This is a genomic window from Delftia sp. UME58 (assembly GCF_014170385.1).
Classification (GTDB): domain Bacteria; phylum Pseudomonadota; class Gammaproteobacteria; order Burkholderiales; family Burkholderiaceae_C; genus Comamonas; species Comamonas acidovorans.
In genome coordinates this window covers 55,939-111,668 of sequence record NZ_LZZV01000097.1, presented here as the reverse complement: position 1 = coordinate 111,668, position 55,730 = coordinate 55,939, and the positions used below count along the sequence as shown (strand labels likewise).

Genomic DNA, 55,730 nt, shown 5'->3' with positions numbered 1-55,730 from the left:
AGTTTACATCCCCGCCTAAGAGGCTTCCTTTTTGAAGAAGCGCCGACCGCGGAAAAGGACCCGCCAAACCTTTCTTGAAAGAGAAAACTCATGTCTACATTCAGCGCAAAGCCCGCTGAGGTGCAACACGAGTGGTTTGTGATTGACGCCACCGATAAGGTGCTCGGACGTGTCGCCAGCGAAGTGGCACTCCGTCTGCGCGGCAAGCACAAAGCCATTTACACACCTCACGTTGACACCGGCGACTTCATCGTCATCATCAACGCCTCCAAGCTCAAGGTCACCGGCACCAAGAACCTGGACAAGGTGTACTACCGCCACTCTGGTTTCCCCGGCGGCATCACTGCCACCAACTTCCGCGACATGCAGGCCAAGTTCCCCGGCCGCGCTCTGGAAAAGGCCGTCAAGGGCATGCTGCCCAAGGGTCCCCTGGGCTACGCAATGATCAAGAAGCTCAAGGTGTACGGCGGTGCTGAGCATCCCCACACCGCCCAGCAGCCCAAGGCTCTGGAAATCTAAGGAGACCTAGATGATTGGTGATTGGAACAATGGCACCGGCCGTCGCAAATCCAGCGTCGCGCGCGTGTTCCTGAAGAAGGGCTCCGGCAAGATTACCGTGAATGGCAAGGACATTCAGGAATACTTCGGCCGCGAAACCTCGATCATGATCGCAAAGCAGCCCCTGGCTCTGACGAGCAACCTGGAAGCTTTCGACATTCAAGTGAACGTCCACGGTGGTGGTGAATCCGGCCAGGCCGGCGCTACCCGCCACGGCATCACCCGCGCCCTGATCGACTATGACGCAGCGCTCAAGCCCGTCCTGAGCCAAGCCGGCTTCGTGACGCGTGACGCTCGTGAAGTCGAACGTAAGAAGGTCGGCCTGCGCTCCGCACGCCGCGCCAAGCAGTTCTCCAAGCGTTAATCCGCTGGCACTGCAGGAAAGTCCCCCGGGGCTTTCCCCAGAAAAAAAACCGCCTTTGCCGGCGGTTTTTTTCTGGGCGATGCAAACCCTTCGCATTCACCTTCGCCGTCGGTGGCCAATGCCCCCACTTGCACTGTCGTCAAGCCGGCGGCCCCGGGAATTCCCGAGCCCTTTGCTGTACCATTCGGGCCAATTGAGAACTTCGGAGTATCCCCATGAGCGCCGTCGCAGAAATCACCGAAACCACCACCGCCGAAATGCCCACCCCGATCGTCTTCACCGACAGCGCAGCTGCCAAGGTGGCCGATCTGATCGCCGAGGAAGGCAACCCCGACCTGAAGCTGCGCGTGTTCGTGCAGGGTGGCGGATGCTCGGGCTTCCAGTACGGCTTCACCTTCGACGAGATCACCAACGACGACGACACGACCATGACCAAGAATGGCGTGTCGCTGCTGATCGACGCCATGAGCTACCAGTACCTGGTGGGTGCCGAGATCGACTACAAGGAAGACCTGCAGGGCGCGCAGTTCGTGATCAAGAACCCCAACGCCTCCACCACCTGCGGCTGCGGATCGAGCTTCTCGGTATAAGCCTTGTCGGCCGCGCTGCAGTGGGGCCCGCAGCAGCCCGCCGCACAACACGCCACCAACCGCCGCGCAGCAATGCGCAGGCGGTTTTTTAACGCCTGCGCCCTTCCTGCCTTGCCATGATTCCTGAAGACAAAGGCGCTTCCGCCTCCACCACATCCTCCTCGCGTTCGGTGCTGCTGTGGCTTGTGGCCATCGGCTTTTTCATGCAGACGCTGGACGGCACCATCGTCAACACCGCGCTGCCCACCATGGCCGAGGCCCTGGGCGAGAGCCCGCTGCGCATGCAGTCGGTCATCGTCGCCTACTCGCTGACCATGGCCATGCTCATCCCGGCCTCGGGCTGGATGGCCGACCGCTTCGGCACGCGGCGTGTCTACCTGTGGGCGATTGCGCTGTTCGTGCTGGGCTCGGTGATGTGCGCGATTGCGCCCAACCTGCAGCTGATGGTGGCCGCGCGCGTGCTGCAGGGCATGGGCGGGGCGCTGCTCATGCCCGTGGGGCGGCTGGCCGTGCTGCGCGCCTTTCCGCGCGAGCAGTTCCTCAAGGCCATGAGCTTCGTGGCCATTCCCGGCCTGGTCGGGCCGCTGATCGGCCCCACGCTGGGTGGCTGGATGGTGGAGTACGTGAGCTGGCACTGGATCTTCCTGGTCAACGTGCCCGTGGGCCTGATCGGCCTGGCCGCCACGCTGCGCTTCATGCCGGTGGGAGACCGCTTTGCCGTCAAGCGCTTCGACGGCGTGGGCTATGCGCTGCTGGCCTTTGGCATGGTGGCCGTGTCGCTGGCGCTGGACAGCATGTCGGGCAAGGGCATCCACGGCGCCATGGTCTTCGTGCTGCTGATCTTCGGCCTGGCCAGCCTGGCCGCCTACTGGCTGCACGCGCTGCGCCGGCCCGACCCGCTGTTCGCCCCCGAGCTGTTCGCCGTGCGCAGCCTGCGCGTGGGCCTGCTGGGCAACCTGTTCTCGCGCCTGGGCAGCTCCTGCATGCCCTTCCTGATCCCGCTGGTGCTGCAGGTCTGCCTGGGTTTCTCTCCGCTGCAGGCCGGCATGATGATGCTGCCCACGGTGCTGGCCAGCATGGCCATGAAGCGCCAGACCACCACGCTCATCCAGCGCATCGGCTACCGACGCGTGCTCATGGGCAACACCCTGGTGCTGTCGCTGATGATCGCCAGCTTCGGCACGGTCTCCACGGCGCTGCCGCTGTGGGTGGTCATCGTCCAGCTGCTGATCTTCGGCGCCACCAACTCCATGCAGTTCACGGCCATGAACACCGTCACGCTCAAGGACCTCGATGCCGGCAACGCCAGCAGCGGCAACAGCCTGCTGTCCATGGTGCAGATGCTGGCCATGGGCATGGGCGTGGCCGCCGCAGGTGCGGTGCTGGCCGGTTTCAGCGAATGGTTCGGCGGCGACACGCCGCAGCACACCCTCAATGCCTTCCGCGCCACCTTCGTCTGCATGGGCGCGGTGACGCTGGCCTCGACCATGATCTTCTCGCAGCTGGGCGACGATGAGGATGTGCGGCCCAAGCCTTTGGTGCCGGCCGAGCACGAGTGAGGGCTGTGCATAGCTTTTGAACCCTGAACCGCTGCAATCCACACTTTTGTTGCGGGTTTACCCTTGTTTTTGGCAAGGATATATGGCAGCCCGCATAGGAAATATCGAGGCCGTCTTATGCGTTCGGGCGGGGCTGGACTTAATCTCGGGTACATCCGCAGGACTTACGCAAGCAGGAACGCAAACACGCCATCGCCACAGGGCCAGCGGCTTTCTTCCTCGGAATTTGCGTAAGTCGTGATCCGAACAGTCCACGCACCAGCAGTTGCCCCACGAGCATGAGCCAGAGCCCCAGTTCCCAACCCATCCGCTTCTATCACCGCGGCCAGATCGTCGAGGTACAGGGGCCGCATCCCACGCGCTCGGTGCTGGACTGGCTGCGCGGCGACGCGCGCTGCACCGGCACCAAGGAGGGCTGCAACGAAGGTGACTGCGGCGCCTGCACCGTGGTCATCGCCGAGCTGGCCGAAGACGGCGCGCCCGACGCGGTGGGCGGCCTGCAGCTGCAGACGGTCAATGCCTGCATCCAGTTCCTGCCCACGTTGCACGGCAAGGCGCTGTTCACGGTGGAGGACGTCAAGGGCCAGTGCGCCGGCAAGCAGGGCTGTGCCACCGGCAAGCCCGCAGGCGGTGCCGAGCTGCACCCCGTGCAGCAGGCGCTGGTGGACTGTCACGGCTCGCAGTGCGGCTTTTGCACGCCGGGCTTCGTGATGTCGCTGTGGTCGGCCTATGAGCACCACCAGCAGGCCGGCACGCGACCCTCGCGCCAGCAGCTGGCCGACGAGCTGTCGGGCAATCTGTGCCGCTGCACGGGCTACCGTCCCATCCTGGATGCAGGCCAGCGCATGTTCGACCTGCCCGCCACGCGCATGGCCACCGAACCCGTGGTGCAGGCACTGCAGGGCCTGCGCGCGCAGGATGCCGGCTTGGACTACGCCGCGCCCAACGCTGCCCAGGGCGGCCGTGTGGACAGCTTCCACGCTCCGCGCACGCTGGACGAACTCGCCGCCGTATGCGAGGCCAAGCCCCGCGCGCGGCTGCTGGCAGGCTCCACCGATGTGGGGCTGTGGGTGACCAAGCAGTTCCGCGACCTGGGCGACATCGTCTATGTGGGCGACGTGGCCGAGATGAAGCGCGTCGAGGAGCGCCACGGCGCGGGCAGCCTGGACGGCGGCGAGCTGTACATAGGCGCCGGTGCCTCGCTGGAGTCGGCCTGGTCGGCGCTGTCGCAGCGCTTCGAGGGGCTGACCGATGTGTGGCTGCGCTTTGCCTCCGTGCCCATCCGCCATGCAGGCACCATGGGCGGCAACGTGGCAAATGGCTCGCCCATTGGCGACTCCCCGCCCGTGCTGATGGCGCTGGACGCGCAGATCGAGCTGCGCAAGGGCGCGCGCGTGCGCCGCATGCCGCTGCATGACTTCTACCTGGACTACATGAAGAACCAGCTGGAACCGGGCGAGTTCGTGCAGGCCCTGGCCGTGCCGCTGGACGCTGCACGGCGCCAGACCCGGGCCTACAAGATCAGCAAGCGCTTCGACTGCGACATCTCGGCGCTGTGCGCGGGGCTGGCCATCGAGCTGGACGGCGAGGTGGTGAAGTCCGCCCGCCTGGCCTTTGGCGGCATGGCTGCCGTGGTCAGGCGTGCGGCCCTGGCGGAGGCGGCCATCGTGGGCCAGCCCTGGGACCAGGCCGCAGTGAAGGCCGCCCAGGCCGCGCTGGCCCAGGACTTCAAGCCCATGTCCGACATGCGCGCCAGCGCCGACTACCGGCTCAAGGTGGCGCAGAACCTGCTGCAGCGCCTGTGGCTGGAGACACGTCCGCAGCAGCCGCTGCCGCTGCAGGCCACCAGCGTCTGGAGCGTGATGCCCCACGCAGTGCACCAAGGAGCCTGAAATGAACCGCCCCATCGATCCCTCCCTGCTGCATTCGTCCGAGGCCTTTGCGCATTACCTGAAGAACACCGCCTTCCGCGTGGACGAGCGTGCCGAGGCCGGCGCCCACACCCAGGGCCAGCGCGTGGGCATCAGCCGCCCGCATGAGTCGGCCCATCTGCATGTGGCCGGCGAAGCCGCCTACATCGACGACCTGCCCGAGCTGGACGGCACGCTGCACTGTGCGCTGGGCCTGTCGCCCGTGGCCAATGGCCGGCTCAATGCGCTCAGGCTGGATGCCATCCGCGCCATGCCCGGCGTGGTGGCCGTGCTCACGGGCGAGGACATTCCCGGCGTCAACGACTGCGGCTCCATCATCCACGACGACCCCATCCTGTGCAGCGGCGAAATCCGCTACCTGGGCCAGCCGCTGTTCGCGGTGATCGCCGAAAGCCGCGAGGCTGCGCGCCTGGCTGCGGCCCAGGCCAAGGCGGCGGCCGACATCGCGGCCGAGCCGCCCGTGCTCACGCCCCAGCAGGCGCATGAGCTGGGCCAGTACGTGCTGCCGCCCATGCACCTGGCGCGCAGCACGAACGAAGGCGGCGCGCGCCGCGCCATGGACGAGGCGCCGCACCGCCTGAAGTCATCGTTCTACGTGGGCGGCCAGGAGCAGTTCTACCTGGAAGGCCAGATCAGCTACGCCATTCCCAAGGAGGACGGCGCCGTCCACCTGTACTGCTCCACCCAGCACCCCAGCGAGATGCAGCACCTGGTGGCCCATGCGCTGGGCGTGGCCTCGCACGCCGTGCATGTGGAGTGCCGCCGCATGGGCGGCGGCTTCGGCGGCAAGGAGTCGCAGTCGGCCCTGTTCGCCTGCGTGGCCTCGGTGGCCGCGACGCGGCTGCGCCGCCCCGTCAAGCTGCGCCTGGACCGCGATGACGACTTCATGATCACGGGCCGCCGCCACTGCTTCTGGTACGAGTACGAGGTGGGCTACGACGACGAGGGTCGCATCCTCGGCGCCGAGATCTCCATGGTCTCGCGCGCCGGCCACTCGGCCGACCTGTCCGGCCCCGTGATGACGCGTGCGCTGTGCCACTTCGACAACACGTACTGGCTGCCCGATGTGTCCATGCACGGCTACTCCGGCAAGACCAATACGCAGAGCAATACGGCGTTCCGCGGCTTCGGCGGCCCGCAGGGCGCGATCGCCATCGAGAACATCATGGAGACGGTGGCGCGCGAGCTGGGGCGCGATGCGCTCGATGTGCGCCGCGCCAACTTCTACGGCAAGACCGAGCGCAACGTCACGCCCTACAGCCAGGTCGTGACCGACAACGTGATCCACGAGCTGGTGGCCGAGCTGGAGACCTGCAGCGACTACCGCGCGCGCCGCGATGCCATCGCCGAATTCAACGCGGCCAGCCCCGTGCTCAAGCGCGGCCTGTCGCTGACGCCGCTGAAGTTCGGCATCTCCTTCAACGTCAAGCACTTCAACCAGGCCGGCGCCCTGGTCCATGTCTACAACGACGGCTCCATCCTCGTGAACCATGGCGGCACCGAGATGGGCCAGGGCCTGAACACCAAGGTGGCCCAGGTCGTGGCGCACGAGCTGGGCGTGGGCTTCGGGCGCGTGCGCGTCACGGCCACCGACACCACCAAGGTGGCCAACACCTCGGCCACGGCGGCATCGACGGGGGCCGACCTCAACGGCAAGGCCGCTCAGGACGCGGCGCGCCAGATCCGCGAACGCCTGGCCGCCTGCGCCGCCGAGCGCCATGGCGGCCGCGCGGAGGACGTGCGCTTCGCCAACGACCAGGTCCACGTCAACGGCAAGGTACTGGATTTCAAGGCCGTGGTGGGCGAGGCCTACATCGAGCGCGTGCAGCTGTGGTCCGACGGCTTCTATGCCACGCCCGGCCTATCGTGGAACAAGGACACCATGCAGGGCCGTCCCTTCTTCTACTACGCCTACGGCGCGGCCGTGAGCGAGGTGGTGGTGGACACGCTGACCGGCGAGTTCAAGCTGCTGCGCGCCGACGTGCTGCACGACGTGGGCCGCTCGCTGAACCCGGCCGTGGACGTGGGCCAGGTCGAGGGCGCCTTCATCCAGGGCATGGGCTGGCTGACCACGGAAGAGCTGGTCTGGCACCCGCAAAGCGGCAAGCTCACCACGCACGCCCCGAGCACCTACAAGATCCCGACGGCCAACGACTGCCCGCCCGTGTTCAACGTGCGGTTGTTCGAGGGCGACAACTTCGAGGACTCCATCCACCGCAGCAAGGCCGTGGGCGAGCCGCCGCTGCTGCTGCCGTTCTCGGTGTTCTTCGCCATCCGCGATGCCGTCTCGGCCGCGGGCGGGCACCGCAGCAACCCGCCGCTGCAATCGCCGGCCACGCCGGAATCCATCCTGCGCGCCATCGAGGCCGTGCAGGCCGCCGGGAGCTGAGCGGACCGGCGCCGCCCCCCATTCCTTGAATCCGCGCGCAGCGATGCGCGCCACCAGGTCCATGGCCGCCCGGCAGGGTGCCATGCCTTGTGCCGGCCTGGACAGCCGGTGCTCAACCCTGGGCGCTTTCACAACCGTTGCGCCCCGCATGCGAAAACAACACGGAGACAATGCGATGAACTGGATGGAACGGGTGTTCAAGCTCAGTGAGCACGGCACCAATGTAAGAACCGAGCTGGTCGCGGGCCTGACGACCTTTCTGACGATGGCCTACATCATCTTCGTCAATCCCTCGATCCTGGGGGATGCGGGGATGCCCAAGGGGGCCGTCTTCGTGGCCACCTGCCTGATCGCGGCGCTGGGCACGACCATCATGGCGCTGTACGCCAACTATCCCATCGCGCTGGCGCCGGGCATGGGCCTGAACGCCTATTTCGCCTACGTGGTGGTGCTGCACATGGGCTTCACATGGCAGGCCGCGCTGGGCGCGGTCTTCGTCTCCGGCTGCCTGTTCCTGCTGGTGACGCTGTTCGGCCTGCGGGAGCTGATCATCAAGGGCATACCGCAGTCCATACGCATAGCGATCACCGTGGGCATCGGCCTGTTCCTGGCGCTGATCGCGCTCAAGAGCGCAGGCATCGTGGCCGCATCGCCGGCCACCTTCGTGACCCTGGGCGACCTGCACAAGCCCGAAGTCATCCTGGCCTCGCTGGGCTTTCTGATCATCGTGGTGCTGGACCGCCTGAAGGTGCCGGGCGCCATCCTGATCGGCATCGTCGCGGTCACCGTGGCCTCGTTCTTCTTCGCAGGCAACGAGTTCCACGGCGTGTTCTCGGCGCCGCCCTCCATTGCGCCCACCTTCCTGCAGCTGGACATCAAGTCCGCGCTGACCGGCGGCATCCTCAACGTGGTGCTGGTGTTCTTCCTGGTCGAGCTGTTCGATGCCACGGGCACGCTGATGGGCGTGGCCAAGCGCGCGGGCCTGCTGGTGCCCAGCCGCATGGGCCGCTTCAACCGTTCGCTGCTGGCCGACAGCGGCGCCATCTTCGCAGGCTCGCTGCTGGGCACCTCCAGCACCACGGCCTACGTGGAAAGCGCGGCCGGTGTGCAGGCGGGCGGCCGCACGGGCCTGACGGCGCTGACCGTGGCCGTGCTCTTCCTGTGCTGCCTGTTCCTGTCGCCGCTGGCCGGCGTGGTGCCCGGCTACGCCACGGCGCCCGCGCTGTTCTTCGTGGCCTGCCTGATGCTCAAGGAGCTGACCGAGATCGAATGGGGCGAGACCACCGAGGCCATCCCTGCTGCCGTCACGGCCCTGCTCATGCCTTTCACCTACTCGGTGGCCAATGGCCTGGCCTTCGGCTTCATCACCTATGCCGTGCTCAAGCTGTTCACGGGCCGCGCCAAGGAAGTGCACTGGATGGTGTGGCTGATCGGCGGCGTCTTCCTCTTCAAGTTCGTCTATATAGGCGGATAGCACCCCCTGAGGCGCTTACGCGCCTTCCCCCGTATGCACGGCGCCCTCTCTCGCTTCGCGGGAGGGGGACGACGCCCTCGCCGCGAGGCGGCTCTTGCTCGGCGTCCCTGCTTTTGGGCCGCGCCAGTTTCATAGGCTTTGGGCTCAGGCAAGATGTTTGGTGGGCCCATGCTTGGCGGATGCCTTGCATGGTTTTTTTATGCGGGGTGGATGGCGCCCAGGATGCGCGGGCCGCGTGCGCCCGTTACGGCGGGAAGGTTGCCCGGCAAACCCAGCAGGGCCTGGCGCGCCAGCCAGGCGAAGGCGGCGGCCTCCACCTGCTGAGGCGGCAGGCCGCGCGCGGCCGTGGTGTCCACGGCCACGCCTGGCAGCAAGGCGGCGATGCGCTGCATCAGTTGCGTGTTGAAGGCGCCGCCGCCGCAGACCAGCAGCTCGCCACCGCCACGCCCGAAGCGCTGCACGGCACCGGCGCAGGCGCGGGCCGTGAATTCGGTGAGCGTGGCCTGCACGTCGGCAGGGCGGGCATCGGCGGCGCTGGTTGCAGTGGCGGAAAGATGGCCGGCCAGCCAGTCCACGTGGAACAGGTCGCGCCCCGTGCTCTTGGGCGGCTGCTGCTGCAGGAAAGGCTCGGCCAGCAGGCGGTCGAGCAGGGCGGGCAGCACCTGGCCCGTGGCCGCCCACTGGCCGCCGTCGTCATAGGGCTGGCCGGTGTGGGTCTGGCACCATCCGTCCATCAGCGCATTGCCGGGGCCGCAGTCGAAGCCCAGCACCGTGCCATCGCCCGCCAGCACGCTGAGGTTGGCGATGCCGCCGATGTTGAGCACCAGCACCGTCTCGCCGGGCCGGCCGAACACGCCCTGGTGGAAGGCGGGCACCAGCGGCGCGCCCTGGCCGCCAGCGGCCACATCGCGGCTGCGCAGGTCGGCCACCACGGCAACGCCGCTGAGCTCGGCCAGCAGGGCCGGGCTGTTGAGCTGCAGCGTGTAGCCCGTGCCGTCGAACATCTGCGGCCGGTGGCGCACGGTCTGGCCGTGGGCGCCAATGGCGGCGATCTGCGCGGGCGCCAGGCCCGTGGCCTGCAGCAGTTCCCGCACCACCTCGGCATAGCTGCGCGCCAGCGCATTGGCCGCCAGCGCCGCGCGGTGCAGCTCGTCGCGACCATCGGGGGTGTTGAGGGCCAGCAGCTCGGCGCGCAGCGCGGCGTCGAACCCCCGGCTGGCATGCCACCGCACCTGCGTGCCTTCGGCAAAGTCCACAAGCACGCCGTCCACCCCGTCAAGCGAGGTGCCGGACATCAGGCCTATGCAGTAGCGGTGGGCGATGGGGGAGGGGATGGGCTGGTTCATGCCGGCAATGGTAGCCCTGCGGCCTGGGGCCCGCGATCACAAAAGGATGCGCCTGAAACAACAAAGGCTGCCAGGGCAGCCTTTGCGGGATGGGAGCGCGGTGGCTCAGCGTTCGCTGGCCAGGGCCAGTGCTTCGTTCGATGCCTGCAGCTCGATGCGCATCTGCGAGGCCATCTTGTCGAAGGCGGCGCGGCCGGCCTTGGAGACGGGGCGGGCGGCATCGGTGGCCTGGACGATGGTCATGGGATCGCGGTGCTCGCCGTTGACGCGGAACTCGAAGTGCAGGTGCGGGCCGGTGGCCCAGCCCGTGGAGCCCACATTGCCGATGATGTCGCCCTGCTCCACGCGCTGGCCGCGCGTGACGCCGATGTGGCTCAGGTGGGCGTAGACCGTGGTGTGGTTGTTGGCGTGGTCCACGAAGATCACGTTGCCATAGCCGTTCTGCACGCCCGCGAAGGAGACGGTGCCGTCTCCCACGGTACGCACCTTGGTGCCCGTGGCAGCGGCGAAGTCCGTGCCCAGGTGGGCGCGCCAGGTCTTGTGGATGGGGTGCATGCGCATGGCAAAGCCGCTGCTGATGCGCGAGAACTCCACGGGCGAGGTCAGGTAGGCCTGGCGGCGGCTCTTGCCGTCCATGGTGTAGTAGTCGCCCTTGGCCTTGCCTTCGTCCTGGAACCACAGCGCCTGCACGACCTTGCCGTTGTTGTGGAATTCGGCGCTGAGCACGCGGCCTGCGCGCAGCGGCTCGCCATCGGCTTCCAGCGATTCGTAGACCACGGAGAAGCGGTCGCCCTTGCGCAGGCTGCGGCGGAAGTCCACGTCGCCCTGGAAGATGTCGGCCATCTGCATGGCCACGGCATCGGGGATGGAGGCCGCGTCGGTGGCGGCGAACAGCGAGCTGCGGATGATGCCGCCGGCCAGGCGCGGCGAGGCCGTCAGCTTGCCCGTCTCGATGCGGGTGCTCAGTTCATTGTTCCTGCGCTCGACCACGAGGCGGCGGAAGCTGCCGTCCTCGTCGGGCGCCCAGCGCACGGTCAGCTGCGACAGCTGGTGGTCGGGCGTGGTCTCGGCCGTCACCAGGCGGCCGGCGCGGCCCAGCACATGCTGGCGAACCTGGTCGTTGCCGCGCATGAAGGCGGCGGCGGCCGGATCGGCCACGCCCAGGCGCTGGAGCAGGGTTTCGGCCGTGTCGCTGCCGCGCGTGTATTCGGAACGGTACAGGGACATGCCCTGCACGCTGTCGGTCAGCTCGGTCAGGGTCTGGCCCTCTGCCAGCGATTCCACGGGCGTGGAGAGCATGCGCACCGGCAGGTCGGCCGGATCGGGTCCCAGGTTGGCCACGGCGAAGGCGCCGCCGCCGCCCGTGAGCAAGATGGCTGCCAGTGCCGCGGTGACACGCTTGGGGTGTTGCTGGATCACGGAGGTCAGCCGCGCAACAAGAGCACCGCTGGCATGGTTCAAGCCATATTTCACAACATCAGATCCTTGGGTTGCGCGCATCCGGCCCTGCGGGGGCCGGACAGCATCGCAGCGGCGGGATACGCTCTCCAGACGGGCAACAAGTCCGCGCTCTGCGGTGCGGATAGGTGGGCGTCTAGAATTCGCCGCAGCGGGAAAATCCCCGGAGTATACCGACGCAGTCCTACGCGGCCTGGCGAAAAACCCTTATGAATCAATCTGCTGTTACAACATACCCGGTCACCGACGGTGTAAGCCAAGCGCTTGAAACCACCCTGCGCGGCGTGGATGAGCTGCTGCCCCAGGCGGACTGGGTGCAAAAGCTGGCCCGTTCCGAGGCCACCGGCGTGCCGCTGCGCATCAAGCTGGGCCTGGACCCGACGGCGCCCGACATCCACCTGGGCCACACCGTGGTGCTCAACAAGATGCGCCAGCTGCAGGACCTGGGCCACCAGGTGATCTTCCTGATCGGCGACTTCACCACCCTGATCGGCGACCCTTCGGGCCGCAACAGCACGCGCCCGCCGCTGACGGCCGAGCAGATCAAGGTCAACGCCGAGACCTACTACACCCAGGCCGCCAAGGTGCTGGACCCCGCCCGCACCGAGGTGCGCTACAACAGCGAGTGGTGCGACAAGCTGGGCGCGCGCGGCATGATCGAGCTGTCGGCCAAGTACACCGTGGCCCGCATGATGGAGCGCAACGACTTCCACCAGCGCTTCACCGAGGGCAGCTCCATCAGCCTGCACGAGTTCCTCTACCCGCTGCTGCAGGGCTATGACTCGGTGGCGCTGCGCGCCGACCTGGAGATGGGCGGCACGGACCAGAAGTTCAACCTGCTCATGGGCCGCCACCTGCAGCAGGAATATGGGCAGGACACGCAGTGCGTGCTCACCATGCCGCTGCTGGTGGGCCTGGACGGCGAGCACAAGATGTCCAAGTCCAAGAACAACTACATCGGCATCACCGAGGACGCCAACACCATGTTCGCCAAGGTGCTGAGCATCTCGGACACGCTGATGTGGAACTGGTACACCCTGCTGTCGTTCAAGAGCCTGGCCGAGATCGCCGCGCTCAAGGCCGAGGTGGAAGGCGGGCGCAATCCCAAGGACGCCAAGGTGCTGCTGGCCAAGGAGATCACGGCGCGCTTTCACAGCGCGGCGCTGGCCGATGCGGCCGAGCAGGATTTCAACAACCGCAGCAAGGGCGGCATTCCCGACCAGATCGACGAGGTCAGCCTGTCGGGCGCGCCGCTGGGCATCGGTGCCCTGCTCAAGCAGGCCAACCTGGCGCCCTCGACCAGCGAGGCCAACCGCCTGATCGACGGCGGCGGCGTGCGCGTGGACGGCACGGCCATCAGCGACCGGGGCCTCAAGCTCGAAGCCGGCACCTATGTGGTGCAGGTGGGCAAGCGCAAGTTTGCACGCGTGACGCTGGGCTGAGGCCCGCACCGGGCCATGCGCCCGGCTGCACAGTCATGCCGGGGGCGACTCGACGGTTTCGCGCGTGACCTCGGCCTGCTCCTGCAGCCACCGGCAGAAGGCGGCCACCTCGGGACGCGCGGCGCTGCGCGGGCCCACGATCAGCCAGTAGGCCAGCGGCGATTCCAGCCGGTGCGCGGGCAGCACCTCGACCAGGTCGCCAGCCGCCAGCGCATCGGCCACCAGCGGCAGCCGCGCAATCGCCAGGCCCTGTCCGGCCAGGGCGGCCTGCACGATCTGGTGGGCGTAGTTGAAGTACAGCCAGCGCGGCGGCTGCAGCTGGTCGCAGCCCTGCACGCCGAACCAGCGCTGCCAGCCCAGCCATTCCAGCTGGGGCATGCGGTGGGCGTCGCCGGTCTCGATCAGCGTGTAGCGCGCGGCATCGGCTGGCGTCCTGAGCGGCGGGCCGCCGGCCAGCAGGCGCGGGCTGGCCACCACAGCCAGTTGCTCGCCGAACAGGCGCTGCGCCTGGGGCCAGCCATCGCCCGCGCGGCCGTAGCGCAGGGCCAGGTCCACGTCGGTGGTGTCCAGGTCCATCACGGTGTCGCTGGTGTCGATGCGGATGTCGATATCGGGCCAGGCGCGCTGGAAGGACTCCAGGCGCGGGATCAGCCACATGGCGGCAAAGCTGGCCCAGGTGGTGATGGCCACGCTCTTGCGGCCCACGGTCTGGCGGATCTGGCGCACCGAGGCGTCGATCTGCTCCAGCGCGGGCGCCACCGAGCGCAGCAGCTGGGCGCCGGCCCCCGTCAGCTCCACGGCGCGCGTGTGGCGCAGGAACAGCGGCACGCCGACTTCATCCTCCAGCGACTGGATCTGGCGGCTCACGGCCGACTGCGTCAGCGACAGCTCGTCGGCTGCCGCGCGGAAATTCAGGTGCCGGGCCACGGCCAGGAAGGCACGCAGATGGCCGGCTCCGATGGCGCGTGTGCGCAGCAGGGGAACGGGTGCAGTGGTGGCATGGGGCATGGCGCCGCCAGCATACGTCAATCGTGTGACCGGCCGCAGCCCTTGGCGGGCAGATAATCGGCGGCGTTGCCGGCACAGGTTCTGGCGTTTTGGATGAATCACCTATGACAGCACCTCTGGATCTCGTCATCATGGCCGCGGGCAAGGGCACGCGCATGAAAAGCCGCCTTCCCAAAGTCCTGCAGCGCCTGGCGGGGCGCCCGTTGCTGGGCCATGTGCTGTCCACGGCGGCGCAGCTGGATGCGCGCTCGGCCGTGGTGGTCACGGGCCACGGCGCGGACCAGGTGGAGCCCGCCATGGCGGCGGCCTGCCAGGGCGGCTCCATGGCGCTGAAGTTCGTGCGCCAGGAGCCGCAGCTGGGCACGGGCCACGCGGTGCAGCAGGCCGTGCCCGCGCTGGCGGGCGATGGCATGGTCATCGTGCTCTCGGGCGATGTGCCGCTGACGCAGGCCGACACCCTGCGCGCCCTGGTCGATGCGGCCGATGGCCGGCGGCTGGCGCTGCTGACCGTGCGCCTGCCCGATCCCACGGGCTACGGCCGCATCGTGCGCGGCGAAGACGGCACGGTGCAGCGCATCGTCGAGCAAAAGGATGCCAATGACGCCCAGCGCGCCATCCAGGAAATCTACAGCGGCATCATGGCCGTGCCGGCCCGCCACCTGGCCGGCTGGCTGGCCCGCCTGACCAATGACAACGCCCAGGGCGAGTACTACCTGACCGACGTGGTCGCCATGGCCGTGGCCGACGGCGTGCCCGTGGTCGCGCACTGCATTGCCGACCCGGTGCAGGTGGCGGGCGTCAACAGCCCGCTGCAACTGGCCGAGCTGGAGCGCGCCCACCAGGGCGCCCAGGCCCGCGCGCTGATGGAGCAGGGCGTGCGCCTGGCCGACCCCGCGCGCTTTGACCTGCGCGACGACCCGCGCACCGGCCGCGCGGCACGCCTGGTCTGCGGGCAGGATGTGGAGATCGACGTGGGCTGCATCTTCGGCGGCCATGTGGAGATTGGAGAAGGCGCGCGCATCGGCGCCTATTGCAGCATTGCCAACGCCACGATTGCGGCGGGCGCCGTCATCCATCCGTACACCCATGTCGATGGCGAGAAGGCCGGCGTCAGCGTGGGCGAGGGCGCCCTGGTGGGCCCCTTTGCACGCCTGCGCCCCGGCGCGCAGCTGGGCCGCGAGGTCCACATCGGCAACTTCGTCGAGGTCAAGAACTCCGTGCTGGCCGATGGCGCCAAGGCCAACCACCTGGCCTACCTGGGCGATGCCACGGTGGGCGAGCGCGTCAACTACGGCGCCGGCTCCATCACGGCCAACTACGACGGCGTGAACAAGCACCGCACGGTGATCGAGGCCGACGTGCACATCGGCAGCAACTGCGTGCTGGTGGCTCCCGTCACCATTGGCGCGGGCGGCACGGTGGGCGGCGGCTCCACGGTCACCAAGAGCACCGAGCCCGGCGTGCTCACGGTATCGCGGGGCAGGCAGGTGAGCATCACCAGCTGGAAGCGCCCGGTCAAGCTGCCCAAGTCCTGAGACTTCCGAGACACGTGGGCTCGAGGGCCCGCATCGCCGGCGGGTCCCGTACGGGGTACGCCGATTTGCCGAATCTCCTGACCCTGTCCATGCCATGACGGAACCTTTCGCACCCCATCCGCCCCCCGACCCCGCTGCGGATCTGCAGGGGCCTCCCCGCACCTTGCAGGATGCGCTGGAGCGCCTGGCCCAGCGCGAGCAGGAGCTGCAGGCCCTGCGCGCCGCCCAGCAGGAATGGCTGCATGCGGTGTCGCACGACCTGCGCGCGCCGCTGCGCCATGTGCTGTCCTTCGGCCCCCTGGTCGATGAGCTGCTGTCGCAGGCCGCGCCTTCGCCGCAGGAGCTGCAGGAGGCGCGCGGCTTCCTGCAGACCATGGACCAGTCGGCGCGCCGCATGGGCGGCATGCTCGACGGCCTGCTGGCCCTGTCGCGCGCCGCGCGCACGCCCATGCAGTGGCAGCCCGTCGCCTTGCAGGAGCTGCTGGAGCAGGCGCGCACGGCGGTGCTCGCGCAGCCGCGCTGGGCTGCCTGCGGCGCGGCGTCGCGGCTGCAATGGAGCCTGCCGCAGCAAAGTCCCGCCGTGCGTGCCGACGCGGCCCTGCTGCGCCAGGTGCTGGAGGCGCTGCTGGACAACGCCGTCAAGTTCACCCGGCCCGTGGACCAGCCGCGCATTGCCATCGATGTGGAGCGCCATGCCGACGGCGGCATCACGCTCAGCGTGACGGACAACGGCGTGGGGTTCGACCCCTCGCGTGCGGGAGCGCTGTTCGGCATCTTCCAGCGCATGCACCGCGAATCCGAGTTCCCCGGCCTGGGCACGGGCCTGGCCCTGGTGCGCGGCGTGATGCGCCGCCACGGCGGCGAGGCCACCATCCGCGCCACGCCCGCGGGCGGCTGCAGCGTCTGCCTGAACTGGCCCGGCGGCGAAGTGCGGCGCGCCGATCGCGGGCTCTGAGACCGCCTGCCGCTGGAGCCTGCCCTCAGATCAGCGTGTCGTCCGGCTCGGGCTGGTGCGTGGGGCGGGAGTCCCTGGTGTCCGGGCCCGTGTCGGAGCCTGTATCGGGGTCTGTGTCCGAGCCTGTTCCCGCTCGGGCAGGCGCGCTGCCGGCCATCAGCGGCGCGGCGGGGATCACCTGGTCGCGCCCGGCATCCTTGGCGCTGTAGAGCGCGCTGTCGGCCGCATTGATCCAGTCCTTGACCGACAGAAAGCTCGGGTCCGCCGCCGCCACGCCAATGCTGGCGCTCACGCGCAGCTGGGGATGCTCGCGCACGCGCAACTGGCTCAACTGGTTGCGTATGCGCAGCGCCACCGCATAGGCGTCGTCCAGCTGGGTGTGCATGCACAGCACGGCGAACTCGTCACCGCCATAGCGGCCCGCCGCGTCGTGCGAGCGCAGGCAGTGCCGGATGGTCAGGCCTATGGCCTGCAGCACTTCGTCGCCCACGGTGTGGCCGAAGCTGTCGTTGATGCGCTTGAAGTGGTCTATGTCCACGATCAGCAGGCAGGCCGAGGCCTGCGTCTGCCGGTAGTCGCGCAGCGCGGCGCGGGCCTTTTGCCACCAGTAGTCCCGGCTGTACAGCGTGGTCAGCGGGTCGATGCGGCTGAGCACCTGCAGCTTCACGTTCTGGCGCGCCAGCTTGCGCACCAGCTGGCGCGTGGACCAGCTGGAGAACACGCTGTGCAGCAGGAGCAGGGGCAGCATGCTCAGCTGCACGGCCAGGCTGGCCTCCCAGTCGGGCACGGGCCGCAGCAGCAGGGCCACCAGCGCGGCGGCCAGCAAGGTGGCCACCAGCGATTGCAGCCAGCCGTCGCGCGTGGCCGTGTGGTTGCGGTCGGCAATGCTGATGGCCAGCAGCGCAATGCTGGGCAATGCGCAGAAATGCATCACCGGAATCCAGCTGCCGATGATCAGCGCGTCTATCTGCAGATTGGCGTGTTCGGCGCGGTGGCTGTCACGGCTGTGGCGGGCGTGCAAAAAGGCGATGTGCGGCCAGACCAGGGCGCTCACCAGCACAAAGCCCCAGACCGCCGTGCTGGCGCCCATCTCGGTCATGGCCGTGCCCACGACGAGGCCGCCCAATGCCATGCTGGAGACGCGCAAGGGGTAGGTTCGGCGATGGATGCGCTGGCGCAAGGACATGGCGGTGCGAGCCGAGTGCGCGCCGATTGCCTAGCGCGTCAGAAAGTGTTGTTGCATCAATTTGTATCATTGTCCCCGTGCGTGCGCAACGCCTTAAAGTTTAACGTTGCCCAAAGTTGGCGTTCGGGACACATTGCAGGCCTCTTGTCCTACGCGGCCCCGATGCAGCGTAGCTTTCTGATGAGCACAAATACTCACAAAATCAAGGCTCCTGGCCTCATTCGGCGGCTGTTCCGGGATTTGCGGATGGCAGCGGCATGGCGGTGGAAAACTTGGCGCGCTTGACGCTGAAAAAACTCTTGACATTGCGCACGTTGGCGTCGCCCGTGAATAGCGCGCGGCTCAATTCCAGGTAGGCGGGCATGTCGGGCGCGGCCACCACGAGGATGAAATCAGGCCCGGCCGACACGCGCCAGCACTGCTGCACGGCGTCCAGCGCCACGGCGCGGCGCTCGAAGCTGTCCAGCGAATCACTGTCCTGGCGGTCCAGCGAGACTTCCACAATGGCCTGCAGCCCGTGGCCCAGGGCGGCGGCCAGGCGTTGCGGCTGCAGGATGGCCACCTGCCGCTCGATCAGCCCGGTCTCCTGCAACCGCCGCACGCGGCGCAGGCAGGTGGGCGGCGACAGCTGCAGCAGCGCGGCCAGGGCCTGGTTGCTGCGGCTGCAGTCTTCTTGCAGCAGCTGCAGCAGCTGCAGGTCTGTAGCGTCCAGTTGCATGGAATTTTGGTTCATTTAATTGTTCTGATTGAAATAATATTTCTTGACTGCTTGATGGTGAAATATTAGTTCAATAGATAAGGAAATCTGGCGAGAAATTTCTTTTCAACCTGCGTAGCATCCGTCGTCATCTCGAAACAAGGAGCTTGTCCATGTGTGGCATCGTCGCAGCGGTTTCCTTCCGCGATATCGTCCCCGTTCTCGTCCAGGGCCTGCAGCGCCTGGAATATCGCGGCTATGACTCCTGCGGCGTGGCCGTGCAGGCGCTGGACGCCCAGGGCGTGCACAGCCAGGGCCTGCAACGCGCCCGTTCCACGGCGCGCGTGGCCGAACTCATGGCCCAGGTGCAGCAGGACAAGGTCATCGGCCACACCGGCATTGCCCATACCCGCTGGGCCACGCATGGCGAGCCGGCCGTGCGCAACGCCCATCCGCATTTCAGCCACGGCCCTGGTGTCTCTCCCGTGGCCGACGCCGACCAGCCGGCCCGCGTGGCCCTGGTGCACAACGGCATCATCGAAAACTACGAAGCCCTGCGCGCCGAGCTGCAGTCCAAGGGCTATGTCTTCGCCAGCCAGACCGATACCGAGGTCATCGCCCACCTGGTGGACAGCCTCTACGGCGGTGATCTGTTCGATGCCGTCCAGGCCGCCACGCAGCGGCTGCATGGTGCCTTCGCCATCGCCGTCATGCACAAGGACGAGCCGCAGCGCGTGGTCGGCTCGCGCGCGGGCTCGCCGCTGATCCTGGGCGTGGGCCAGGAGGGCGCCGAGCATTTCCTGGCCAGCGATGCCATGGCCCTGGCCGGCGTGACCGACCAGATCGTCTACCTGGAAGAGGGCGACATCGTGGATCTGCAGCCCGGCCGCTACTGGCTGGTGGGCAAGGGCGGCGAGCGCCTGGCGCCCGAGCAGCGCCCCGTGCGCACCGTGCACGCCCACAGCGGCGCGGCCGAGCTGGGCCCCTACCGCCACTACATGCAAAAGGAAATCTTCGAGCAGCCGCGCGCAATTGCCGACACGCTGGAAGGTGTGCAGGCCATCGTGCCCGAGCTGTTCGACGGCGTGGCCTCGGACGGCAAGGCCGGCTCTTCGGCCTGGCGCGTGTTCAAGGAAATCGACCGCGTGCTCATCCTGGCCTGCGGCACCAGCTACTACAGCGGCTGCACGGCCAAGTACTGGATCGAATCGCTGGCCGGCCTGCCCTGCAGCGTGGAAGTGGCCAGCGAATACCGCTACCGCACCAGCGTTCCCCATCCCAAGACCCTGGTCGTCACCATCAGCCAGTCGGGCGAGACCGCCGACACCCTGGCCGCGCTGCGCCACGCCCAGGGCCTGGGCATGAAGCACACGCTGACCGTCTGCAACGTGGCCACCAGCGCCATGGTGCGCGAGTGCGAGCTGGCCTACATCACACGCGCCGGAGTGGAGATCGGCGTGGCCTCCACCAAGGCCTTCACCACCCAGCTGGCGGGCCTGTTCCTGCTGACCCTGGCCCTGGCCCAGTCCCAAGGGCGGCTGAGCGAGGAAAGGGAGCAGCAGTACCTGGCCGCCATGCGCCACCTGCCCGTGGCCCTGCAGTCCGTGCTGGCGCTGGAGCCCCAGGTCATCAGCTGGTCCGAGGACTTTGCCAAGCGCGAGAATGCGCTCTTCCTGGGCCGTGGCATCCACTACCCGATTGCGCTGGAAGGCGCGCTCAAGCTCAAGGAAATCAGCTACATCCACGCCGAGGCCTATCCGGCGGGCGAGCTCAAGCACGGCCCGCTGGCCCTGGTGGACAGCGCCATGCCCGTGGTCACGGTGGCGCCCAATGACGAGCTGCTGGAAAAGCTCAAGAGCAACATGCAGGAAGTGCGCGCGCGCGGCGGCGTGCTCTACGTGCTGGCCGATGCCAAGACCAACATCGAAAGCAGCGAAGGCATGCACGTCATCCGCATGCCCGAGAACTACGGCGCGCTCAGCCCCATCCTGCACGTGGTCCCGCTGCAGCTGCTGGCCTACCACACGGCCTGCGCGCGCGGCACCGACGTGGACAAGCCGCGCAACCTGGCCAAGAGCGTGACGGTGGAGTGAGGCAGAGGGTAGGGGGCAGCAGGGCGCAGGTCGTGACCTGCCCTGTTCCTTCTTTGCCCCTGTGCGAAATGTCCGTCGGACACCCGGCGGCCGGCCTACCTGCGGTATGGAAACATGGGGCTGCGCACGCTCTGGCCGGTCCTACGGCTGAGCCGCATGTCTGGTCCCACACTGGTTACCAGCGCAGTGCATATCTGCGCTGCAGTCGGGCGCTTCGTTTGACGCGCCTCTTTGGCCACCATGTGAAGGAGATACCCATGGCTCAGCAAAACGACCAGCAACAGCAGCAGCAAAACAACCCGCAGCAGCAGAACCCGAACCAGAAAAACCCGGGACAGCAGCAGCAGGACAACCCCCAGCACAAGCAACCTGGCCAGAACCAGCCAGGCCAGCAGCAGCCCAATCAGCCCCGCTGACGGGCTGGGCGGCGTTCCGTTTGACGTGAGGATGGAACCATGAAACAGCTTCTTCCCACGAGAGGCCCGCAGCATCCGGTCCATGTTCCCATGCAGATGGGGCAACCCATCACGGACAGGAACTACAGCCAGATGCAGTGCAAGGCGAACGTCCGCCAACAAGGGCAGCCTTTGCGCCAGCCACAGCAACGCTGATTGATCGCAGCCAGCGCTGGTGCAATGCTCCCTGGAACCGGCCGCCTTCGGGCGGCTTTTCCGTGTCGAGGGCCTACCTCTGGCCGGGATCGCCGCAGGGCCACCGGCTCAGGCCGTGGCACCCTTGGAGCGGCCACGTTGTCGCCGGCAACTCACGCCGGAGGGCGGCCAACCGGTGCTGAGCCAGCGTTCGCACCTGAGGACGCCCAGCTACCAGTTCCGCCAGGCCGGGTTGCGCACCTTGGCTGAAAGGCTCGCATGCTTGAAGGAGCCAGCCAGCCTCAGTACTTGAACCTGGCACTCACCATCAGCGTGCGCGGGCTGCCGAAGCTGATCAGCTGCGCGTTCGGCGTGGTGCCCTGGACGTAGTCCTTGTCCAGCAGGTTCTTGATGGCCAGGCTCAGGCCCCATGACTTCGCTTCATACCCCAGGTTCAGGTCGAGCAGGGTGTACTTGGCAAGGTTGACGAAGGCCGTGCCGCGCTGCGCCGTGCGCGCGCCCTGCATGCGCAGGCCCGCGCCCATGTTCCAGCCCAGGCGGTCGGGTTTGAAGTAGTACTGCGTGAAGACGGAGCCCGCGTTCTTGGGCACATGGTTGATGCGCTTGCCGATTTCGCTGGCCGTCAGGCTTTGGGAGGTCCGGGCCGAGGGGATGTGGCTGTAGGCGGCCGAGACATTCCATTGCCGCGTCAGCGAGGCGGCGACTTCCGCCTCGAAGCCCTTGGTGGTCTGCTCGCCGGTCTGGACGGCGTAGCCCAGGGTGGCGTCGTTCTCGGTGACGTTCTTGCGCCGCAGGTCATACACCGCCAGATAGCCTTGCACGCGCCGGTCCAGGGCCTGGAATTTCACGCCCAGCTCGGTCTGCTTGCCCTCTTCGGGATTGAGCAGCGTGCCGTTGATGCCGGCATCCGTCACGGGCATGAAGGAGGTGGAGTAGCTGACGTAGGGGGCCAGGAATTCGCTGGCCTGGTACATCAGCGAGGCACTGCCCGTGAAGGCGGTGTTGCTGTTGCTGACGGAGCCGCCGGCCAGCCTGTCCTGGATTTCCACGCGCGTCCAGTCATGGCGGCCATTCAGGCCGACGATCCATTTCTCGTCGATCTTGATGGTGTTGCGCAGGTACAGGCCCACGTACTGGCTGTAGGTCAGGTTGTGCGAGGGCTTGCCCTCCTTGATGGAGGTGACGCCATAGACCGGGTTGTCGGCGTTGAAGGGGTTGATGTTGTCCACACGCTGGTAGTAGTCGCTGCGCTCTCGCATCATGTCGATGCCGGCGGTCAGCTCGTAGTCCACGCGATCAAACTTGAAGTTGCGCTGCAGGTAGTTGTCCAGGGCGATGTTGACGTCCTGCTTGTCCTGGTAGTTGATCTGGCGCGCGACCAGGGGGAACCTGGCATTGGCCGCCGCAAAGACCGAGTTGCTCAGGCTGCTGCCCTTGGTGAGAGCAAGGTTCTGGCGGAACACCCATTCGTTGTCGAAGTAGTGCGCGTAGTTGGCTCCCAGGCGGTAGGAGTCCACCTCGTAGCTGCGGTCGGGCTCGCCTATGAAGACATTGCGCCCGTACTTTTCGTAGTTCTGCGGAATGCCCTGGTTGCGGATGTAGTTGCGGTGCTGGTAGCTGGCGATGACGGACAGTTCGTTCCTGCCGTCCAGGTCGAAGTTGTACGAGCCCGCCAGGTATTGGTTCTTGAAGTAGACGTAGTCCGTGGGATCGTTCTGGTCGGACGCGCGGCCCACGATGCGGAAGGCGCCCTTGCGGCTTGCGTCGGGCGAGTAGTTCAGGTCGAAGTTCGCCTCCTTCAATCCATGGCTGCCCACGCTGATGCCGGCACGCGAGAACGACTCGGCCTGCGGGCGCTTGGTGGTCAGGTTGACCAGGCCGCCCGGCAGGGCCAGGCCGAAGCCCACCGAGGTGGGGCCCTTGACCACTTCGATGGAGCCGATGCCGAAGATGTCCTCGGAGCGCAGCACATTGGTGGAGGTCTGCGCCCGCAGGCCGTCCACATAGGTTTGCGCGCTGGAGATCTGGCCGCGGATGATGAAGTCATCCCAGCCGCGCCGGCCGTACGAGCCGGACGCCACGCCGGCCACGCTCTCCAGCGCCTCGGCCACGGACCTGACCTGTTTTTCCTCGATCTGCCGCTGGGTGACCACGCTGATGGACTGCGCGGTCTCGAACAGCGGCGCATCGGAACGCAGCACGCCCGTGGTTTTGCGGGCGACGAAGTTGTCTTCGTTGTTCTGCTGCTTCTCGGCCTGGATCTGCACGGTTTCCAGTTGCGTGGACGGTGCGTCGGCGGCCTGGGAGAAGGCCATCACGGGGATGGCAGCCAGGGCAAGGCACAGGCAGGAACGGGGCATGCCGGCAATGGGGGGGAGGGTGTGTAAGGAGGAAGGCATGCGCAATGGCCAGTCAATAGAGGAAAAAAGCGTTCGGCGGGGCGTTCGGCGAGGCGATAAGCGGCGGAGATAAGTTCATGGAGGTAATGCGTGGTGCGCGGCATCGCATGCGGCTGCGGGCCGGGACAGACACAGAAAAAGGAAAGACCGGGGGCGGGGCTGGCGCCCGCTCAGAACTCGACCGTGGCGCGCAGCAGCACCTGGCGCGCGTCGCCCATCGAGATGAAGTAGGTGTTGGCGCTCGACGGGTAGTAGGTGCGGTCGAACAGGTTCTTCACGTTGAGCTGAAAGCGCGTCCTGTAGCCGTTGATCCGCGTGTCATACGTGGCAAAGGCATGGGCCACGGTATAGCCCGGCAGCCAGAAGGAGTTGGCCGAGTCGCCGGGCCGCCTGCCCACGTACTGCAGGCCGCCGCCCACGCGCAGCCGGCCCTCGTCCAGCACACCGCCCAGGACCTGGCCGAAGTCGTACACGGCCGACAGCGAGGCCGTCTGCCGCGCCACGTTCCACAGCTGGTTGCCCTGGTAGAGCGGGTCCTGCGTGGTCTTGGCATCCACATAGGCAAAGGCCGCGATGGCGCTCCAGTGGCGGCCCAGCTCGCCGGCCACATCCACCTCCAGCCCGCGCGATCGCGCCGCGCCCGAGGTGCGCCAGTCGGTCAGCTTGGTGGCGTCGTTGAACTGCGAGACCAGCACGTTCTTCTTGCGGATGTCGAACAGCGCCAGCGTGCCGGTGAGCTGCCCTGGCAGGTCCAGCTTGGCGCCGGCTTCCCAGGACCGGGCCTCCTCGGGCGCCACGCCCGAGTCGATCACGGTGCCGCTGGCCAGCGGCGCGATGGTGGAGGTGGGCCTGAGCGACTGCGAGTAATTGCCGTAGAGCGACAGGCCGTTGGCCAGTTGGTAGACCAGGCCGGCGCGCGGCAGCCAGGCCGTGCCGTCGGCCTGGGTGTTGGCCTTGAACGGGCGGCCCCGGCCGGCGGTCTGGCGCCAGCTCTGGTAGCGCAGGCCGGTGGTCAGCACCCAGCGCTCGCCCAGGTGGATGGCGTCCTGCAGGAACAGCGACTGGTTGTGCAGCTGGTCCCTCTGGTCGCTGTCGCTGGCCGAGACGGTGGCCGAGGGCTGCTCCAGCCCATAGACGGGGTTGGTGTAGCTGAAGGTGGAGGTGACGGCCTGGCGCAGCAGGTCGGAGCGGTAGATCAGCCGGTACTCGGCATCGGCGCCGAACTGCAGGTCATGGCGCAGGCCGGCCAGCTGCACGCTGCCGTCCACATAGGCCGAGCCATAGCTGTCGGTGCTGAGTGCGCCGTGCGTGGCGTCGTTGCTGCGCTGCAGGGTGCCGCGCACGGTGTTCACGCCGTTCACGCGCAGCTGGTTGGCGTCGTAGATCTCGCGGTTGTAGCTCAGGTTCAGGTGGGCGGCCCAGCCGCTGCCCAGGCGGTGGTCCACGGAGAGCTGGGCCAGGTGGGTCTCGCCCGTCATCTGGTTGAAGGGCTCGTCCAGGCGGCGCGTGGCCGGAAGGTCCAGCGGGCGCTGGGTGACCGGGTCCAGCGCCGTGCCGCGATCGAAGGGCGTCAGGTACTTGCGGTATTCGTACCAGAGCACGGCCTGCGTGTCGTCGCCATACCAGGCCAGCGACGGCGCCACCAGCGTCTCGCGGTGCTGGCCGAAGTTGCGCCAGTAGTCCTCGTCCACATGGTCGACGACCAGGCGGTAGGCCAGACCGTTCTCACCGATGGGGCCGGTGGTGTCCAGCGTGACACCCGTGCCGTTGCGCCCGCCCGCATGGCCCGAGCCCTGCAGCGACAGCGCCGTGCGCTGGCGCAGCTGCGGCTTCTTGCTGACCACGTTGATCACGCCGCCCGGGTCCATGAGGCCGTACAGCAGCGAGGACGGGCCCTTGATCACTTCCACGCTCTCGGCGGCGGCGTTCATGCCGCGCCCCTGCACCAGGGGCATGCCGTTGTGCATGACGGAGCCGTCGCGGTTGGTGCCGAAGCCGCGCTTCATGATGGTGTCCTGCGTGCTGGCCAGGGTGTTGCCCTGGGTGACGCCGCTGACATTGGCCAGCGCCTCGTCCAGGTTGCGCGGGCGCTGGTCGCGGATCACCTGGGCCGGCACCACGTTGACCACCTGCGGGATCTCCAGCATGGGCACCGTGGTGCGCAGGCTGGAGGCATCGGGCGTGGGCTGGTAGCGCTCGTCGGCATCGACCGGGGCAGGGGCTGCCCGGGCCACGACGCGCACGGCGGGCAGCTCGGTGGCATCGGCCGCTGCAGCGCCGGCCGTGGCGGGCATGGCCGCCTTGCGCACGATGAATTCACCCGCGCCGCCTTCCACCGCCTCCAGCCCGGAGCCCGCCAGGATGGCCGCAAAGCCCGCGCCCACGGTATAGCTGCCGCGCAGGCCGCCCGACTGCCGCTGGCGCGTGCTGGCCGGGTCATAGGACAGGGCCACGCCTGCGGCCGCCGCAAACTGGCCCAGCACCGAGGCCAGCGGGCCGGCCCCGATCTCATGGGCCCTGGCGGCCTGGCGGGTCTGCGCCAGGGGCTCGGCCGCATGGCCGGGGGCCGCACATGCCACCGCCGCAGCCAGCAGGCAGGTCAGCGCCGCGCGGGCGGGTGTCGGTGTGAAGGGCGTTTGCATTCGGGTTTCCTGGCCATGAACAGCGGTGAGACAAGGGCTTTCATGAAGGGAGCCGAACGAGATCGCAAAAGATGAAAATTGGCCGCGAAGTTTTTTGTGCGGCATGGGGAAATGGCTGACCCTGGGCTGGCCCTAGACGGGCACCAGGGTCAGCCAGTAGCGCGACAGGCCGGCCGCGCGCACCGGGAAGGCGCGGGTGATGACGGCCAGCGCCTTGTCCGTGTCGGCCAGGGGAAACACGCCGGACACGCGCAGGTCGGCCACGGCCGGGTCGCAGGCCAGGCGGCCGGGCCGGTAGCGTGCGAGTTCGCGCACCACGTCGTCCAGCCGCCAGCCGTCCACGATGAGGCTGCCGCCCACCCAGCTGACCAGGGCCGGGTCGGCGGCCTGGGCGGGCAGCATGCCGTTGCGGCTGAAGCTGGCCTGCTGGCCGGCCTGCAGCCGCAGGCTGCGGCTGGCGTCCTGCAGGGGCTGGATTTCCACGGCGTCCTGCAGCACGCTCACCACGGTGTCACCGCCCTCGCCGCCCTTGCTGCGCACGGTGAAGCGCGTGCCCAGCGCCAGGATGCGGCCCTGCGGCGTGTGCACCATGAACGGGCGGCCATCCTTGGCGCCCGCGCCGGGCCCGGCGAGGGAATGGGCGGTCTGCACCAGGATCTCGCCCTCGCGCAGCACCAGCAGCCGGCGCACGGGTTCCATGGACACGTCCACCGAGGTCCGGGTGTTCAGCGTCAGCTCGGAACCGTCGGCCAGCGTGATGGTGCGCCGCTCGCCCGTGCCGGTGCGGTAGTCGGCCAGCCAGGAGCGCACCCCGCCCTGCCCGCCGGCCAGCTGCCATGACAGGCCTGCCACGGCCCCGCTGCCCACCAGTGCGCCGATGCCGCGCAGCACCCGGCGGCGGCTGCGCCGGCTGGCCTGCAGCGTGGAGGCGGCCAGGTGGCCCGGCACGCGCTGCAGCATGGACTGCAGGGCGTCGAAATGCCGCCATGCGCGCTGGTGCTCGGGGTGGGCCTCATGCCAGCGCTGCCAGGCGGCACGGTCGGCGTCGGTGGCATCGCCGGAGCACAGGCGCGCGTACCAGGCGATCGCTTCCTGGCGGATGCGGGCCTGTGCCTGGGCTGGGGTGGTGGTGTGGGTGGGCGAATGTGCAGCCGCGTCCAGGGCGCTGTCGCTGTTCGAGGGCAAGGCCGTCATGCGCCGTCTGCCACGATGAGGTAGCAGTGCTCCAGCGCCTTGAGCATGTAGTTGTTGACGGTGCGTACCGTCACCTGCAGCCGGGCGGCGATCTGCGCATAGGTCAGGCCTTCGAGCTGCGAGAGGATGAAGGCCTGGCGCACGGCGGGCTTCATGCCGTCGAGCATGGCGTCGATGGCCACCAGGGCCTCCAGCACGATGGCCCGCGCCTCGGGCGAGGGCGCCTGCGGCTCGGGCAGGGCCGCCAGCGACTCCAGGTAGGCCCGCTCCAGCGCCCGGCGTCGGTGAAAGTCCACCACCAGGCCGTGGGCGATGGTGGTCAGGTAGGCGCGGGGGTCCACCGGTTCCGCCCGCTCCTTGCGGCCGAGCAGGCGCACGAAGGTGTCGTGGGCCAGGTCGGCGGCATGGTGGGAACAGCCCAGTTTTCCGCGCAGCCAATCGCGCAGCCATCGGTGATGGTCACGATAGAGCGACTGGACCTCGTTGTGCAGCGCGAATTCGCCGGATGACATGCTGACCCCCACAACCGCAAAGATGAATCCCCTGATATCAATGACTTAATGCGATTGGTTCTCATTTTATCCAGGGGTCGTCCGGGCTGCACGGGTGGGTATTGGCAGGCCCCGGCGATCGGTGCCTGCCCGCGGGTCACCAGGTGTGCGCGTAGCTGATCTTCAGCACCGTGCCGGCCGCTGGCAGGCGGCTGGTGTTGTTGTTGCTGCGCAGCAGCTGGCTGTAGAGCGGGAAGTACTGGCGGTTGAACAGGTTTTCCACGCCCAGGGACACGCGGTTCTTGGGGTCGATCTTCCACTGGCTGATCAGGTCCACCGTGGTGTAGCCCCGCGTGTCATAGCGGCCAAAGCCGGTCTTGCCGTCCAGGCGGTAGTCCTTGGCGGCATACGAGGTTGCCTGCAGGCGGTGGCTCCAGCGGGCATCGGGCCGGTACTCCACATAGGCCGTCAGCTTGAGCGGCGGGATGCGAAAGCCCGTCATGTCCTGGTAGCCGCTGGCGGCCTGCGGCAGCTCGCGGCCCTTCATCCAGGTGAAGCTGCCGCCCGCGCTCCAGTGGTCGTCATCGCTGAAGTAGTCCAGGCCGCCTTCGATGCCGTGGATCTTCTCGCGGGTGCGCAGCAGGGACAGGCCGTTGTTGAAGCTTTGCACGGCGCCCAGGTCGGAGCGCGACTGGAAGACGCTGAGATTGGCCATCACGTTGGAGAACTTGCCGCGCCAGCCCATTTCATAGGTGTTGGTCTTGACCGCCTGCAGGTTGGAGTTGCCCAGGTTGAAGGCTGGCGTGGCATTGCGCACCACCACGCCGATGTCCGGCAGCTCGAAGCCCTGGCTGTACGAGGCATAGAACTCCTGGCCCTTCACCGGCGTGAAGACCGTGCCCAGGTTGTAGGTCCAGGCGTTGTACTGGACGGTGCCGCCATTCACGGACTGGGGGTTGGGCACCCGCGATTGCGACAGCGGCGTGAAGTCGTTGAAGCTGGCCTGGGCGCGGTCGTAGCGCAGCCCGCCTTCGGCCGACCATTGGTCGCTGAACTGGTGCTGCAGCTGGGCGAAGGCGCCGATGCTGCGCGTGGTGACCGGGGGCATGTAGATCAGGCGGCCGGTCTTGTTGAAGACCAGGCCGCCGCTGGCGTCATAGGCCCTGGGGTCGAAGATGTCGATGGGCATGTCGGTGCGCTCCTGGTGGAAGTCCGCACCCCAGATCAGCAGGCTTTTCTTGCTGGTGCCCAGCGGCGTCTTCAGCGTCAGGCGCCCGCCAAAGACCTCGGAGTTCTGCATGGACTGATCGACATTGGCGCCCCGCACCGGCACGGCGCGGGCGTCGAAGGGCGCAAACCGGGTGAAGAAGTCACGGTAGTAGAGCTGGGCGGCCAGCGTGCTTCCCGCGAAGTTGCGGTTCTCGTAGTCCAGTCCCAGCAGGGTGTTCCTGATCTGGTTCTGGTCGGCCAGCACCAGGCCCTTGATGGGGCGGGCCGCCGCCGTTCCGGCCGGCAGCCGCGCCACCGACGGGTCGGAGGCGTAGTCCGTATCCTGGGCCGCGTTGTAGTGGCTGGCGGTCAATTGCAGGCGCTGGTCGGCGTCGAGCTTGAAGCCGATCTTGGCCGACGCGTTGTAGATGCTGGAGTCGAACAGGTCGCCCTGGCTGGGCTCGGGCGCAATGCGGTTGCCCTTGGCGTCGAAGGCGCCGCCCATGTGCTTTGCGCCCAGGCTCACCGAGTAGTCGACCACTTCGCCGCCGCCGGACAGGTAGTGCTGCACCTCCCCACCCAGCCCCGCGCCGCGCAGGCGGGACAGGGGAGCCGAGCCGGTGACGATGGTCTCGGCCCGCGTCTCGCCCGAGGGCCGCTTGGTGCGGATGGAGACAATGCCGCCCGCCGCACCGCTGCCGTAGATGGCGCTGCTGCCGCGCAGCACCTCGATCTGCTCGATGTCGGCCGGGTTGATGTTGGCCAGGTTCCTGGACGAGTCGCGGTTGGTGTTCAGCGGAACGCCGTCCACCAGGACCAGCATGTTGCGGCCCCGCAGCGTCTGGCCGTAGTCGGTGATGGTGTGGCTGGAGTCCGCCATGCCAGGCACCACCTTGCTGAGCATGGTGGCCAGGCTGTCCGAGCCCTGGCGCAACTGCTCCACCTCCTGGCCTTCCAGAATCGTCACTTGCCGCGAGGGCGCGACCAGGTTGTTCTGCGTGCGCGCGGTCACCGTGATGGCGGCAAGTTCCGTGGCCTCTGCTGCGGCTTGGGCTGCGGCCGGTGCTGCGGGCACGGCCGCTGCAGCGGACGGCGCCTGGCGGGCCGCCGCAGGCAGCTTCTCCAGCGCGTAGTTGCCCGCACCCACGCGGCGCGCTGTCCAGCCAGAAGTGTTCAGCAGCTGCGCAAAGCCGTCCTCCACGGAGAACGTGCCGGACAGGCCGCGTGTCTCCATGCCGCCGAGCTGCTGCAGGTCCATGCCCAGGTTCACGCCTGCCTGTGCGGCAAAGGCCATCAGCGCCGGGCCCAGCGGACCCGGCTGGATCTGGTAGCTCCGGGCAGCGGCGCTGGCGGTCGGCTCGGCCGCCTGGACTGGCAGCGCGTGCAGCAGCAGCGAGGTGCTGACGGCCAGGGCCGCCAAGGCGGTGGCGCGCAGGCTGTCGCGTGGTCCGGCGGTGGAAGAAGGGGAATGCATGGTGTTCTGTCCTCTGGGCGGTCGATGAAAGTGCTTTTCACACCCCTTGACAGGCGAGAGTGAAAAACCGGACAGCCCTGGCAGAAAAAATCCAAATCAGCGCCGCGTCACCGTCACCCAGTACCGGCTGCGCTCGTGCACGCGCACCGGCAGGGTCTGGGCCAGCAGGGCCAGGATGCGGTCGGTGTCTTGCAACTGGTACGTGCCGGAGACGCGCAGGTCGGCGACATCGTCGTCGCACCGCAGAATGCCTTCGCGGTAGCGCGACAGCTCGGCCAGGAAGTCCTGCAGCCGCAGGTTCTCGGCATAGAGCACGCCCAGCGTCCAGGCCGAGTCCCGCGCCGCCACCGGGCGGGTGGCGCTGGCGCCATGGCCATCGAAATGCAGTTGCTCGCCCGCATGCACCACCACGGCCGTGGCCGATGCTGCCGGCGTGACGCGCACTGCGCCCTCCAGCACGGCCAGCGCCGTGCCTTGCTCCAGCTTGCGCACGATGAAGCGCGTGCCCAGGGCCTGCATCTGGCCGTCGTCTGTCTGCACCATGAAAGGCTGGGAGGCGTAGGGCGGGGCATGCGCGGTCTCGACCAGGATTTCCCCCGCATGCTGGCGGATGCGCCGCGCCGTGCCCTCCATGCGCACGCTGATGGCCGAGGCCGTGTTCAGCTGCACGCGGCTGCCGTCGGCCAGCGTGACCGCGCGGCGCTCGCCCCTGGCCGTGCGGTAGTCGGCCGTCCAGTCCTGCCAGGGCAGGTGACGCCAGGCCAGCCAGCCCAGCGCAGGCGTGGCCAGGGCCAGCACCGCCGAGCGCAGCAACTGGCGCCGTGCGGCCGAGGGACGCGCGCGGTTGAGCGTGGCCATGCCGACGGCGGCGGGGACGGTGTTCAAGTGGCCCTTGAGCTGCTCGGCGCATTGCCAGATGTGTTCATGCCGGCTGCTCTGGCTGCGCCAGCGTGCCAGCTCGGCCTGCTCGGCGGCGCTGAAGTCCGAGGCGTGCCTGCGGGCCAGCCAGCGGGCGGCCTCGTCCAGGATGCGTGCGTCCGCGGCCTGCATGCTCAGCGCTCCAGCATCGCCAGCAGGCATTGCCGGAAGCCCTGGGCCATGTAGCGCGTCACGGTGCGCACGCTCAGTTGCATGTGGGCGGCAATGTCCTCGTAGGACATGCCTTCGAGCTGTGACATGAGAAAGGCCGTGCGCACCTTGGCGGGCAGGGCGTCCAGCAGCGCGTCGAGTTCCTGCAGCGTCTCCAGCAGCATGGCCCGCGCCTCCACGGACAGCACGGTGGCCGGGGGCAGAAGGTGCAGGGATGCCAGGTAGGCCTGCTCCAGCGAGCGGCGCTCCAGATGGTTGACCAGCAGCCGCCGGGCCACCGTCGTCAGGTAGGCGCGGGGCTCCTGGATGTCCTCGATGGCCTGTGTCCTGGCGCTGGCCCAGATGCGCGTGAACGTGTCCTGGGCCAGGTCGGCCGCATCGCAGCGGTTGCCCAGCCTGCGCTGCAGCCATGCGACCAGCCAATGGTTGTGCTGCGCGTACATGCTGCCCAGAGCCTGGCTGGCGCCACTGTCGGTGGATGGATGCACGTGCCGGGCCTTTCCTCTTGTGCGTCAAAGAACTCCCGGCATTTTATCCAGTTGATATGAATTCTCATTTGCATTGGCTGCAGGATCCGTGCTGCGATTCATGGCCATGCTGCAGCGGCTGCCGGCCAGGGCGCGGATGGCATTTCTGCTGTCGCAGCCCGATGGCCTGACAAATGCCGAGACCATGTGCCGCGCCCATGGGCCCGCTGGACCTGCACGCTCTCGTGGCCGGCCATCCCTCGCTCAGGCCATGAGCCCGAGCAGCCAGTCGGCATATTCCGCCGATGCGGTCGTGGTGCCGGGTGGGGGATTGATGCGCACGGCATCAGCCGCTTCAGCCATGGCGCGTACATCGCTGGGCGTGTGGCCGAAGGCGGCACGGAACGCGCGGCTGAAGTGCGCTTCGCTGGCAAAGCCCAGGCGTGTGGCCACATCCGCAATGCGCAGACGTCTGCAGGTCGGGTTGGACAGCGTGTGGAAGGCCCGCTGCAGGCGGCGCTGCTGCACGTAGCGCATCACTCCGCCCAGTGGCTCGAAGAGGTGGTAGAGCCGGTGGCGCGAAATGCCGAAGCGTCCGCACAGTATCTCGGGGGTGAGCGGTGCGGCCAGGTTCTGGGCGATATGGCGCTGGATGCGCTCCAGCGTGGCGGCATGCACTTCGTTGCGGGCCTCGGCCAAGGTGCGCTGGCTCGGACGCAGGCAGGCGGCCAGCATCTGGGTGGTGGCATGCACCACATCGTCGGCCTGCAACAGAGCGATGGTAGGCAGGCGCCTGTGCAGCGCGTCCAGATGATCTGCCAGGAGTCCTGCGAAGATGCTGCCTGAAGCCAGCACGGTTCCATGCAGGTCTGCACCATGGGTGCCGAAGGCTGCATCGCCCAGCCTGCGTGGCACGATCAGCGAGAGCACATGTGAGTGTTCAACCAGGGTCTGCTGGGTGCGTGCCATGTCGAAGACGACCACATCGCCGGCGTTTACCTGTAGCTCGCTGCTGCCATCATGCTGGCCGACGAAGCTGCCGCTGCGGTACCACTGAACCAGATAGTGGTCCAGACCGTCGCGGGCAGCGCGTGCCTTGTTGCGTGAGAAGCGTTGCGCGCCAAAGCGCAGGTCGCCCAGCAGCAACTGGCCCAGATGGGTGGCATGTACCGAGGCATGGAAACTGTCGCCAGAGGCTGTGTGGTGTTCCACCGGAGCCACATCGAACAGCACGGAAATGCTGGCGCGCCAGGCCTCGAAGCGGTCTGCCGAGAGGGTCTGGCACGTGTCAAAGGTAGTACTGGGCAGGGCGTTGGCCGGAGGCTGCATTGCGAAGTTTCGGCGCAGGAAAACACAAGGCCCGGCAGGTCAATCTCGCACGGCGCGGGTCTTGCTGTCGCCGCCAGCCCGCAACTATACAAGAGCACCCGACTGGGAAGCTTGCGCATGAGAAGAGCCAGGCGCACCGTGGTGCGCTGCCGTGTAGCAGCGCAAAAAGCAGGGAGGCAGGTGCCCCAGAATGCCGGCGTGGCTTCTCCCGGGCGGTGAAGGCAGGGCTGTCAGGCCAATTCCAATTGTCGGCGTTCCAGCAGTGCATTCGACAGCCGTCTGTCCACCGTCGTCCCATATGACTGGCTCTCAAGGGGGAGCCCAGAGGGACATGGAGGCGTTTCGAGGGCGAGGTCGGCCATGTCGCAGCGATTGCTCCGCCGGGAGTGTCAACCAGCTCCCGCCAGCCCGTCGAAGGTCGTGCCCGTGACCCAGTCGATGATTTGCGCGTGCGTGTACTGGCCCGATTCCTTGAGCAGGGCCACCACCGGATCGCAGGCCCGCGCGAACAGCGTGTAGAGCACCAGCTCGGCCGGCAGCGTGGGCTGGAGCTGGCCGCTGGTCTGGGCCTCGGTGATCCAGATGCTCAGGCGGTTGCTCAGGGCGATCAGCCGGTCCATGTAGGCATCGTTGGATTGCAGGGAGGCGCTGAGGTTGGAGTTCTGCGCCGGCAGCGAGGGCATTTCGCCTTCCAGCTGGGTCTGCATGGCCCAGCACGTCACGGCCTTGAGCTGGTCCAGCGGGCGCACCGGCGTGCCGGCCTCGGCGGCCTGGGCCGCCGTGTCGCGCAGGCCGTCCACAAAGGCCAGGGCGCGGTCCAGCACGCCCACCATGGCGGCGCCCGCCAGTTCTTCCTTGGAGGTGAACAGCTTGTACAGGCTGGCCTTGGCCATGCCCGCCTCGGCCGCGACCTCGTCCACCGTCATGGCGTCGTAGCCCTTGGTGGCCAGCAGCCGGTTGACGGCCGCCACGATGGCCTGCTCGCGCACGCGCTGTATCTGTTCTTTGATGGAGGAGCGGCTAGTCATAGCGATATTTTAGACCTCGCAGGTCATATCTGATACCAAATAGTGCAAAGCAGGTATGTTTGGTTTATAGTTTGAACTCATCAGTTCAAGATTTGGTCTTTGTGGTCTAGTCGGGCTGTTCAACCAAGAAGGGCACCTCCATGCATCGCATTGCTGTCATCGGTTCGGGGATTGCGGGGCTGGCCGCAGCGAGCCGCCTGGCCGCTGCGCCAGGCGGGCCTGCCGTGACCTTGCTGGAGGCGGGCGGCCATTTCGGGGGGCACGCCAACACGGTGGACCTGACGCTGGGCGGCGTGAGCCAGGGCGTGGACACCGGCTTTCTGGTCTTCAACCACCGCACCTATCCGCTGCTGACGCGTTTGTTCGAGCAACTGCAGGTGCCCACGGCTGCCGCCGAGATGTCGTTTTCCGTGCAGGTGCCCCAGGCCGATGGCCGCGCGGGCCTGGAATGGAGCGGCAGTTCGCTGGGCGGCGTGTTCGCGCAGCGGGGCAATCTGCTGCGCCCGCGCTTTCTGAAGATGCTGGCCGAGATCCTGCGCTTCAACCGCCTGGCCACGCGCATCGCCCAGGAAGGCGATGAAGCGCGGCTGCGCAGCGCCATCGGCGATTTTCTGGACGACCACGGCTTTGGCGCCGCCTTCCGTCAGGACTACCTGCTGCCCATGATGGGCTGCATCTGGTCCTGCCCCACCGACCAGATGCTGCGCTTTCCCGTGGCCACGCTGATCCGCTTTTGCCACAACCATGGACTGATCCAGGTCACGGACCGGCCGCAGTGGCACACGGTGCGCGGCGGCTCGCGCCAGTACGTGCGGCGCATGGTGGCCGCGCTGCTGAAGGACGGCCGCCACGAGGCGCGCCTGAATGCGCCCGTGCTGGGCCTGCGCCGCGCCGCGCACGGCGCGCTGCTGCAGACGGCGAACGGCACGGAGCCGTTCGACGCCGTGGTGCTGGCCTGCCACAGCGACCAGGCCCTGCGCCTGCTCGGCAGCGATGCCACGCCACAGGAACGCAGCGTGCTGGGCGCCATCCGCTACCAGCCCAACCAGGCCGTTCTGCACACCGATGCCAGCGTGCTGCCGCGCAGGCAGGCGGCCTGGGCCGCCTGGAACTACGAACGTGCGGCCGACCCGGGGCGGGACCAGGCCGGCGTCTGCCTGCACTACCTGCTCAACCGCCTGCAGCCCCTGCCGTGGCAGCAGCCCGTGATGGTTTCGCTGAACCCGGTGCGCCCCATCGATGAAGGCCAGGTCCATGCGCGCATCGAGTACAGCCACCCGGTGTTCGACCTGGCGGCCATCGAGGCCCAGGGCCGCGTGGCCGGCGTGCAGGGCCAGCGCCGGACCTGGTTCTGCGGCGCATGGTGCGGCTACGGCTTTCACGAAGACGGCCTGCGCTCGGGCCTGGACGCGGCCGATGGCCTGCTGCGTGCCCTGCCGGCCTTGCCCGTCCTGCCCGCCAGCGCGGCCTTCGAGGGGGTCGCATGACGGCCCGCCCCCTCATCGGCTTCGGCCATGTCTGGCACCGCCGCCTGCGGCCTGTCGAGCATGCCTTCCGCTATCCCGGCTACTTTCTGATGCTGCCGCTGCGCAGCCTGCGCACGCAGCCGGACGCCGCGCTGCGGCGCAACCGGCTGGGCTGGCTGAGCTTTCATGACAGCGACCACGGCGATGGCGGCTGCGACGCACTGGCCTGGTTCGAGCAGTTGCTGCACAGCGAAGGCATAGCCGACGCCGATGGCGAGGTCTGGCTGCACACCTTCCCGCGCGTGCTGGGCTACGTGTTCAAGCCCGTGAGCTTCTGGTATGCGCAGCGCGCCGACGGCTCGCTGGCCGCCGTGCTGGCCGAGGTCAACAACACCTTTGGCGAGCGCCATGCCTACCTGCTGGCGGGGCCGGACCTGGACTGGGGCCGCGAGCAGGTGGCGCGCAAGCAGTTCCATGTCTCGCCGTTCTGCGAGGTGCGCGGCGAGTACCGCTTCCGCTTCGAGCGCGGCGAAGACCGCACCCTGGCGCGCGTGGACCTGCACGACGAGGACGGCCCGCTGCTGCAGACCAGCGTGGGCGGCGTGCTGCACCCGCTCGACGTCGCCGCCGTGCGCCGCGCCTTCTTCGGCACTCCCCTGATGACGCTGGGCGTGGTCGCCCGCATCCACTGGCATGCGCTGCGCCTTTGGGCCAAGCGCGTGCCTTTCCATGGCAAACCCTCCGAGCCCAAGCGCTTCGTCACACGATGAACACTACCGCCGCTCCCCTGCTGAGCCCCTCCGCGGCAGCGCCGCGCCGCACGCCTGCACGGGCGCGCCGTGTGCTGAACCTGCTCGAACGCCTGCCCCACGGGCAGCTGGACCTGGAGCAGCCCGATGGCCGCCTGCTGCACCTGCCCCGCCCACCGTCGGGGGCTGCCGATGCGCATTGCGTGCTGCACGACTGGCAGGCGCTGGAGCGCACGCTCAAATCGGGCGACATCGGGCTGGCCGAAGGCTATATCGCCGGCGAGTGGGACAGCCCCGACCTGGCCGCCCTGCTGCGGCTGTGCATGGTCAACCGCGACCATGTGCAAAGCCTGGTCTATGGCAGCTGGTGGGGCCGGCTGGGCTACCGCCTGCGCCATCTGCTGCAACGCAATACGCGGGCCGGCAGTGCCAGGAACATCCATGCCCACTACGACCTGGGCAATGACTTCTACCGCCTGTGGCTGGACCCCGGCATGAGCTACAGCGCGGCCTGGTTCCAGGGCCGCATCGGCGAAGCGCTGCGCAATGCGGACCTCCAGGAGGCCCAGCAGGCCAAGCTCAGGCGCACGCTGGACGAAGTGCGGCTGCAGCCCGGCCAGCGCCTGCTGGAAATCGGCTGCGGCTGGGGCGGGCTGGCCGAGGCGGCGGCGCAGGAGTTCGGCGCCCGGGTCACGGGCGTGACCCTGTCGCGCGAGCAACTGGTCTGGGGGCAGCAGCGCATGCAGCAGGCGGGCCTGGCCGACGCGGTGGAGCTGCGCTACCAGGACTACCGAGACCTGCCCGCGCGCCATGCGGGCGAGCCCTTCGATGCCATCGTCTCCATCGAGATGTTCGAGGCCGTGGGCCGCGAATACTGGCGCGGCTACTTCCAGACGCTGCGCGACTGCCTCAAGCCGGGGGGGCTGGCCTGCATACAGACCATCACGCTGCGCGAGGATCTGTTCGCCCGCTATCTGCGCTCCACCGACTTCATCCAGCAGTACATCTTCCCGGGCGGGCTGCTGCCCAGCATCCCCGCCTTCGAGCAGGAGGCGCGGCGCGCCGGCCTGGTGGTGGAAGGCCGCATGGCCTTTGGCCGCGACTATGCGGAGACGCTCAGGCGCTGGCGCCAGTCCTTCGAGGAGCGCCTGGAGGCCGTGCGTGCCCAGGGCTTTGACGAACGCTTCGTACGCATCTGGACCTTCTACCTGGCCTACTGCGAGGCGGCCTTCGACACCGGCAACACCGATGTCGTCCAGTTCACGCTGCGCAAGCCCCTGCCATGATGACGGCCCCGCAACCCCGCGGACGCCGCTCACCCCGCCGCCAGGCCCTGGCCTGGGGCGCCGCCTGCGTCCTTGCCCCTTCATTGATCACCATGTCCAACGCCTTGCACGCCATGCCCCCGACTGCCGAACCTCCGGTCGAACTGCGCAGCGCCCTGCCGTCTGCGCGCCTGATGGGCACGGCCGTGCTGCGCTTTTTCGGCCTGCGCGTCTATGAGGCTCGGCTGTGGGCCGCGCCCGGATTGCTGCCCGAGGACTACGCCCGCCACCCGTTTGCGCTGGAGCTGGTCTACGACCGCAAGCTCGAAGGCGCGGCCATTGCCGAACGCTCCATCGCCGAAATGCGCAGGGTCGGCGCCTTCACCGAAGAGCAGGCCCGCCAATGGCTGGACCTGATGAAGCAGGCCTTTCCCGATGTGGTGGCCAACGACCGGCTGCTGGGCCTGAACGACGGCAGGGGCGATGTGCGCTTTTTCCACAATGGCCGGCAGACGGCGCAGTTGCGCGACGCCGACTATGCGCGCCTGTTCTTCGGCATCTGGCTGGCGCCGCAGACCTCGGCGCCAGCCATGCGCACCTCGCTGCTGGGCCAGGGCTGAGCGCCAGCGGAGCACGCCATGACCTCCGTCACAGCCCCCGCTCCTGCCCCCGTGCTGCCCTGGCGCACAGGGCTGGCCTATGGCGGGCTTGCCGCGCCGCTGGCCTTCGTGTCCCTGCCCCTGTATGTGAACCTGCCCTACCACTACGCCAGCGTGGCGGGCGCGCCGCTGGCCGGGCTGGGCGCCGTGCTGCTGGCCACGCGGGCACTCGACGCCGTGGTCGATCCGGCCATTGGCCGCCAGGCCGACAGGCTGCTGCGCCAGGGTGTGCGGCCGGCCTGGCGGGCGGCTGCGCTGGGCAGCCTGCTGATGGCGCTGGGTTTCGGGGCGCTATGGCATCCGCCGCGCGGCTCCGAGGCTGCCATGCTGGGCTGGCTGGCCGGCAGCCTGCTGGTGTGCACGCTGGCCTACAGCTTCGTCACCATCCTCCACCAGGCCTGGGGCACCCGCTGGGGCGGCCAGCCCGCCTGGCGTGCCCGTGTGACGGCCTGGCGCGAGGGCGCCACGCTGGCGGGCGTGCTGCTGGCCAGCGTTCTGCCGGCCGTGATGGGCCTTGACGCCACCGGCGCCGTGCTGGCTCTGGGCCTGGCGCTGGGGCTGATGGGGCTGTACCGGCTCCGGGCGCCCGTGGCCCCTGTGCTCCCCGTCCCCCTCGTGCCGCAACCGGCTGGCCCGGCCTCGGCGGCCCTGGCCCCTGCCGCCTCGCCGTGGGCGGATGCCGCGTTTCGCCGGCTGCTGGCCATCTTCATGCTCAATGGCGTGGCCGCGGCCGTTCCCGCCACCTTGCTGCCCTTCTTCGTGGCCGACAGGCTGCAGGCGCCTGCACTGCAGCCCCTGCTGCTGCTGTGCTTTTTTGGCGCGGCGGCCCTGGGCCTGCCGCTGTGGGTGAAGGCCGTCTCGCGCTGGGGCCTGGCGCCCAGCTGGCGCGCGGGCATGCTGGCCAGCGTGCTGGCCTTCGGCTTCACGCCCTGGCTGGGCGCGGGCGACGGCATGGCCTTTGCCTTGATCTGCCTGGCCAGCGGGCTGGCCCTGGGCGCGGACCTGGCCTTGCCGGGCGCACTGCTCACGGGCGTGATCCACGAGTCCGGCCAGGGCGGCCGGGGCGAGGGCCGCTACCTGGGCTGGTGGACCTGCGCCACCAAGCTCAACCTGGCCTTGGCCGCAGGCCTGGCCCTGCCCCTGCTGTCCGCCGCGGGCTACCGCAGCGGCGGCACCGACCCGGCCGGGCTGCAGGCGCTGGCCTGGGCCTATGGCGGGCTGCCCTGCCTGCTCAAGCTGGCGGCGGCGCTGCTGCTTTGGCGCGCCGAGCGATTGCATTCTTCCTGGAGGCACACATGAGCCACATCACCCACTGCGCTTCGTTTTCGCCGCTGCGGCGCGCCTGCCTGGGGGCGGCATTGGCACTGTCCCTGGCGGGCTGCGCCGGGCCTTCGGTCCAGGACTACGCCAAGGAGCAGCCGCAGCTGGACCTGCGCCAGTATTTCAACGGGCCGCTGACGGCGCACGGCATGTTCACGGACCGATCGGGCAAGGTGGTCAAGCGGTTCACCGTGCGCATGACGGGCCGCTGGAATGGCGACGAGGGCTCCCTGGAGGAGCACTTCGTCTACAGCGACGGCAGCACGCAGGAGCGGGTCTGGCATATCCGCCACCTGGGCGACGGCCGCTACAGCGGCCGGGCCGACGACGTGGTGGGCGAGGCCCAGGGCCAGGGCGCGGGCAATGCCTTCCGCTGGAGCTATGTGCTGGCCCTGCCCGTGAATGGGCGGGTCTGGAACGTCCACATGGATGACTGGATGTACCTCATGGACGGGCGCACCCTGCTCAACCGCACGGCCATGAGCAAGCTCGGCGTGCACCTGGGCGATGTGACGCTGTCCTTTGTCAAGGAGTGATGGCCATGCCGCTGTTCTCGCGCGGGCTGAACCCGCTGCTGGCTGACTGGAAGGGTCGCTCGGCATGGGTGGTGGGCGCGTCCTCGGGCATAGGGCGTGCCACGGCCGAGGCGCTGCACGGGCAGGGCGCCCGGGTGATCGTCTCCGCACGGCATGGCGGCGCGCTGCAGGACTTCGTGCGCGGCCGCGAGGGCTGCCTGGCCCTGCCGCTGGACGTGACCGACGCCGCTGCCGTGGATGCGGCCGCCCAGGCCGTGCTGGCCCACGCGGGCGGGGCGCCCGACCTGATCCTCTACTGCGCAGGCCACTACCGGCCCCTGCGCGCCACCGAGTTCGACCTGGCCGAGATGCAGCACCACCTGGCCGTGAACTATGGCGGCGTGCTGCACCTGCTCGATGCCGCGCTGCCCATGCTGCTCCAGGCTGGCCGGGGCCATCTGGCCCTGGTCGGCTCGGTGGCCGGCTACCGGGGACTGCCCATGTCCCTGGCCTACGGCCCCACCAAGGCGGCGCTCAACAACCTGGCGGAAAACCTCTATCTGGACCTGCATGGCCTGGGCCTGGGCGTGTCCATCATCAATCCCGGCTTTGTCGATACGCCGCTGACGGCGCAAAACAGCTTCAGCATGCCGGCCCTGATCGGCGCCGACGAGGCGGCCCGGCATATGCTGCAGGGCTGGGCGCAGGGGCGTTTCGAGATGAATTTCCCGCGCCGCTTCACGCGCTGGGTGCGCCTGCTGCGCTGCCTGCCAGACGCCTGGTATTTCTCTGCGGTCCGCCGCTTCACCGGAGCATGAAACCCATGAGCAGCGGCATATCCGATCCGCGACTGGCCCGCTTGGCCCAGGCCTACGAGGCCCTGCGCCGCGACAACCTGCCGTCGCTGCTGTCGCTGTATGCCGAGCAGGCCCTGTTCAAGGACCCGTTCAACGAGGTGCGCGGCCACGCTGCGATCGAGCGCGTGTTTTCCCACATGTTCGAGCAGCTCGACCGGCCCCGCTTTGCCGTCAGCCACGGCGCGGTGCAGGGGGACGGCGGCTTTTTGCTGTGGGAGCTGGGCTTTGTGCGGGCATCCGGCCAGCCCATGCACATCGGCGGCACCAGCTACCTGCAGTTCGATGGCGACGGGCTGGTGGCGACGCACCGGGATTTCTGGGACCCGGTGGAGGAGATCTTCGCCAAGGTCCCCGTGCTGGGCGCCGTGGCCAGGGCGCTGCAGCACAAACTCAGGGCGCCGCAGTAAGCAGCCGGGCCAACTGCGCCAGGGCACCGTCCAGCGCGTTGAAGCGCGGCGCACCCAGGCAGATGCGCAGCCCGCTGGCCTGCTCCTGCGGGTCCACCATGAGCGAGCCCGGATCGGTCAGCCTCAGACCCAGCGCCGCTGCGGCCGATACCAGGCGGTCGGCGGCTTCGCGCTCCATGGGCAGCCAGGCGTTGTAGGCCTCGGGGTGCAGCACCAGGCCGCTGCCGCCCAGGTGCGAGGCGAGGTGTGATGCGGCCAGCCGGCAGCGCCGCTGTGCCTCATGGCGCAGGTCGGCCTGCAGGGAAGCGACCACGCCGTGCGACAGCCATTCATCGATCACGGCGCAGGAGAGGGTCGAAGGCGCCATGGACAGCTCCTGCACAAGCTGCACAGCCGCGCCGCACAGCGAAGCGGGCAGCGAGAGCATGCCCACCTGCAGCCCCGGTCCCAGGGACTTGGACAGCCCGTTCACATGCAGCGTGATTTCGGGCGCCAGGGTCGCCAGGTGCGCAAGGCGCGCGTGATCGGGCAAGCAGGCGGCATACACGCCGTCCTCGATGATCCAGGCGCCTGCGCTGCGGCAGATGTCCACGATCGCCTGCCTGCGCTCCGCGCCCATGGTGGCCGTGGTCGGGTTGTGCAGCGTGGGGGTGAGGTAGACCACCTTGCCATGGCCTGCCGGAATGCCGTGCAGCGCATCGGCCAGTGCCTGCGGCAGCATGCCCTGCGCGTCGATCGCCAGGCCCTGCATGGAATACCCCTTGCGCCGGGCCAGGGCCATGGCGCCGGGATAGGTGAGGCGCTCGGTCAGCAGCCGACCCTGCGGCTGGCAGACCAGATCGAAGGCCAGGGACAGGGCCTGGCGCGCGCTGCTGGTCAGCACCATGCGGCCGGGCTCCGTGCCCAGCCCCAGCGTCTGCAGCCAGCGCACGAGCACGCGCCGATGCTCCAGGTGGCCCTGGGGCGGGGCATAGAAGTTGAAATGATCGGCATCGATGCTGCGCGCAATCCCGGTCAGCGTACGAGCCAGGACGCGCGCACTGATGGCGGCCGGCGGTGCGTTGGAAGACAGGTCGATGTCCTCGCCGGCCTGTGCCTGCTGTGATGCCACGAAGGTGCCCCTGCCCTTGACGCTGCGCGTCAGGCCCCGGCGCTCCAGCAGCGCGTAGGCCTTGGTCACCGAGCCCAGGCCGATCTGCAATGTGTCCGCCAGGTCGCGATGGGCGGGCAGGCGATCGCCACCGGCCAGGCGGCCTTCGATGATGTCATCGCCCAGGGCATGGGCCAGCCGCTCTGCGGCACTGGCTTGCAGAGCGGCCAGGCGGGGCGTCCAGGGTGAGCGCGCAAGCATGTTCTTGGTGCGAAAAATTTAGTGTGCCGTGACACTATTTCATTTTTCAATAGCGTAACGTTCACGGGGTTGCCCAGGCCGGGCCTTTTCCTGGAGAACCCATGTTCAGCCATGTGACCGTCGGCAGCCGCGATCTGGAGCGGGCCGGCCGCTTTTATGACGCGGTGCTGTGCCCGCTGGGGCTGCGGCGCCGCTGGGTGGTGCCCGATGGCGGCCCTGCCGCGCTTTGCTGGATCACGCCGCAGGCAGCCCTGCCGCGCTTTTATGTCTACAGCCCCTTCAATGGCACGGCGGGCAATGGCGGCATGGTGGCCTTTCTGGCGCCATCGCCGGCTGCGGTGGACCTGGCCCATGCCGCAGGGCTGGCGCAGGGCGGCAGTGACGAGGGGGCGCCCGGCCCGCGCCCGCATTACGGGGCCGGCTACTACGGCGCCTATCTGCGCGATCCCGATGGCAACAAGGTCCATGTGGTCCATCGCGCCGACACTGGTGCCGATCGGGCCGCTCCCCCTTCGATCAACACTGAAAGAACCCACGAATGACAACCACCGACGCAAACCCCTGTGCTCCTGCCTCATCGGCCAGGGCCAACCTGAAAATGCTGGTGCGCTACAAGGCCTGGGCCAACGGGCTGACCTTCAAGAGCGTGATGGAGCTGCCCGAAGGAGAGGCCCTGAAGCAGCGGCCCACGAGCTTCGGCAACATGGTGCGCACGCTGAACCACGTCCATGTGGTGGACGACATCTTCAGGCACCACCTGCAGGGCCGCAAGCATGGCTACACCATGCGCAACACCGACCACACGCCCACGCTGCAGGCGCTGTGGGAGTCCGTGCAGGCAATGGACCGCTGGTATGTGGAGTTCGTCGATGCGTGCCCGGACGAAGACCTGGCGAAGGTCGTGCATTTCGAGTTCGTGGGCGGAGGGCAGGGCGCCATGACGCGCGAGCAGATCGTGCTGCATGTGGTCAACCACGGCAGCTACCACCGTGGCTTCGTGAGCGACATGATGTACCAGGTGCCCTTCGTGCCGCCGGCCAATGATCTGCCGGTTTTCCTGAGGGATTGCTATCGCGAAGACAAGGGCTGACGTCGAGGGTGGAGCGCCCCGGTCATCGGATCAACCGATTGCCGGGACGCGCAGGGCCGAAGCCGGAGCCCCCTGCGCCATGGCGTCCGTGAGGGCTGCAGGCAGCATGGCGTCTTCTGCCGGAGTCTGTGGCTGTGGGGCCTCGGCCCACCCCTTGCGCAGCGCCCCGGCAAAGCCGTCGGCCACGCGCGAGTAGGCACGCCCGCTGGTCATCACGCGCGGCCGCGCGGACCAGGCGATGCGGGCGCCGCTGGCCGCCAGGCGGTCCACCAGGTCCTGGTCCTCGCCGCAGCGGCGCGCCTCGAAGCCTCCGACATGGCGGTAGTGCCAGGCCGAGATGCCCAGGTTGGCGCCATGTACATGGCGGTGGCCGTCGCGGTCCATGTAGGTGGACTCGAAGTGCCGCCGGGCCGCACCCGCGTGGGCGCCGTGGGCAGACCAGTCGGGCACTGCCACCGTGCCGCAGACCACGTCGGCCTGCAGCGCCAACTGGTCGGCCAGCCAGCTCGGCGAGACCGTGGTGTCGGCATCCGTGAAGGCCAGCCAGCGGGCGCCCAGCAGCAACAGGTACTCCGACCCCAGGGCCCGCGCCTTGCCCACGTTGCGCGCGGCAATCGGCAACGGGATGGCGGGCCAGCGGCGCACGGCCGATTCGGTGGCGTCCTGGCAACTGTCCAGCACGACGACGACGGCCACGGTCTCGCCCTGCAGGTCGGCGTGGGCGGCCGCGCAAAACACGCTGTCCAGGCAGCGGCCTATGAGGTCTTCCTCGTCATGGGCAGGGATGCACACGCCGATCATTTTTCAGTCCTTTCAAGGGTTCTTCTGCCAGATGTCCAGCTGGAAATCCGGCTCGCAGTGGCTGAGCAGCAGGCGCAGCTGCGCATGGGCCGCCACGCTGTCATGCAGGGCCTGCGTGGTCTGCAGGCGGTCGTGCGCGTCATGCCGCCAGTGGCACATGAGCCAGTGGCCGCCGCCTTGCAGCGAGGCCAGGCACTGGCGGTTGAAATGCGCCAGTGCCGCATCGTCGAAGTAATAGGCCAGTTCCGAGACCACGATGAGGTCGAAGCCGGCCTGCGGCGCGGCCGGCACCTGGGGCCATTGCCAGGGCAGGGGAAGGGCCTGAAGGTCCAGGCGCGCACTGTCCTCAGGAGCCATCCGCTCGCGGCACAGGTCCACGGCCCTGGCCGAGAAATCGACGGCGCACAGCCGCTCGCAGCGCTGCAGCAGCCGCTGCGTGGTTTCGCCATTGCCGCAGCCGGGCTCGAAGCCGTGGGCATAGCGCTCGCGGGGCAGGGCGGCCAGCAGCAGGTCGCGCTTGCGCCGCTCGTACCAGCGCGATGCGACCTGCCAGGGGTCGGGGTCGGCCTGGTACATCTGGTCGAAATGCTGTCTGGCGCTGCTCATAGGAACACCACTTCGAACGGGCGCAGCAGGCGTTGCGTGGCCCAGGAAGGGAGGATGGCGTCGCGGCCCGTGGACGGGTCGGGCAGCAACTGGCTGCGAAAGCAAGACAGGGCCTGGCGCTTGAGCGCCAGCTCCTGCGGCGCCAGTGCAATGGCGGCGGCGCGGTGCCAGGGCACGCGCGTGTCGCCGGGCTCGGCCCAGTGCCAGGCCCAGATGGGCAATTCGACAAGCCGGCAGCCCGTGCGCGCGGCCGCCGTGGCGCAGGCCTGGCCGGTGGCCTCGTGGTCCGGGTGACCGTCTTCGCGCCAGGTGCACAGCAGCGCGTCCGAAGGCCGCAGCAAGGCCTGCAGCCGCTGCAGCAGCTGCGCTGCGTGGTCGGCGATATGGCCGTCGGGCAGGCCCAGGCGGGTCACCTGCGCTGCAGGCGCGAGCAGGGCCAGCGCCTGGTTGCTCTCCTGCACGCGCGCACGGGCCAGCCGCTGCGGCGGCCACAGCGTGGAGCCGGGATGACTGGCGCCGCCATCGGTCACGGAAATGACGAGGCAGGGCAGGCCCTGTTGCGCGCAGCGGCGCAGCAGGCTGGCGCAGCCCAGGATTTCGTCATCGGGGTGCGGTGCCACGATGACGATGCGACGCCGGCCCTGCAGCAGCTCGTCCAGTGCCAGCGGCACGGGCTGGCGCTGTGCGAACCAGGCCTGCCAGCGCGACTCGGGCGTGCCCTGGCCTTCGATCAGGCGGGGCTTCACAGCGTCCATGCGGGGGCTCCTGCACCTGGTGCCGATGCGGGTGTCGACACCGTTGCCTGTTCCATCTCGGCCAGCAGGCGGCCCAGCGCCGCCTGGTCGCGCTCGGCATGGCTTTGGCGGATGAAAACGGGCAGGTCGGCCATCAGCCGGGCCAGGCTTTTGTTCTTGCACAGCGGCCCCGGGCCGATGGCGCGCGGCACGCGCCGCAGCACGTCTTCGGCGGCGGCTTCCACGGCCAGCCGGGCGCGGCTCACGGCCAGCAGGCAGGGGTCCGAGGGCCTGGCATCGATGTCTGCCGCAGCTTCGCGCAGCAGGCTGGCCGCGCTGCCCAGGGCCACGTCCAGCGCGCCCAGGTGGGCCAGGCGATGCGGGTCCCCGCCCTGGGTGACGGCCTGCAGCAGATGGCTGGCAATGCGGGCGGCGGCACCATGCCAGCAGGCGGCCACTCCCGCGCCGCCGTGGTGGAAGCCGGGCCGGCTCAGGTACTGGCCCGGTGCCCCGACCAGCACGCCGGTGGCGCCGTCGAAGTGCACATCGGCGCTGGCGCTGGCGGCCATGCCCACGGCCTGCCAGTGGCTGTCGTCCCTGCGTATGCCGGGCTGGTCCATGGTGACGGCGATCAGGCAGCGCTGGCCGTCTGCCAGCCAGCCGCTGACCAGGGCGCGGTCCACCGCGCGGGCACCGGAACACCAGGGCTTGTGGCCGGACAGGCGAACCGCCGAGCCTGCCTGCAGCGTCGTCCGTTGCGTGGCGTCGGGAGAGGCCGCCGTGGCCTGCACGCGCTCGCCCGGTGGCTCGGCGCACCAGACGGCCCAGCGCAGTCCCTCGGTGGCCAGGTCGGCCTGCAGTTCGTACAGGATGGCCAGGGCATCGGTATGGCCTTCGTAGAGCTTGGCCAGGCCCAGGCTGTGGGCGGCAACTTCGGCCAGCGCCCTCCAGCGCTGCAGCGTGTGGCCACGGCCCGGCAAGGGCAGGCGGTCGGCGCCCTGGGCCACCAGCAGGGCCAGCTGGTCCGAGGGGGACAGTTCCTCATGGCCGTGCAGGGCCCGGGCCAGCGTCTCGCTGTCCGTCCACGCCTGGGCGTGCTCGTTGTTTTGCTGGACCATCACCGCTCACCTTTCCTTGTGTGCCATGTGCAGCCCGGTAGTGAAGGGGGGGGGCCGGGCGTTGCCATCGTGCCGGCTTGCCGAGGCCGCCGCCGCAGGAGCAGGAGGCCATTACCTGTCGGAGACCACCGATCGGCTGGCGTCCAGGGCCAGGGCCTCCGCCGGGCAGGCGGGCAGCACCAGGCCCAGCGGCGGGCGTTGCTGCTTCATCGACGGCACGGGGATGCCGAAGCCGTCGTCTCTTTCCTTGCTCCAATCCCTGTCTCGGCGTTCCTGCGGCCTGGCCTCCTTCAATGCGGACAGAAAGGCCTTGCGCCACCAGTGCACGTCCTGCTCGCGTATGCGCTGCAGCAGCCGCCGGTGGCGCTGGCGCCGTTCGTGCAGCGGCATGTGCAGGGCCTGCTGCACCACGGCGGCCGTGCCATGCACGTCATAGGGATTGACCAGCAGCGCCTCGTGCAATTGCTCGGCCGCGCCCGCAAAGCGCGACAGCACCAGCACGCCCGGGTCGGCCGGGTCCTGGGCCGCCACGTATTCCTTGGCCACCAGGTTCATGCCGTCGCGCAGCGGCGTGACCAGGCCCACGGCTGCCGCACGGCACAGGCCGGGAATGCTGTCGCGCGGCAGCGTCTGGTGGATGTAGCGCACGGGCATCCAGTCCAGCTCGCCGTAGTCGCCATTGATGGCGCCGCACAGCGACTCGATCTCGCGCCGTATGTCCGCATAGGCGTCCAGGCCCTCGCGCGTGGGCGATCCGATCTGGATCAGCGTGGCGCTGCGCCGGTTGGCGGGATGGCGCGCCAGCAGTTCGCGGAAGGCGCGCAGGCGCTGGGGCAGGCCCTTGGAGTAGTCGAGCCGGTCTATGCCCAGCAGCAGGCGGCGCTGGGCGTATTCGTGCTTCATGCGTTCGTACATGTCGCGCGAGGCACCGGCCTGTGCAAGCGCCGCGAAGCCCTCCACATCGATTCCTATGGGGAAGTCGCGGCAGACCAGGCGCTGGCCATGGGCTCGGAACGTGCCGTCGCCCAGGGCCTGGCCGCCCGCCTCCTCGCAGACATAGCGCTCGAAGTGCTGCACGTCCTGGCGTGTCTGCAGGCCCACCAGGTCATAGGCAAACAGGCAGCGCATCAGCCACTCATGCTCGGGGATGGCCGCCAGCAGGGTCGGTGGCGGCAGCGGGATGTGCAGGAAAAAACCGATGCGCTGGCGGCAGCCCAGGGCGCGCAGCTCGGCCGCCAGGGGGATCAGGTGGTAGTCATGCACCCAGAGGATGTCGTCCTCTGCCAGCAGGGGGAGCAGCCTGCGTGCGAGCAACTGGTTCACGCGGCGGTAGCCGGCCGCAAGGCCCGTGTCGAAGTTCGCCAGGTCCAGCCGGCCATGGAAGACGGGCCACAGCACGCCATTGCTGTAGCCCGCGTAGTAGCTGTCGTGGTCCGCGCGGTCCAGGTCCACCGTGGCCAGCGTGACCTTGCCTGCCTGGATCCGGTGCACATGCCCGGCAGGGGGCGCGGCGCTGCCATCGGTGACCATGCCGCTCCAGCCGAACCACAGGCCGCCGGTCTGCCGCAACGCATCGCCCATGGCCACGGCCAGGCCGCCTGCGGCTGCCTTGGCCGGGTCGGCCACGCGGTTGGAGATCACCACCAGCCGGCTCATGGCAGGGCCTCCGCGCAGGTCTGTGCAGCCAGGTGCATGCATGCGGACTGCAGCCAGGCATGCACGGCCTGCGGGCTGCCCAGCCGGTGGCGGGCCCTGCTTGCGCCTTCGCCCACCTTGATCGCCATGCCGCCGTGCGCCTGTACCACGGCAAAGCCGCTCTCGTCCGTGACATCGTCACCGGCAAACACGGGGGTGCGGCCGGCGAACGGCTCTTCGCGCAGAAAGGCCGCAATGGCGCGGCCCTTGTCCACGCCCGCGGGCCTGACCTCCAGCACGCATTTGCCGTGCAGCAACTCCAGCCCGGGCAGGTGCCGCAGTGCGCGGCTCAACGTGTCCAGGCACAGCGCCGCCAGCTCTGGCGCGCGCCGGTAGTGCAGTGCCACCGAGGAGCGCTTGTGCTCCACCAGCAGGCGGGGATGGGCAGCCGCCAGGGCATTGCACAGCTGCAGAACGGTCCCTGGCATGGCCGATGCCTGCGGGTGCAGGCGGCCGCAGGCATCCCGCCGCTGCAGGCCATGCTCGCAGGCGGCGGGCAGATGCAGCGGCGCCAGAAAGTGGTCCAGCGCCTCGACCTGCCGACCCGTGACGATGGCAAGCGCCCCTCCCAGCAGGCCCTGCAGCCTGGCCAGCATCGGGATCAGGGCAGGGTCTGGCGCGATGGCGTCCGGGGTCTCGGCCAGCGGCACAAGCGTGCCGTCGAAGTCGAGGAACAGGGCGGAACTGCGGGCGGGGAGTCGGGGTGTTTCCATGGAGAGACCACGGTACCGAGTGCCGGGTTCACCGACCGTCAGCCGAGGGCTTGTGCGCGGATCGGCCATGCGCCAGCACCGGCCCATCAGGATGGAGGCGGCCTGCATGGCGCGTTCAGCGCTCGGCCTTGAGGGAGCCGCGGACATTGGTCACCGCCAGGCAGGCCTGCAGCGTCACCAGCGCCCAGGCACCCGTGGACCATCCCCACAGTGCCCACAGCACATTGCTGAGCATCAGAATCCAGAAGCCCACGTTGCGCCGTTGCGCAGAACGCGAGCCCACCCACCATGCGCCAAGGATGGAGGCCAGGAAGGCAGGCCACTGAAGCCAGTCGGGAATGTCGGGCATGGTTTTTCTCTCTGAAGGAGGGCAGGCGCCTCAGTTGCCGGGCCGTGCCGGGTCGTCCTCGTCGATGGAGTGGCATTCCTTGCAGGCTCCGCTTTCGCGCGCGCGGGCGGCCAGGTTGACGTAGAAGGCCGCCACTTGCTGCAGCTGCTCCTCGTCCAGCCCCTCGATGCCGATCATGCGGTTGCTTGCAATCTTGTTGGCTGCCAGCAGCTCGTTGAGCTTCAGGTGCAGGGCCACGCTGTCCTTGTTCTGGCTTTGCTGGATGAGGAACACCATCAGAAAGGTCACGATGGTCGTGCCCGTATTGATGACCAGTTGCCAGTTCTCCGAGAAGTGGAACATCGGGCCCGCCACGGCCCACACGGCCACACAGATCAGGGCCACGCAAAAGGCCATGGGCGTACCGGCCCAGCGCGTCACCTTGCTGGCGAAATGATCGAAGGCCGAAAGCAGCCGCGAATGGTCCGCGTACGAGGCGCTGCTTGTCTCGGGCATGGAGCCCAGGGCGTCGCCCGGGGTGCTGCGGCGTGATGTTGAACTTGTGGTTTGCATGGATGGATGTGTTCGGAATGGGGGCCGGTTCAAGGCTGCCTGCGCACCAGCTTCTTGCGCTGCTCGGCGTCCAGGCCCGGTGTCTGGCGCATGTCGGTGTCCACCTGGCCGGAGGCGATGTCGTCATGGGCCTGGCGCATCACGGGGTCGGGTGCATCGCTGGTGGCGTCGATGCTCTGGTCACGCTCATGCGGCAGGCGCAGGCCCTGCTCGGGCTCGCCCGATTCGCCGGGTGCATGCGGCGCCTTGCCTACCTGGCCGGGCAGCTTGGTGCGGCCGTCGCCCGATGGCTTGGACTGCTTTTGTGCAGAGGGCCGGGCAGCAGGGGTGGTCTTGTCTTTCATGGCGTTGTCCTTTCATTCATGGGCGCCCGCAGGGTGCGCCTTGGCCATGCTCTCCCCGCTTGCGCAAGGCCGTCGTGGGACCACGCCGAAAGCGCAGGAACGACAAGATGCCCCTGCCGGAACATGGCCGGCAGGCACGCCGATTGCCCTGTATGTGCCCTGTGCCGGGGTGCGAAAAATGGCCACAGGGGACTGGCGCGATGTCCGCAAGGCCCGGGCGCTGCGTTCCTACGGCACATGGCCGCAAGCGCGCACGCCGGACGGCCGCGGCGGCCATCAGCATAGGAATCACTTTCAACTGCCAAGGAGCACATTCCATGACGCAATCGAACCCCGCAAACCGTGACCCGCTGTCCGACGCACCTGGCGCGCACCCGGTGGGCACCGGCATAGGCGCAGCAGGCGGCGCCGTCACCGGCGCTGCATTCGGCGCAATGGGTGGCCCCATCGGCGCTGCCGTGGGTGGCGTGGCCGGCGCCGTGGTCGGCGGGCTGGCCGGCAAGGGTGCGGCCGAGGCCGTGAACCCCACGGTCGAAGATGCCTACTGGCGCGATGCCTACCAGAGCGAGCCCTATTACGTGGCTGGCCGCAGCTACGAGGAATACCGCCCCGCCTACGAGCTGGGCTGGAACGCTGCCGCCGCACGCCGCGATGCCGACTTCGATGCCTTCGAGTCCGAGTGGGAGCGCGAATGGACCACCCGCCGTGGCGCCAGCCATCTGGACTGGGACCAGGCCCGGCCCGCAGCACGCGCCGCCTGGGCGCGCGCAGGCAGCCGTGATGTCCGTGACGAGACGGGCACCATCGTCGCCCCCGCCTATACGGGCGATATCGACAACGACGATGTGGTGGACGTGCTCAACGACCTGCTTGAATCCTGCCGCGATGGCGAGTACGGCTTTCGCACCTCCTCCGAGAACGCCGACTCGCCGGACCTCAAGACCCTGTTCCTGCGCCACAGCGCAGAGTGCGGCGCCGCCGCGCTGGAGCTGGAGGCCGAGATCCGCAGGCTGGGTCGCGAGCCCGCATCGGGCGGCACGGTGGCCGGCGCGCTGCACCGGGGCTGGGTGTCGGTGAAGACGGCGCTGACCTCGCAGGACGACAAGGCGGTGCTGGAGGAATGCGAGCGCGGCGAGGATTCCGCCGTGGCCCAGTACCGCAAGGCGCTCAAGCAGCCGCTGCCCCCGGCCATCCGCGTGATGGTGGAGCGCCAGGCCCAGGGCGCGCAGCGCAACCATGACGAAGTGCGCGACCTGCGCGACCGTTACCGCAGCGCAGCCTGACCGCGCATCCCGCGCACGCGCGGGCCACGGAATCGTCAGCCGCCCACGCCATAGGGCGCAAAGCGGCTGGCGTTCTCATCCACATGCAGCGCCTTTCCCACATAGGGAAAGGCGCGCTGCGTGCACTGGTCGCGTTCGCAGACCTTGCAGCCCATGCCGATGGGCGTTGCCGATTCCGGGTCGCCCAGGTCCAGCCCCTTCGCATAGACCAGGCGCGCGGCATGGCGTATGTCGCAGCCCAGGCCGATGGAGAAGGTCTTGCGCGGCGAGCCGTAGCCGCGCTGCCCGCGCGTGACCGAGCGCGCAATCCACAGGTAGCGCCGCCCGTCGGGCATGCTGGCCAGCTGGCGCAGCACCTGGTCGGGCTGGCCGAAGGCCTCGTACACCGTCCACAGAGGGCAGGTGCCGCCCGTGCGGCTGAAGTGGAAATGCGTGGCCGACTGGCGCTTGGAGATATTGCCCGCGCGGTCCACGCGCACGAAGAAGAAGGGCACGCCGGGTGCGCCGGGCCGCTGCAGCGTGCTCAGACGGTGGCAGACGGTTTCAAAGCCCACGCCAAAGCGCTGGCCCAGCAGGTCGATGTCGTAGCGCAGCTGCTCGGCCGCCTCCAGGAACAGGTCGTAGGGCAGCAGCAGCGCGCCCGCAAAGTAGTTGGCCAGGCCCACGCGGGCGAGCTTGCTTGAAGCCGGGTCGCCCTGGAAGGCGGCGGTGGCGATCAGCCGGTCCAGCAGGGCGCCGATCTCCAGCAGCGCCAGCTGGGTGCCCAGCTGAAAGGCCTGCTGCGCGGGCTCCAGCGCAGAGGACAGCATGAGCACGCGTGTGGCCGGATCGAAGCGGCGCTGGCTTTCCCGTGAATCCTCGGAGCGCTGCACCTGGACGCCATGGCGCTGCTCCAGCCTGCGTGCCAGCCAGTCCGCCAGATGGCCGGGGTCGGCGCGGGCCTCGTGCGCCAGCGCCTGGGCCGCGCGGTCCACCTCGTCGAAATAGTTCTGGTGCGCGAAGAAGAAATCGCGCACGGCCTCGAACGGCATGGTGCGCGGGGCCGACAACCGGGCCGATCCGTCCGAGCGGTCATCGCCCAGGCGGAGCGACATGCTCTCGATGCGCTCCATGGCTTCGAGATGGCGGCGGTGCAGCGCCATCACCGCCCGTCCCAGGGCCGGCATTTGCGCGGCCACTTCCTGCAGCTCGGGCAGGGCGATGGATTCGGGCGCATCGGCCAGGGCTTCGCGCAGGCCGGCGACCAGGCGTGCTTCCTCGTCCTCCGAGAACTGCTGTATGTCCACGCCCAGCGCGCGGTTGAGCTTGAGCAGCACCGACACCGTCAGCGGCCGCTGGTTCTGCTCCAGCTGGTTCAGGTAGCTGGGCGACAGGCCCAGCGCGTGGGCCAGGGCGATCTGGGACAGGCCGTGCTCCGCGCGCAGTTTGCGCAGCTTGACGCCCATGAATGTCTTCTTCATGGCTGTTTCCTCGGGTGGCTGTTATTCGCAGAATTCGCAATATCGTGGGATTCGTTTCGCAAGAATTCGCCTTTTCAGTCCTATGGCTGAGCCGCTATTTTGCGTAGATTGCGAAGCATGACAACACCTACTGGAACCGCCGAGTTGCGCGAACTGGTATTGCCCGCGCTGGCCAACCACCACGGCACGCTGTTCGCAGGCCAGGGCCTGCAGCTCATGGCCAAGACCGCCTTTCTGGCAGCGCGCAGCCTGGCGCAGCGCGAGGTGGTGATGGCCGGCGTCACCGGCATCGACTTCCTGGCGCCCGTGCCCGTGGGCCACGAGATCGTCCTGCGCGGCTGGGTCAGCCGCGTGGGGCGCAGCTCGATGACGGTCTGCGTCACCGCCTCGGCCCGGGCGCCCGGCATTGCCTGCGAGGACGTGCTCAAGGGCCTGTTCGAGATGGTGGCTGTCGATCACAACGGCCTTCCTGCCGCCATTGCCCATTCCTATCTGAACCAGGAGACCCTTCCATGAGTATCACGACCATCGACGCGCCATCTGCGTCCGCATTCAAGCCCAAGAAGTCCGTTGCCCTGTCGGGCGTGACCGCCGGCAACACGGCGCTGTGCACCGTGGGCCGTTCGGGCAACGACCTGCACTATCGCGGCTACGACATCCTGGACATTGCCGAGGTCTGCGAGTTCGAGGAAATCGCCCATCTGCTGGTGCATGGCAAGCTGCCCACGCGCCCCGAACTGCAGGCCTACAAGACCAAATTGCAGGCGCTGCGCGGCCTGCCGGCCAGCGTCAGGCAGGCGCTGGAGCAGCTGCCTGCCGGCGCCCACCCCATGGATGTGATGCGCACCGGCGTCTCGGCCCTGGGCTGCGTGCTGCCCGAAAAGGACGACCACAACCTGGCGGGTGCCCGCGACATTGCCGACCGGCTCATGGCCAGCCTGGGCTCCATGCTGCTGTACTGGTACCACTGGAGCAATTCGGGCCGGCGCATCGAGGTGGAGACCGATGACGACTCCATCGGCGGCCACTTCCTGCACCTGCTGCACGGCCACCGGCCGTCCGGAGGCTGGGTGCGCGCCATGCACACCTCGCTCAACCTGTATGCCGAGCATGAGTTCAACGCCTCCACCTTCACGGCGCGCGTGATCGCGGGCACGGGCAGCGATATGTATTCGTCCATCGCGGGCGCCATCGGCGCGCTGCGCGGCCCCAAGCATGGCGGCGCCAACGAGGTGGCCTTCGAGATCCAGAAGCGCTACGACACCCCCGACGAGGCCGAGGCCGACATCCGCCGCCGCGTCGATGCCAAGGAAGTGGTGATCGGCTTCGGCCACCCGGTCTACACCGTCAGCGACCCGCGCAACGTGGTCATCAAGGGCGTGGCCAAGCGCCTGTCCGACGAGGCCGGAACCACCCGCATGTACGACATTGCCGACCGGCTGGAAGCGGTGATGTGGGAGGTCAAGAAGATGTTCCCCAACCTGGACTGGTTCAGTGCCGTCAGCTACCACATGATGGGCGTGCCCACGGCCATGTTCACGCCGCTGTTCGTGATCGCGCGCACCAGCGGCTGGGCCGCGCATGTGATCGAGCAGCGCCAGGACAACAAGATCATCCGCCCCAGCGCCAACTACACGGGGCCGGATGACCAGAAGTTCGTGCCCCTCGATGCGCGCGCCTGAGCCGCCGCTGTCCTGAACCTGGCGGGCGGGCTGCAGGCCCGCCCGCATTGCATCCGCCCCATGAACAACGACCACAAGAAACCCCTGCCCGGCACCAAGCTGCACTACATCGACGCCCGTGCCGCCGTCGATGCCCTCTCGCCCGGTGCCTGGGCTCGTCTGCCCTACACCGCCCGCGTCCATGCCGAAAACCTCG

Annotated in this window: 51 protein-coding genes (1 of these 51 running past the window's edge); 25 read left to right on the top strand and 26 right to left on the bottom strand. The window is 68.5% G+C overall.

Going from position 1 to position 55,730, the window contains the following annotated elements; all coding sequences use genetic code 11:
* Nucleotides 1-90 precede the first annotated feature (90 nt).
* From rplM to A9976_RS24385, 7 genes are all read left to right on the top strand, one after another.
* The gene (gene rplM / locus A9976_RS24415; protein WP_012207711.1) at nt 91-519 is read left to right on the top strand and encodes a 50S ribosomal protein L13; all 429 of its coding nucleotides are present in this window, start codon (nt 91-93) and stop codon (nt 517-519) included.
* 10 nt (nt 520-529) lie between these two features.
* Nucleotides 530-922 carry a 30S ribosomal protein S9 gene (rpsI, locus tag A9976_RS24410; RefSeq protein ID WP_012207710.1) on the top strand — a complete coding sequence of 131 codons (393 nt, stop codon included), beginning with the start codon at nt 530-532 and terminating at the stop codon, nt 920-922.
* A gap of 215 nt (nt 923-1,137) precedes the next feature.
* Nucleotides 1,138-1,512 carry an iron-sulfur cluster insertion protein ErpA gene (gene erpA, locus A9976_RS24405; protein ID WP_013800449.1) on the top strand — a complete coding sequence of 125 codons (375 nt, stop codon included), beginning with the start codon at nt 1,138-1,140 and terminating at the stop codon, nt 1,510-1,512.
* Between the two features lie 116 nt (nt 1,513-1,628).
* Nucleotides 1,629-3,071: a multidrug transporter subunit MdtD gene (gene mdtD / locus A9976_RS24400; RefSeq protein ID WP_183021140.1), complete on the top strand. Its 1,443-nt coding sequence runs from the start codon at nt 1,629-1,631 to the stop codon at nt 3,069-3,071.
* A gap of 278 nt (nt 3,072-3,349) precedes the next feature.
* Nucleotides 3,350-4,963, top strand: coding sequence for a xanthine dehydrogenase small subunit (gene xdhA / locus A9976_RS24395; RefSeq protein WP_183021139.1), 1,614 nt, complete (start codon nt 3,350-3,352; stop codon nt 4,961-4,963).
* Between the two features lies 1 nt (nt 4,964).
* A complete protein-coding gene (gene xdhB / locus A9976_RS24390; RefSeq protein ID WP_183021138.1) occupies nt 4,965-7,391 on the top strand; it encodes a xanthine dehydrogenase molybdopterin binding subunit in 2,427 nt (808 codons plus the stop codon).
* Nucleotides 7,392-7,566: 175 nt separating this feature from the next.
* Entirely contained in the window at nt 7,567-8,865 is a 1,299-nt protein-coding gene (locus A9976_RS24385) for an NCS2 family permease (protein ID WP_012207705.1), read from the top strand.
* Between the two features lie 197 nt (nt 8,866-9,062).
* On the opposite strand, the gene A9976_RS24380 is transcribed toward A9976_RS24385, so the two are convergent.
* Nucleotides 9,063-10,211 (bottom strand): anhydro-N-acetylmuramic acid kinase, encoded by a 1,149-nt coding sequence (locus A9976_RS24380; protein WP_183021137.1) that lies wholly within the window; start codon nt 10,209-10,211, stop codon nt 9,063-9,065.
* A gap of 105 nt (nt 10,212-10,316) precedes the next feature.
* Entirely contained in the window at nt 10,317-11,711 is a 1,395-nt protein-coding gene (locus A9976_RS24375) for a M23 family metallopeptidase (RefSeq protein ID WP_183021136.1), read from the bottom strand.
* A gap of 167 nt (nt 11,712-11,878) precedes the next feature.
* Here A9976_RS24375 and tyrS point away from each other — a divergent pair, with 167 nt between their 5' ends.
* A complete protein-coding gene (tyrS, locus tag A9976_RS24370) occupies nt 11,879-13,111 on the top strand; it encodes a tyrosine--tRNA ligase (RefSeq protein WP_180318672.1) in 1,233 nt (410 codons plus the stop codon).
* A gap of 33 nt (nt 13,112-13,144) precedes the next feature.
* Here tyrS and A9976_RS24365 read toward each other — a convergent pair whose 3' ends face one another.
* Nucleotides 13,145-14,119, bottom strand: coding sequence for a LysR substrate-binding domain-containing protein (locus A9976_RS24365; protein WP_012207701.1), 975 nt, complete (start codon nt 14,117-14,119; stop codon nt 13,145-13,147).
* A gap of 104 nt (nt 14,120-14,223) precedes the next feature.
* Here A9976_RS24365 and glmU point away from each other — a divergent pair, with 104 nt between their 5' ends.
* Nucleotides 14,224-15,654, top strand: coding sequence for a bifunctional UDP-N-acetylglucosamine diphosphorylase/glucosamine-1-phosphate N-acetyltransferase GlmU (glmU, locus tag A9976_RS24360; protein ID WP_183021135.1), 1,431 nt, complete (start codon nt 14,224-14,226; stop codon nt 15,652-15,654).
* A gap of 94 nt (nt 15,655-15,748) precedes the next feature.
* Nucleotides 15,749-16,609 (top strand): ATP-binding protein, encoded by an 861-nt coding sequence (locus A9976_RS24355; RefSeq protein WP_183021134.1) that lies wholly within the window; start codon nt 15,749-15,751, stop codon nt 16,607-16,609.
* 25 nt (nt 16,610-16,634) lie between these two features.
* Here the strand turns inward: A9976_RS24355 and A9976_RS24350 are convergent, their stop codons facing one another.
* The gene (locus A9976_RS24350; protein WP_183021133.1) at nt 16,635-17,795 is read right to left on the bottom strand and encodes a diguanylate cyclase; all 1,161 of its coding nucleotides are present in this window, start codon (nt 17,793-17,795) and stop codon (nt 16,635-16,637) included.
* A 217-nt stretch (nt 17,796-18,012) separates the two neighbouring features.
* Nucleotides 18,013-18,528: an Lrp/AsnC family transcriptional regulator gene (locus A9976_RS24345; protein WP_183021132.1), complete on the bottom strand. Its 516-nt coding sequence runs from the start codon at nt 18,526-18,528 to the stop codon at nt 18,013-18,015.
* Nucleotides 18,529-18,665: 137 nt separating this feature from the next.
* On the opposite strand from A9976_RS24345, the gene glmS reads away from it, so the two are divergent.
* A complete protein-coding gene (gene glmS / locus A9976_RS24340) occupies nt 18,666-20,585 on the top strand; it encodes a glutamine--fructose-6-phosphate transaminase (isomerizing) (RefSeq protein ID WP_183021131.1) in 1,920 nt (639 codons plus the stop codon).
* A 95-nt stretch (nt 20,586-20,680) separates the two neighbouring features.
* Here the strand turns inward: glmS and A9976_RS24335 are convergent, their stop codons facing one another.
* From A9976_RS24335 to A9976_RS24290, 10 genes are all read right to left on the bottom strand, one after another.
* The gene (locus tag A9976_RS24335) at nt 20,681-21,085 is read right to left on the bottom strand and encodes a hypothetical protein (protein ID WP_183021130.1); all 405 of its coding nucleotides are present in this window, start codon (nt 21,083-21,085) and stop codon (nt 20,681-20,683) included.
* Nucleotides 21,086-21,477: 392 nt separating this feature from the next.
* Nucleotides 21,478-23,556 carry a TonB-dependent siderophore receptor gene (locus tag A9976_RS24330; protein WP_259649288.1) on the bottom strand — a complete coding sequence of 693 codons (2,079 nt, stop codon included), beginning with the start codon at nt 23,554-23,556 and terminating at the stop codon, nt 21,478-21,480.
* A 209-nt stretch (nt 23,557-23,765) separates the two neighbouring features.
* Complete coding sequence (locus tag A9976_RS24325) at nt 23,766-26,237, bottom strand: TonB-dependent receptor (RefSeq protein ID WP_183021128.1); 2,472 nt, start codon at nt 26,235-26,237, stop codon at nt 23,766-23,768.
* Nucleotides 26,238-26,369: 132 nt separating this feature from the next.
* Nucleotides 26,370-27,431, bottom strand: a complete 1,062-nt coding sequence (locus A9976_RS24320) for a FecR domain-containing protein (RefSeq protein WP_183021127.1) — start codon at nt 27,429-27,431, stop codon at nt 26,370-26,372.
* The gene (locus A9976_RS24315) at nt 27,428-27,943 is read right to left on the bottom strand and encodes a sigma-70 family RNA polymerase sigma factor (RefSeq protein ID WP_183021126.1); all 516 of its coding nucleotides are present in this window, start codon (nt 27,941-27,943) and stop codon (nt 27,428-27,430) included. The genes A9976_RS24320 and A9976_RS24315 overlap by 4 nt, the downstream gene beginning before the upstream one ends.
* A 136-nt stretch (nt 27,944-28,079) precedes the next feature.
* Nucleotides 28,080-30,605, bottom strand: coding sequence for a TonB-dependent receptor (locus A9976_RS24310; protein WP_183021125.1), 2,526 nt, complete (start codon nt 30,603-30,605; stop codon nt 28,080-28,082).
* A gap of 96 nt (nt 30,606-30,701) precedes the next feature.
* Nucleotides 30,702-31,655: a FecR domain-containing protein gene (locus A9976_RS24305; RefSeq protein ID WP_183021124.1), complete on the bottom strand. Its 954-nt coding sequence runs from the start codon at nt 31,653-31,655 to the stop codon at nt 30,702-30,704.
* A gap of 2 nt (nt 31,656-31,657) precedes the next feature.
* Nucleotides 31,658-32,137 (bottom strand): sigma-70 family RNA polymerase sigma factor, encoded by a 480-nt coding sequence (locus A9976_RS24300; protein ID WP_183021162.1) that lies wholly within the window; start codon nt 32,135-32,137, stop codon nt 31,658-31,660.
* A gap of 288 nt (nt 32,138-32,425) precedes the next feature.
* Nucleotides 32,426-33,490: a helix-turn-helix domain-containing protein gene (locus A9976_RS24295; RefSeq protein WP_183021123.1), complete on the bottom strand. Its 1,065-nt coding sequence runs from the start codon at nt 33,488-33,490 to the stop codon at nt 32,426-32,428.
* Between the two features lie 389 nt (nt 33,491-33,879).
* Nucleotides 33,880-34,518 carry a TetR/AcrR family transcriptional regulator gene (locus A9976_RS24290; RefSeq protein WP_183021122.1) on the bottom strand — a complete coding sequence of 213 codons (639 nt, stop codon included), beginning with the start codon at nt 34,516-34,518 and terminating at the stop codon, nt 33,880-33,882.
* 140 nt (nt 34,519-34,658) lie between these two features.
* Between A9976_RS24290 and A9976_RS24285 the strand changes: the two genes are divergently transcribed.
* Genes A9976_RS24285 through A9976_RS24250 form a run of 8 tightly spaced genes read left to right on the top strand, consistent with a single transcriptional unit; the run spans nt 34,659 to nt 41,756 of the window.
* Nucleotides 34,659-36,005 carry an NAD(P)/FAD-dependent oxidoreductase gene (locus A9976_RS24285; protein ID WP_183021121.1) on the top strand — a complete coding sequence of 449 codons (1,347 nt, stop codon included), beginning with the start codon at nt 34,659-34,661 and terminating at the stop codon, nt 36,003-36,005.
* Nucleotides 36,002-36,754, top strand: a complete 753-nt coding sequence (locus A9976_RS24280; RefSeq protein WP_183021120.1) for a DUF1365 domain-containing protein — start codon at nt 36,002-36,004, stop codon at nt 36,752-36,754. Before A9976_RS24285 ends, A9976_RS24280 begins: the two co-directional genes overlap by 4 nt.
* Complete coding sequence (locus A9976_RS24275) at nt 36,751-38,019, top strand: cyclopropane-fatty-acyl-phospholipid synthase family protein (RefSeq protein WP_183021119.1); 1,269 nt, start codon at nt 36,751-36,753, stop codon at nt 38,017-38,019. The genes A9976_RS24280 and A9976_RS24275 overlap by 4 nt, the downstream gene beginning before the upstream one ends.
* A complete protein-coding gene (locus A9976_RS24270) occupies nt 38,019-38,618 on the top strand; it encodes a hypothetical protein (protein WP_183021161.1) in 600 nt (199 codons plus the stop codon). Before A9976_RS24275 ends, A9976_RS24270 begins: the two co-directional genes overlap by 1 nt.
* 18 nt (nt 38,619-38,636) lie before the next feature.
* A complete protein-coding gene (locus A9976_RS24265) occupies nt 38,637-39,956 on the top strand; it encodes an MFS transporter (protein WP_183021118.1) in 1,320 nt (439 codons plus the stop codon).
* The gene (locus A9976_RS24260) at nt 39,953-40,513 is read left to right on the top strand and encodes a DUF3833 domain-containing protein (protein ID WP_183021117.1); all 561 of its coding nucleotides are present in this window, start codon (nt 39,953-39,955) and stop codon (nt 40,511-40,513) included. The genes A9976_RS24265 and A9976_RS24260 overlap by 4 nt, the downstream gene beginning before the upstream one ends.
* Before the next feature lie 5 nt (nt 40,514-40,518).
* Entirely contained in the window at nt 40,519-41,310 is a 792-nt protein-coding gene (locus tag A9976_RS24255; protein ID WP_183021116.1) for an SDR family oxidoreductase, read from the top strand.
* A 5-nt stretch (nt 41,311-41,315) separates the two neighbouring features.
* Nucleotides 41,316-41,756, top strand: coding sequence for a nuclear transport factor 2 family protein (locus A9976_RS24250; RefSeq protein WP_183021115.1), 441 nt, complete (start codon nt 41,316-41,318; stop codon nt 41,754-41,756).
* On the opposite strand, the gene A9976_RS24245 is transcribed toward A9976_RS24250, so the two are convergent.
* On the bottom strand, nt 41,740-43,107 hold the full coding sequence (locus A9976_RS24245; protein ID WP_183021114.1) for a PLP-dependent aminotransferase family protein: 1,368 nt from the start codon (nt 43,105-43,107) through the stop codon (nt 41,740-41,742). The genes A9976_RS24250 and A9976_RS24245 overlap by 17 nt on opposite strands.
* 101 nt (nt 43,108-43,208) lie before the next feature.
* Here A9976_RS24245 and A9976_RS24240 point away from each other — a divergent pair, with 101 nt between their 5' ends.
* Nucleotides 43,209-43,649 carry a VOC family protein gene (locus A9976_RS24240; RefSeq protein WP_183021113.1) on the top strand — a complete coding sequence of 147 codons (441 nt, stop codon included), beginning with the start codon at nt 43,209-43,211 and terminating at the stop codon, nt 43,647-43,649.
* Nucleotides 43,646-44,197 carry a DinB family protein gene (locus A9976_RS24235; protein WP_183021112.1) on the top strand — a complete coding sequence of 184 codons (552 nt, stop codon included), beginning with the start codon at nt 43,646-43,648 and terminating at the stop codon, nt 44,195-44,197. Before A9976_RS24240 ends, A9976_RS24235 begins: the two co-directional genes overlap by 4 nt.
* Nucleotides 44,198-44,227: 30 nt before the next feature.
* On the opposite strand, the gene A9976_RS24230 is transcribed toward A9976_RS24235, so the two are convergent.
* The 9 genes from A9976_RS24230 to A9976_RS24190 all read right to left on the bottom strand — a co-directional run bounded on the left by A9976_RS24230 (nt 44,228) and on the right by A9976_RS24190 (nt 51,109).
* Complete coding sequence (locus A9976_RS24230) at nt 44,228-44,998, bottom strand: glycosyltransferase family 2 protein (RefSeq protein WP_183021111.1); 771 nt, start codon at nt 44,996-44,998, stop codon at nt 44,228-44,230.
* Between the two features lie 12 nt (nt 44,999-45,010).
* Nucleotides 45,011-45,604, bottom strand: coding sequence for a class I SAM-dependent methyltransferase (locus A9976_RS24225; RefSeq protein ID WP_183021110.1), 594 nt, complete (start codon nt 45,602-45,604; stop codon nt 45,011-45,013).
* Nucleotides 45,601-46,359, bottom strand: a complete 759-nt coding sequence (locus A9976_RS24220) for a PIG-L deacetylase family protein (RefSeq protein WP_183021109.1) — start codon at nt 46,357-46,359, stop codon at nt 45,601-45,603. Before A9976_RS24220 ends, A9976_RS24225 begins: the two co-directional genes overlap by 4 nt.
* Nucleotides 46,347-47,456 carry an acyl-CoA dehydrogenase family protein gene (locus tag A9976_RS24215; protein WP_183021108.1) on the bottom strand — a complete coding sequence of 370 codons (1,110 nt, stop codon included), beginning with the start codon at nt 47,454-47,456 and terminating at the stop codon, nt 46,347-46,349. Before A9976_RS24215 ends, A9976_RS24220 begins: the two co-directional genes overlap by 13 nt.
* A gap of 111 nt (nt 47,457-47,567) precedes the next feature.
* Nucleotides 47,568-49,112 carry a trehalose-6-phosphate synthase gene (locus A9976_RS24210; protein WP_183021107.1) on the bottom strand — a complete coding sequence of 515 codons (1,545 nt, stop codon included), beginning with the start codon at nt 49,110-49,112 and terminating at the stop codon, nt 47,568-47,570.
* Complete coding sequence (otsB, locus tag A9976_RS24205) at nt 49,109-49,864, bottom strand: trehalose-phosphatase (protein ID WP_183021106.1); 756 nt, start codon at nt 49,862-49,864, stop codon at nt 49,109-49,111. The genes A9976_RS24210 and otsB overlap by 4 nt, the downstream gene beginning before the upstream one ends.
* Nucleotides 49,865-49,979: 115 nt before the next feature.
* Nucleotides 49,980-50,213 carry a hypothetical protein gene (locus A9976_RS24200; RefSeq protein WP_183021105.1) on the bottom strand — a complete coding sequence of 78 codons (234 nt, stop codon included), beginning with the start codon at nt 50,211-50,213 and terminating at the stop codon, nt 49,980-49,982.
* 30 nt (nt 50,214-50,243) lie between these two features.
* Nucleotides 50,244-50,765, bottom strand: a complete 522-nt coding sequence (locus A9976_RS24195) for a low affinity iron permease family protein (protein WP_183021104.1) — start codon at nt 50,763-50,765, stop codon at nt 50,244-50,246.
* A gap of 29 nt (nt 50,766-50,794) precedes the next feature.
* A complete protein-coding gene (locus A9976_RS24190; RefSeq protein WP_183021103.1) occupies nt 50,795-51,109 on the bottom strand; it encodes a hypothetical protein in 315 nt (104 codons plus the stop codon).
* Nucleotides 51,110-51,426: 317 nt separating this feature from the next.
* On the opposite strand from A9976_RS24190, the gene A9976_RS24185 reads away from it, so the two are divergent.
* Nucleotides 51,427-52,392: a PA2169 family four-helix-bundle protein gene (locus tag A9976_RS24185; protein WP_183021102.1), complete on the top strand. Its 966-nt coding sequence runs from the start codon at nt 51,427-51,429 to the stop codon at nt 52,390-52,392.
* A gap of 35 nt (nt 52,393-52,427) precedes the next feature.
* On the opposite strand, the gene A9976_RS24180 is transcribed toward A9976_RS24185, so the two are convergent.
* The gene (locus A9976_RS24180) at nt 52,428-53,852 is read right to left on the bottom strand and encodes a short-chain fatty acyl-CoA regulator family protein (RefSeq protein WP_183021101.1); all 1,425 of its coding nucleotides are present in this window, start codon (nt 53,850-53,852) and stop codon (nt 52,428-52,430) included.
* 117 nt (nt 53,853-53,969) lie between these two features.
* On the opposite strand from A9976_RS24180, the gene A9976_RS24175 reads away from it, so the two are divergent.
* The 3 genes in view from A9976_RS24175 to acnD are tightly spaced (at most 60 nt apart) and all read left to right on the top strand, a layout consistent with a single transcriptional unit that may run on beyond the window.
* A complete protein-coding gene (locus tag A9976_RS24175) occupies nt 53,970-54,368 on the top strand; it encodes an acyl-CoA thioesterase (protein WP_183021100.1) in 399 nt (132 codons plus the stop codon).
* On the top strand, nt 54,365-55,534 hold the full coding sequence (prpC, locus tag A9976_RS24170) for a 2-methylcitrate synthase (RefSeq protein WP_183021099.1): 1,170 nt from the start codon (nt 54,365-54,367) through the stop codon (nt 55,532-55,534). The genes A9976_RS24175 and prpC overlap by 4 nt, the downstream gene beginning before the upstream one ends.
* A 60-nt stretch (nt 55,535-55,594) precedes the next feature.
* Nucleotides 55,595-55,730 carry the start of a Fe/S-dependent 2-methylisocitrate dehydratase AcnD gene (gene acnD, locus A9976_RS24165; RefSeq protein WP_183021098.1) on the top strand. 2,492 nt of this gene lie beyond the right edge of the window, so the window shows 136 of its 2,628 coding nt (coding positions 1-136); it begins with the start codon at nt 55,595-55,597; its stop codon lies beyond the right edge, outside the window.

Coding starts and splice junctions, on each gene's coding strand:
- rplM (WP_012207711.1), top strand. CDS start 91: ATGTCTACATTCAGCGCAAAGCCCGCTGAGGTGCAACACGAGTGGTTT.
- rpsI (WP_012207710.1), top strand. CDS start 530: ATGATTGGTGATTGGAACAATGGCACCGGCCGTCGCAAATCCAGCGTC.
- erpA (WP_013800449.1), top strand. CDS start 1,138: ATGAGCGCCGTCGCAGAAATCACCGAAACCACCACCGCCGAAATGCCC.
- mdtD (WP_183021140.1), top strand. CDS start 1,629: ATGATTCCTGAAGACAAAGGCGCTTCCGCCTCCACCACATCCTCCTCG.
- xdhA (WP_183021139.1), top strand. CDS start 3,350: ATGAGCCAGAGCCCCAGTTCCCAACCCATCCGCTTCTATCACCGCGGC.
- xdhB (WP_183021138.1), top strand. CDS start 4,965: ATGAACCGCCCCATCGATCCCTCCCTGCTGCATTCGTCCGAGGCCTTT.
- A9976_RS24385 (WP_012207705.1), top strand. CDS start 7,567: ATGAACTGGATGGAACGGGTGTTCAAGCTCAGTGAGCACGGCACCAAT.
- A9976_RS24380 (WP_183021137.1), bottom strand. CDS start 10,211: ATGAACCAGCCCATCCCCTCCCCCATCGCCCACCGCTACTGCATAGGC.
- A9976_RS24375 (WP_183021136.1), bottom strand. CDS start 11,711: ATGCGCGCAACCCAAGGATCTGATGTTGTGAAATATGGCTTGAACCAT.
- tyrS (WP_180318672.1), top strand. CDS start 11,879: ATGAATCAATCTGCTGTTACAACATACCCGGTCACCGACGGTGTAAGC.
- A9976_RS24365 (WP_012207701.1), bottom strand. CDS start 14,119: ATGCCCCATGCCACCACTGCACCCGTTCCCCTGCTGCGCACACGCGCC.
- glmU (WP_183021135.1), top strand. CDS start 14,224: ATGACAGCACCTCTGGATCTCGTCATCATGGCCGCGGGCAAGGGCACG.
- A9976_RS24355 (WP_183021134.1), top strand. CDS start 15,749: ATGACGGAACCTTTCGCACCCCATCCGCCCCCCGACCCCGCTGCGGAT.
- A9976_RS24350 (WP_183021133.1), bottom strand. CDS start 17,795: ATGTCCTTGCGCCAGCGCATCCATCGCCGAACCTACCCCTTGCGCGTC.
- A9976_RS24345 (WP_183021132.1), bottom strand. CDS start 18,528: ATGAACCAAAATTCCATGCAACTGGACGCTACAGACCTGCAGCTGCTG.
- glmS (WP_183021131.1), top strand. CDS start 18,666: ATGTGTGGCATCGTCGCAGCGGTTTCCTTCCGCGATATCGTCCCCGTT.
- A9976_RS24335 (WP_183021130.1), bottom strand. CDS start 21,085: ATGGACCGGATGCTGCGGGCCTCTCGTGGGAAGAAGCTGTTTCATGGT.
- A9976_RS24330 (WP_259649288.1), bottom strand. CDS start 23,556: ATGCCCCGTTCCTGCCTGTGCCTTGCCCTGGCTGCCATCCCCGTGATG.
- A9976_RS24325 (WP_183021128.1), bottom strand. CDS start 26,237: ATGCAAACGCCCTTCACACCGACACCCGCCCGCGCGGCGCTGACCTGC.
- A9976_RS24320 (WP_183021127.1), bottom strand. CDS start 27,431: ATGACGGCCTTGCCCTCGAACAGCGACAGCGCCCTGGACGCGGCTGCA.
- A9976_RS24315 (WP_183021126.1), bottom strand. CDS start 27,943: ATGTCATCCGGCGAATTCGCGCTGCACAACGAGGTCCAGTCGCTCTAT.
- A9976_RS24310 (WP_183021125.1), bottom strand. CDS start 30,605: ATGCATTCCCCTTCTTCCACCGCCGGACCACGCGACAGCCTGCGCGCC.
- A9976_RS24305 (WP_183021124.1), bottom strand. CDS start 31,655: ATGCAGGCCGCGGACGCACGCATCCTGGACGAGGCCGCCCGCTGGCTG.
- A9976_RS24300 (WP_183021162.1), bottom strand. CDS start 32,137: ATGTACGCGCAGCACAACCATTGGCTGGTCGCATGGCTGCAGCGCAGG.
- A9976_RS24295 (WP_183021123.1), bottom strand. CDS start 33,490: ATGCAGCCTCCGGCCAACGCCCTGCCCAGTACTACCTTTGACACGTGC.
- A9976_RS24290 (WP_183021122.1), bottom strand. CDS start 34,518: ATGACTAGCCGCTCCTCCATCAAAGAACAGATACAGCGCGTGCGCGAG.
- A9976_RS24285 (WP_183021121.1), top strand. CDS start 34,659: ATGCATCGCATTGCTGTCATCGGTTCGGGGATTGCGGGGCTGGCCGCA.
- A9976_RS24280 (WP_183021120.1), top strand. CDS start 36,002: ATGACGGCCCGCCCCCTCATCGGCTTCGGCCATGTCTGGCACCGCCGC.
- A9976_RS24275 (WP_183021119.1), top strand. CDS start 36,751: ATGAACACTACCGCCGCTCCCCTGCTGAGCCCCTCCGCGGCAGCGCCG.
- A9976_RS24270 (WP_183021161.1), top strand. CDS start 38,019: ATGACGGCCCCGCAACCCCGCGGACGCCGCTCACCCCGCCGCCAGGCC.
- A9976_RS24265 (WP_183021118.1), top strand. CDS start 38,637: ATGACCTCCGTCACAGCCCCCGCTCCTGCCCCCGTGCTGCCCTGGCGC.
- A9976_RS24260 (WP_183021117.1), top strand. CDS start 39,953: ATGAGCCACATCACCCACTGCGCTTCGTTTTCGCCGCTGCGGCGCGCC.
- A9976_RS24255 (WP_183021116.1), top strand. CDS start 40,519: ATGCCGCTGTTCTCGCGCGGGCTGAACCCGCTGCTGGCTGACTGGAAG.
- A9976_RS24250 (WP_183021115.1), top strand. CDS start 41,316: ATGAGCAGCGGCATATCCGATCCGCGACTGGCCCGCTTGGCCCAGGCC.
- A9976_RS24245 (WP_183021114.1), bottom strand. CDS start 43,107: ATGCTTGCGCGCTCACCCTGGACGCCCCGCCTGGCCGCTCTGCAAGCC.
- A9976_RS24240 (WP_183021113.1), top strand. CDS start 43,209: ATGTTCAGCCATGTGACCGTCGGCAGCCGCGATCTGGAGCGGGCCGGC.
- A9976_RS24235 (WP_183021112.1), top strand. CDS start 43,646: ATGACAACCACCGACGCAAACCCCTGTGCTCCTGCCTCATCGGCCAGG.
- A9976_RS24230 (WP_183021111.1), bottom strand. CDS start 44,998: ATGATCGGCGTGTGCATCCCTGCCCATGACGAGGAAGACCTCATAGGC.
- A9976_RS24225 (WP_183021110.1), bottom strand. CDS start 45,604: ATGAGCAGCGCCAGACAGCATTTCGACCAGATGTACCAGGCCGACCCC.
- A9976_RS24220 (WP_183021109.1), bottom strand. CDS start 46,359: ATGGACGCTGTGAAGCCCCGCCTGATCGAAGGCCAGGGCACGCCCGAG.
- A9976_RS24215 (WP_183021108.1), bottom strand. CDS start 47,456: ATGGTCCAGCAAAACAACGAGCACGCCCAGGCGTGGACGGACAGCGAG.
- A9976_RS24210 (WP_183021107.1), bottom strand. CDS start 49,112: ATGAGCCGGCTGGTGGTGATCTCCAACCGCGTGGCCGACCCGGCCAAG.
- otsB (WP_183021106.1), bottom strand. CDS start 49,864: ATGGAAACACCCCGACTCCCCGCCCGCAGTTCCGCCCTGTTCCTCGAC.
- A9976_RS24200 (WP_183021105.1), bottom strand. CDS start 50,213: ATGCCCGACATTCCCGACTGGCTTCAGTGGCCTGCCTTCCTGGCCTCC.
- A9976_RS24195 (WP_183021104.1), bottom strand. CDS start 50,765: ATGCAAACCACAAGTTCAACATCACGCCGCAGCACCCCGGGCGACGCC.
- A9976_RS24190 (WP_183021103.1), bottom strand. CDS start 51,109: ATGAAAGACAAGACCACCCCTGCTGCCCGGCCCTCTGCACAAAAGCAG.
- A9976_RS24185 (WP_183021102.1), top strand. CDS start 51,427: ATGACGCAATCGAACCCCGCAAACCGTGACCCGCTGTCCGACGCACCT.
- A9976_RS24180 (WP_183021101.1), bottom strand. CDS start 53,852: ATGAAGAAGACATTCATGGGCGTCAAGCTGCGCAAACTGCGCGCGGAG.
- A9976_RS24175 (WP_183021100.1), top strand. CDS start 53,970: ATGACAACACCTACTGGAACCGCCGAGTTGCGCGAACTGGTATTGCCC.
- prpC (WP_183021099.1), top strand. CDS start 54,365: ATGAGTATCACGACCATCGACGCGCCATCTGCGTCCGCATTCAAGCCC.